The sequence below is a fragment of the Agromyces sp. H17E-10 genome, from assembly GCF_022919715.1.
Classification (GTDB): domain Bacteria; phylum Actinomycetota; class Actinomycetes; order Actinomycetales; family Microbacteriaceae; genus Agromyces.
This window is the reverse complement of record NZ_CP095042.1, coordinates 1372234-1428782: the sequence shown is the minus strand read 5'-3', so window position 1 is coordinate 1428782 and position 56549 is coordinate 1372234. Positions and strand designations below refer to the sequence as shown.

General features: G+C 71.4%; 54 protein-coding genes (2 of these 54 only partly in view). 40 read left to right on the top strand and 14 right to left on the bottom strand.

All coding sequences use genetic code 11. The annotated features are described in order from the left end of the window. The 18 genes from MUN74_RS06480 to MUN74_RS06395 form a co-directional block, all read left to right on the top strand. On the top strand, positions 1 to 260 hold the end of the coding sequence (locus tag MUN74_RS06480; protein ID WP_244855616.1) for an ABC transporter permease. The gene continues 802 nt to the left of window position 1, outside the view; the window shows 260 of its 1062 coding nt (coding positions 803-1062); its start codon lies beyond the left edge, outside the window; its stop codon occupies positions 258 to 260. 171 nt (positions 261 to 431) lie between these two features. Next, positions 432 to 1463 (top strand): LacI family DNA-binding transcriptional regulator, encoded by a 1032-nt coding sequence (locus tag MUN74_RS06475; RefSeq protein ID WP_244855614.1) that lies wholly within the window; start codon positions 432 to 434, stop codon positions 1461 to 1463. Positions 1464 to 1646: 183 nt separating this feature from the next. Then, complete coding sequence (locus MUN74_RS06470; RefSeq protein ID WP_244855612.1) at positions 1647 to 2978, top strand: ABC transporter substrate-binding protein; 1332 nt, start codon at positions 1647 to 1649, stop codon at positions 2976 to 2978. A gap of 102 nt (positions 2979 to 3080) precedes the next feature. Further along, positions 3081 to 4028 (top strand): carbohydrate ABC transporter permease, encoded by a 948-nt coding sequence (locus MUN74_RS06465; protein ID WP_244855607.1) that lies wholly within the window; start codon positions 3081 to 3083, stop codon positions 4026 to 4028. Further along, positions 4028 to 4984, top strand: a complete 957-nt coding sequence (locus MUN74_RS06460) for a carbohydrate ABC transporter permease (RefSeq protein ID WP_244855606.1) — start codon at positions 4028 to 4030, stop codon at positions 4982 to 4984. Before MUN74_RS06465 ends, MUN74_RS06460 begins: the two co-directional genes overlap by 1 nt. A 65-nt stretch (positions 4985 to 5049) precedes the next feature. Further along, complete coding sequence (gene arfA, locus MUN74_RS06455; RefSeq protein ID WP_244855604.1) at positions 5050 to 6561, top strand: arabinosylfuranosidase ArfA; 1512 nt, start codon at positions 5050 to 5052, stop codon at positions 6559 to 6561. Positions 6562 to 6598: 37 nt separating this feature from the next. Then, entirely contained in the window at positions 6599 to 7876 is a 1278-nt protein-coding gene (locus MUN74_RS06450; RefSeq protein WP_244855603.1) for a D-arabinono-1,4-lactone oxidase, read from the top strand. Positions 7877 to 7906: 30 nt separating this feature from the next. Then, positions 7907 to 9058, top strand: coding sequence for an SLC13 family permease (locus tag MUN74_RS06445; RefSeq protein WP_244855601.1), 1152 nt, complete (start codon positions 7907 to 7909; stop codon positions 9056 to 9058). Between the two features lie 58 nt (positions 9059 to 9116). Further along, positions 9117 to 10220 carry a LacI family DNA-binding transcriptional regulator gene (locus MUN74_RS06440; RefSeq protein ID WP_244855600.1) on the top strand — a complete coding sequence of 368 codons (1104 nt, stop codon included), beginning with the start codon at positions 9117 to 9119 and terminating at the stop codon, positions 10218 to 10220. Between the two features lie 264 nt (positions 10221 to 10484). After that, positions 10485 to 11249, top strand: a complete 765-nt coding sequence (locus MUN74_RS06435) for an L-ribulose-5-phosphate 4-epimerase (protein ID WP_255820935.1) — start codon at positions 10485 to 10487, stop codon at positions 11247 to 11249. Beyond that, on the top strand, positions 11246 to 12967 hold the full coding sequence (locus tag MUN74_RS06430) for a xylulokinase (RefSeq protein WP_244855599.1): 1722 nt from the start codon (positions 11246 to 11248) through the stop codon (positions 12965 to 12967). The genes MUN74_RS06435 and MUN74_RS06430 overlap by 4 nt, the downstream gene beginning before the upstream one ends. A gap of 118 nt (positions 12968 to 13085) precedes the next feature. Further along, positions 13086 to 14609 carry an L-arabinose isomerase gene (araA, locus tag MUN74_RS06425; RefSeq protein ID WP_244855598.1) on the top strand — a complete coding sequence of 508 codons (1524 nt, stop codon included), beginning with the start codon at positions 13086 to 13088 and terminating at the stop codon, positions 14607 to 14609. A 5-nt stretch (positions 14610 to 14614) separates the two neighbouring features. Then, positions 14615 to 15613 carry an aldose 1-epimerase family protein gene (locus tag MUN74_RS06420; RefSeq protein WP_244855597.1) on the top strand — a complete coding sequence of 333 codons (999 nt, stop codon included), beginning with the start codon at positions 14615 to 14617 and terminating at the stop codon, positions 15611 to 15613. Between the two features lie 55 nt (positions 15614 to 15668). Continuing rightward, positions 15669 to 16358: a TetR/AcrR family transcriptional regulator gene (locus MUN74_RS06415; protein WP_244855595.1), complete on the top strand. Its 690-nt coding sequence runs from the start codon at positions 15669 to 15671 to the stop codon at positions 16356 to 16358. 124 nt (positions 16359 to 16482) lie between these two features. Beyond that, positions 16483 to 17241 carry an SDR family oxidoreductase gene (locus tag MUN74_RS06410; protein ID WP_244855594.1) on the top strand — a complete coding sequence of 253 codons (759 nt, stop codon included), beginning with the start codon at positions 16483 to 16485 and terminating at the stop codon, positions 17239 to 17241. 73 nt (positions 17242 to 17314) lie between these two features. Further along, a complete protein-coding gene (locus tag MUN74_RS06405; protein WP_244855592.1) occupies positions 17315 to 17644 on the top strand; it encodes a nuclear transport factor 2 family protein in 330 nt (109 codons plus the stop codon). Between the two features lie 63 nt (positions 17645 to 17707). Further along, positions 17708 to 17941, top strand: a complete 234-nt coding sequence (locus MUN74_RS06400; protein ID WP_244855591.1) for a hypothetical protein — start codon at positions 17708 to 17710, stop codon at positions 17939 to 17941. A gap of 67 nt (positions 17942 to 18008) precedes the next feature. Further along, positions 18009 to 19049, top strand: coding sequence for an aldo/keto reductase (locus MUN74_RS06395; RefSeq protein ID WP_244855590.1), 1041 nt, complete (start codon positions 18009 to 18011; stop codon positions 19047 to 19049). A gap of 51 nt (positions 19050 to 19100) precedes the next feature. Here the strand turns inward: MUN74_RS06395 and MUN74_RS06390 are convergent, their stop codons facing one another. From MUN74_RS06390 to MUN74_RS06380, 3 genes are all read right to left on the bottom strand, one after another. Then, complete coding sequence (locus MUN74_RS06390; RefSeq protein ID WP_244855588.1) at positions 19101 to 22049, bottom strand: glycoside hydrolase family 32 protein; 2949 nt, start codon at positions 22047 to 22049, stop codon at positions 19101 to 19103. A 279-nt stretch (positions 22050 to 22328) separates the two neighbouring features. Beyond that, positions 22329 to 23270 carry a PfkB family carbohydrate kinase gene (locus MUN74_RS06385; protein WP_244855587.1) on the bottom strand — a complete coding sequence of 314 codons (942 nt, stop codon included), beginning with the start codon at positions 23268 to 23270 and terminating at the stop codon, positions 22329 to 22331. A gap of 3 nt (positions 23271 to 23273) precedes the next feature. Then, complete coding sequence (locus MUN74_RS06380) at positions 23274 to 24275, bottom strand: LacI family DNA-binding transcriptional regulator (protein ID WP_244855586.1); 1002 nt, start codon at positions 24273 to 24275, stop codon at positions 23274 to 23276. A 172-nt stretch (positions 24276 to 24447) separates the two neighbouring features. On the opposite strand from MUN74_RS06380, the gene MUN74_RS06375 reads away from it, so the two are divergent. The 4 genes from MUN74_RS06375 (at position 24448) to MUN74_RS06360 (ending at position 27913) form a co-directional block, all read left to right on the top strand. Beyond that, complete coding sequence (locus MUN74_RS06375; RefSeq protein WP_244855585.1) at positions 24448 to 25551, top strand: substrate-binding domain-containing protein; 1104 nt, start codon at positions 24448 to 24450, stop codon at positions 25549 to 25551. 129 nt (positions 25552 to 25680) lie between these two features. Next, positions 25681 to 26757: an ABC transporter permease gene (locus tag MUN74_RS06370; RefSeq protein ID WP_370647351.1), complete on the top strand. Its 1077-nt coding sequence runs from the start codon at positions 25681 to 25683 to the stop codon at positions 26755 to 26757. Continuing rightward, complete coding sequence (locus tag MUN74_RS06365) at positions 26754 to 27557, top strand: ATP-binding cassette domain-containing protein (protein ID WP_244855584.1); 804 nt, start codon at positions 26754 to 26756, stop codon at positions 27555 to 27557. Before MUN74_RS06370 ends, MUN74_RS06365 begins: the two co-directional genes overlap by 4 nt. Next, on the top strand, positions 27554 to 27913 hold the full coding sequence (locus tag MUN74_RS06360; RefSeq protein WP_244855583.1) for a putative quinol monooxygenase: 360 nt from the start codon (positions 27554 to 27556) through the stop codon (positions 27911 to 27913). The genes MUN74_RS06365 and MUN74_RS06360 overlap by 4 nt, the downstream gene beginning before the upstream one ends. Before the next feature lie 13 nt (positions 27914 to 27926). On the opposite strand, the gene MUN74_RS06355 is transcribed toward MUN74_RS06360, so the two are convergent. After that, entirely contained in the window at positions 27927 to 28322 is a 396-nt protein-coding gene (locus tag MUN74_RS06355) for a DUF7882 family protein (protein WP_244855582.1), read from the bottom strand. A 126-nt stretch (positions 28323 to 28448) separates the two neighbouring features. Here MUN74_RS06355 and MUN74_RS06350 point away from each other — a divergent pair, with 126 nt between their 5' ends. From MUN74_RS06350 to MUN74_RS06295, 12 genes are all read left to right on the top strand, one after another. Continuing rightward, positions 28449 to 29471: an Ldh family oxidoreductase gene (locus tag MUN74_RS06350; RefSeq protein WP_244855581.1), complete on the top strand. Its 1023-nt coding sequence runs from the start codon at positions 28449 to 28451 to the stop codon at positions 29469 to 29471. Positions 29472 to 29543: 72 nt separating this feature from the next. After that, positions 29544 to 30257, top strand: coding sequence for a GntR family transcriptional regulator (locus MUN74_RS06345; protein ID WP_244855580.1), 714 nt, complete (start codon positions 29544 to 29546; stop codon positions 30255 to 30257). Then, the gene (locus MUN74_RS06340) at positions 30254 to 30847 is read left to right on the top strand and encodes a short chain dehydrogenase (RefSeq protein WP_244855579.1); all 594 of its coding nucleotides are present in this window, start codon (positions 30254 to 30256) and stop codon (positions 30845 to 30847) included. The genes MUN74_RS06345 and MUN74_RS06340 overlap by 4 nt, the downstream gene beginning before the upstream one ends. Positions 30848 to 31078: 231 nt before the next feature. After that, the gene (locus MUN74_RS06335) at positions 31079 to 31969 is read left to right on the top strand and encodes a substrate-binding periplasmic protein (protein ID WP_244855578.1); all 891 of its coding nucleotides are present in this window, start codon (positions 31079 to 31081) and stop codon (positions 31967 to 31969) included. Between the two features lie 20 nt (positions 31970 to 31989). Next, positions 31990 to 32724 (top strand): amino acid ABC transporter permease, encoded by a 735-nt coding sequence (locus MUN74_RS06330; RefSeq protein ID WP_244855577.1) that lies wholly within the window; start codon positions 31990 to 31992, stop codon positions 32722 to 32724. After that, positions 32721 to 33566 carry an amino acid ABC transporter ATP-binding protein gene (locus tag MUN74_RS06325; RefSeq protein WP_244855576.1) on the top strand — a complete coding sequence of 282 codons (846 nt, stop codon included), beginning with the start codon at positions 32721 to 32723 and terminating at the stop codon, positions 33564 to 33566. Before MUN74_RS06330 ends, MUN74_RS06325 begins: the two co-directional genes overlap by 4 nt. Positions 33567 to 33629: 63 nt before the next feature. Next, complete coding sequence (locus MUN74_RS06320) at positions 33630 to 34871, top strand: NAD(P)/FAD-dependent oxidoreductase (protein ID WP_244855575.1); 1242 nt, start codon at positions 33630 to 33632, stop codon at positions 34869 to 34871. A 21-nt stretch (positions 34872 to 34892) separates the two neighbouring features. Next, positions 34893 to 35810 carry a dihydrodipicolinate synthase family protein gene (locus MUN74_RS06315; protein WP_244855574.1) on the top strand — a complete coding sequence of 306 codons (918 nt, stop codon included), beginning with the start codon at positions 34893 to 34895 and terminating at the stop codon, positions 35808 to 35810. Next, entirely contained in the window at positions 35807 to 36871 is a 1065-nt protein-coding gene (locus MUN74_RS06310) for a proline racemase family protein (protein WP_244855573.1), read from the top strand. The genes MUN74_RS06315 and MUN74_RS06310 overlap by 4 nt, the downstream gene beginning before the upstream one ends. After that, the gene (locus tag MUN74_RS06305) at positions 36868 to 37650 is read left to right on the top strand and encodes an SDR family NAD(P)-dependent oxidoreductase (RefSeq protein WP_244855572.1); all 783 of its coding nucleotides are present in this window, start codon (positions 36868 to 36870) and stop codon (positions 37648 to 37650) included. The genes MUN74_RS06310 and MUN74_RS06305 overlap by 4 nt, the downstream gene beginning before the upstream one ends. Next, positions 37647 to 38411, top strand: a complete 765-nt coding sequence (locus MUN74_RS06300; protein ID WP_244855571.1) for an SDR family NAD(P)-dependent oxidoreductase — start codon at positions 37647 to 37649, stop codon at positions 38409 to 38411. Before MUN74_RS06305 ends, MUN74_RS06300 begins: the two co-directional genes overlap by 4 nt. Positions 38412 to 38448: 37 nt before the next feature. Further along, complete coding sequence (locus MUN74_RS06295) at positions 38449 to 38751, top strand: ArsR/SmtB family transcription factor (protein ID WP_244855570.1); 303 nt, start codon at positions 38449 to 38451, stop codon at positions 38749 to 38751. On the opposite strand, the gene MUN74_RS06290 is transcribed toward MUN74_RS06295, so the two are convergent. From MUN74_RS06290 to MUN74_RS06265, 6 genes are all read right to left on the bottom strand, one after another. Continuing rightward, a complete protein-coding gene (locus MUN74_RS06290) occupies positions 38714 to 39208 on the bottom strand; it encodes a hypothetical protein (RefSeq protein ID WP_244855569.1) in 495 nt (164 codons plus the stop codon). The two genes, MUN74_RS06295 and MUN74_RS06290, sit on opposite strands and share 38 nt — an antisense overlap. 148 nt (positions 39209 to 39356) lie before the next feature. Then, positions 39357 to 40838: an aldehyde dehydrogenase family protein gene (locus MUN74_RS06285; RefSeq protein ID WP_244855568.1), complete on the bottom strand. Its 1482-nt coding sequence runs from the start codon at positions 40836 to 40838 to the stop codon at positions 39357 to 39359. Then, entirely contained in the window at positions 40835 to 42100 is a 1266-nt protein-coding gene (locus MUN74_RS06280; protein ID WP_370647350.1) for a M20 family metallopeptidase, read from the bottom strand. The genes MUN74_RS06285 and MUN74_RS06280 overlap by 4 nt, the downstream gene beginning before the upstream one ends. Then, positions 42093 to 42827 carry a DUF1028 domain-containing protein gene (locus MUN74_RS06275; RefSeq protein WP_244855567.1) on the bottom strand — a complete coding sequence of 245 codons (735 nt, stop codon included), beginning with the start codon at positions 42825 to 42827 and terminating at the stop codon, positions 42093 to 42095. The genes MUN74_RS06280 and MUN74_RS06275 overlap by 8 nt, the downstream gene beginning before the upstream one ends. Further along, positions 42824 to 43312: a RidA family protein gene (locus MUN74_RS06270; RefSeq protein ID WP_244855566.1), complete on the bottom strand. Its 489-nt coding sequence runs from the start codon at positions 43310 to 43312 to the stop codon at positions 42824 to 42826. The genes MUN74_RS06275 and MUN74_RS06270 overlap by 4 nt, the downstream gene beginning before the upstream one ends. Beyond that, positions 43309 to 44688 carry a flavin-containing monooxygenase gene (locus tag MUN74_RS06265; protein ID WP_244855565.1) on the bottom strand — a complete coding sequence of 460 codons (1380 nt, stop codon included), beginning with the start codon at positions 44686 to 44688 and terminating at the stop codon, positions 43309 to 43311. The genes MUN74_RS06270 and MUN74_RS06265 overlap by 4 nt, the downstream gene beginning before the upstream one ends. Before the next feature lie 119 nt (positions 44689 to 44807). Between MUN74_RS06265 and MUN74_RS06260 the strand changes: the two genes are divergently transcribed. Next, the gene (locus tag MUN74_RS06260; protein WP_244855564.1) at positions 44808 to 45734 is read left to right on the top strand and encodes a LysR substrate-binding domain-containing protein; all 927 of its coding nucleotides are present in this window, start codon (positions 44808 to 44810) and stop codon (positions 45732 to 45734) included. A 760-nt stretch (positions 45735 to 46494) separates the two neighbouring features. Here MUN74_RS06260 and MUN74_RS06255 read toward each other — a convergent pair. The 3 genes from MUN74_RS06255 to MUN74_RS06245 form a co-directional block, all read right to left on the bottom strand. Then, a complete protein-coding gene (locus tag MUN74_RS06255) occupies positions 46495 to 48534 on the bottom strand; it encodes a primary-amine oxidase (protein ID WP_244855563.1) in 2040 nt (679 codons plus the stop codon). Then, positions 48531 to 50042, bottom strand: coding sequence for an APC family permease (locus MUN74_RS06250; RefSeq protein ID WP_244855562.1), 1512 nt, complete (start codon positions 50040 to 50042; stop codon positions 48531 to 48533). The genes MUN74_RS06255 and MUN74_RS06250 overlap by 4 nt, the downstream gene beginning before the upstream one ends. 263 nt (positions 50043 to 50305) lie before the next feature. Further along, positions 50306 to 50914 (bottom strand): hypothetical protein, encoded by a 609-nt coding sequence (locus MUN74_RS06245; RefSeq protein WP_244855561.1) that lies wholly within the window; start codon positions 50912 to 50914, stop codon positions 50306 to 50308. An 80-nt stretch (positions 50915 to 50994) separates the two neighbouring features. Here MUN74_RS06245 and MUN74_RS06240 point away from each other — a divergent pair, with 80 nt between their 5' ends. Next, a complete protein-coding gene (locus tag MUN74_RS06240; RefSeq protein WP_244855560.1) occupies positions 50995 to 51480 on the top strand; it encodes a GNAT family N-acetyltransferase in 486 nt (161 codons plus the stop codon). 97 nt (positions 51481 to 51577) lie between these two features. After that, the gene (locus MUN74_RS06235; RefSeq protein ID WP_244855559.1) at positions 51578 to 52984 is read left to right on the top strand and encodes an MFS transporter; all 1407 of its coding nucleotides are present in this window, start codon (positions 51578 to 51580) and stop codon (positions 52982 to 52984) included. Between the two features lie 84 nt (positions 52985 to 53068). On the opposite strand, the gene MUN74_RS06230 is transcribed toward MUN74_RS06235, so the two are convergent. After that, positions 53069 to 53647, bottom strand: coding sequence for a TetR/AcrR family transcriptional regulator (locus MUN74_RS06230; RefSeq protein WP_244855558.1), 579 nt, complete (start codon positions 53645 to 53647; stop codon positions 53069 to 53071). Between the two features lie 312 nt (positions 53648 to 53959). Between MUN74_RS06230 and MUN74_RS06225 the strand changes: the two genes are divergently transcribed. The 3 genes in view from MUN74_RS06225 to MUN74_RS06215 are tightly spaced (each overlapping or abutting the next) and all read left to right on the top strand, a layout consistent with a single transcriptional unit that may run on beyond the window. Beyond that, on the top strand, positions 53960 to 55444 hold the full coding sequence (locus MUN74_RS06225; RefSeq protein WP_244855557.1) for an APC family permease: 1485 nt from the start codon (positions 53960 to 53962) through the stop codon (positions 55442 to 55444). Next, the gene (locus MUN74_RS06220; RefSeq protein ID WP_244855556.1) at positions 55444 to 56085 is read left to right on the top strand and encodes a TetR/AcrR family transcriptional regulator; all 642 of its coding nucleotides are present in this window, start codon (positions 55444 to 55446) and stop codon (positions 56083 to 56085) included. Before MUN74_RS06225 ends, MUN74_RS06220 begins: the two co-directional genes overlap by 1 nt. Continuing rightward, positions 56082 to 56549, top strand: the beginning of a protein-coding gene (locus MUN74_RS06215) for a DmpA family aminopeptidase (RefSeq protein ID WP_244855555.1). 693 nt of this gene lie beyond the right edge of the window; only the first 468 of its 1161 coding nucleotides appear in the window; it begins with the start codon at positions 56082 to 56084; its stop codon lies off the right edge, out of view. Before MUN74_RS06220 ends, MUN74_RS06215 begins: the two co-directional genes overlap by 4 nt.

Here is a 56549-nt window from a genome sequence, read left to right as displayed (position 1 = left end):
TCGCGCAGAACATCACGGGCATCGGCTGGGAGCTCGACGCGATCGCCGCGACCGTCATCGGCGGAACGCTGCTCACGGGCGGCTACGGCTACGTGCTCGGATCGGTCGTCGGCGCCCTCGTGCTCGGCCTCATGAACGTGCTCATCACGCGCGACGGCGGCATCCCGCCCGAGATGACGACGATCATCACCGGCGGCATCCTGCTCGTGTTCGTGCTGCTGCAGCGGGCGGTGACCTCGAAGCGGCGGACGACGACCTAGCGTCGCCGGCTGCCCGGCTCCGGCCGGCCGGCGGGCTTCGGCCGGTCGCGATCGGTCGAGGGCGGATGCCTCGGGGCATCCGCCCTCGCGACGGCGCGGTGCCGCGTGGTGCGGGCCGACGTTCACAACGTTGTACAGTGACTCCATCCGAGTACGGCGAGGGAGGGCGCGATGGCGGTCACACTGCACGATGTCGCCCGGCTCGCCGGGGTGTCGATCAAGACGGTGTCGAACGTCATCAACGACTATCCGCACATCCGGCCGGCGACGCGCGAGAAGGTCGAGCGGGCGATCTCCGAGCTCGGCTACACGCCGAACCTGACGGCCCGCAGCCTGCGGTCGGGCCGCAGCGGGGCGATCGCCCTCGCGGTGCCCGACCTCGCCCTCGCCTACTTCGCCGAGCTGGCTGCTTCGGTGATCGCGGCGGCCGAGGCGTCGGGACTCGTGGTGCTCGTGGAGCAGACGGGCGGCGACCGCGATCGGGAGCTCGAGCTGCTGCGCAGTCCGCGGCTGAAGATGACCGACGGACTCATCTTCAGCGCGCTCGGCCTCGGCCAGGAGGACGCCGACGTGCTCGACGTGCCGTACCCGCTCGTGCTGCTCGGCGAGCGCATCTTCGACGGCCCGACCGACCACGTCACGATGCAGAACGTCGCGGCGGCCAGGGCGGCCACCGAGCACCTCATCGCGTCGGGTCGGCGCCGCATCGCCGTCGTCGGCGTGCACGAGGGTGAGGTGATCGGCTCGGCCGGGCTGCGCCTGCGGGGCTACCGCGAAGCGCTCGAGGCCCACGGCATCGAGTTCGACGAGTCGCTCGTCGGGCCGTCGATGGCCTGGCATCGCGAGAGCGGTGCACGCGCGATGCGCGAGATCCTCGGTCGCGGGGTCCCGTTCGACGGGGTGTTCGCGATGAACGACACCCTCGCGCTCGGCGCCATGCGCGCCCTGCTCGAGGCGGGGCGTCGGGTGCCCGACGACGTCGCGGTGATCGGCTTCGACAACATCGACGAGGCGCAGTACACCGTGCCGTCGCTGTCGACGATCGACCCGGGCAAGGCGTGGATCGCCCAGACGGCCGTGGCGACGCTGCTCGAACGCATCGCGCACCCCGACAGCGGTGCGCCGCCGCGTCTGCTGCTGGCCGACTTCGCCGTGATCGAGCGCGAGTCGACGCCGGCGTTCGCGCCCGCCGTCGCGCGGTAGCGCGGTTCGTCGCGCCGCTCGATCCGGCGAGGTTGACAGCGTCGGTCGCGCGGTGCATCATGTCTTCTACAACGTTTACGTACAACGTTGTAAACCAAGCGGAACCGCCAACGTCGCCGACAGGCTCGCTCGTTGCGGAAACAGACATCGGTGTCCCCCCACCGCGAGAGGAAGCACAGCACAATGAAGTCGAAGTTCCTGGCCGTGGGCGGCGTCGTCGCCGTCGCGACGGCCGCGCTCACCGGCTGCTCGGCCGGCGGCGCCGAAGAGGCCTCCTGCACCAACAAGATCGTCAACGCCGACGCGACCCAGGTCAGCGTCTGGGCCTGGTACCCCGCGTTCGAAGACGTCGTCGACCTGTTCAACGAGAACCACGACGACGTGCAGATCTGCTGGACCAACGCCGGACAGGGCAACGACGAGTACACGAAGTTCTCGACGGCCATCGAGGCCGGCTCCGGCGCCCCCGACGTCATCATGCTCGAGAGCGAGGTGCTGTCGAGCTTCTCGATCCGCGACGCGCTCGTCGACCTCACCGAGTACGGCGCGAACGACGTCAAGGCCGACTACACCGACGGCGCCTGGAAGGACGTCTCGTCGGGCGACGCGGTCTTCGGCATCCCCGTCGACGGCGGCCCCATGGGCATGCTCTACCGCAAGGACATCCTCGACCAGTACGGCATCGCCGCCCCCACCACGTGGGACGAGTTCAAGGCCGCCGCCCAGGCGCTCAAGGACGCCGGCGCCCCCGGCGTGCTCGCGGACTTCCCGACCAACGGTCGTGCCTACAACCAGGCGCTCTTCGCCCAGGCCGGCTCCGTGCCGTTCGTCTACGACAGCGCGAAGCCCACTGAGATCGGCATCGACGTGAACGACGACGGCTCGAAGCAGGTGCTCGCCTACTGGGACGAGCTCGTGAAGGCCGGCCTTGTCGCCACCGACGACGCGTTCACCGCCGACTACAACACGAAGCTCGTCGACGGCTCGTACGCGATCTACGTCGCCGCGGCGTGGGGTCCCGGCTACCTGCAGGGCCTCTCCGACGCCGACAGCGACGCCGAGTGGCGTGCGGCGCCCGTGCCCCAGTGGGACCCGGCGAACCCCGTGCAGATCAACTGGGGCGGATCGACCTTCGCGGTGACGAGCCAGGCGAAGGACAAGGAGGCTGCTGCGACGGTCGCCAAGGAGATCTTCGGCACCGAGGAGGCGTGGAAGATCGGCATCGAGAAGGCCGCGCTGTTCCCGCTGTGGAAGCCGATCCTCGAGTCCGACTACTTCCGCGACCTCGAGTACCCGTTCTTCGGCGGCCAGCAGATCAACAAGGACGTCTTCCTCGAAGCGGCCGCCGGCTACCAGGGCTTCACGTTCAGCCCCTTCCAGAACTACGCCTACGACCAGCTGACCGAGGCGCAGTTCGCGATGGTGCAGGGCGAGAAGACCTCCGACCAGGCGCTCGACGACCTGCAGGCCTCGCTCGAGCAGTACGCGACCGAGCAGGGCTTCACGCTCGAGTGATCGGCTGGGCGGATGCCTCGCGCCCACGCCGAGGCATCCGCCCACGCCGCACCCACCGGCCGCACCACCCGGCCTCCGTCCGTCCCGACGAGGAGAACGAGCATGACCACCCAGACCAGCGTCGCCGCACCCGCGGTGCCGCGCCGCCGCGCCCCGGGCGCCGGCAGATCCACCCTCCTGCGCCGACGGCAGCGCTGGGGCTGGTTCTTCGTCTCGCCGTTCCTCGCGGTGTTCGCGCTGCTGCTCGTCTTCCCGCTGGCGTACGCCTTCGGCATGAGCCTGTTCACCTCGACGCTCGCGACCGGCACCGAGTTCACGGGCGTCGGCAACTACGTCAAGGCGTTCACCGACCCGCTCTTCCTCGAGGGCATGCTGCGCGTGCTCGCCTTCGCGCTCGTCATGATCCCCGCGCAGCTCATCGTCGCGATCGCCGCGGCCCTCGTGCTCGACACGCTCGCGACGAAGCTCTCGAAGCTCTCGCGGCTGCTGATCTTCGCGCCGTACGCCATCCCCGGCGTCATCGGCGCGCTCATGTGGAGCTTCCTCTACAGCCCCCGGTTCGGTCCGGGCGGCACGCTGTTCAACCTCGTCGGCCTGCCGACCCCCGACTTCCTCGCGCCCGGCACGATCTTCGGCAGCCTCGTGAACATCGTCACGTGGCAGTGGGCCGGCTACTACATGGTCGTGATCTACGCTGCCCTCCGCGCGATCGATCCGTCGATCTACGAGGCCGCGCGCATCGACGGTGCGAACGGCTGGCAGACGGCGCTGCGCATCAAGGTGCCGATGATCGGCTCGTCGATGGTCATGATCGTGATGTTCGCGCTCATCGGCACGCTGCAGTTCTTCACCGAGCCCGTCGTGCTGCGCAACGTCGCCCAGGGCGCGATCGACGCGGCCTACACCCCGAACATGTACGCGTACTCGCTGGCCTTCTCGTACAGCCAGTTCAACTACGCCTCGGCGATCGCCTTCTCGCTCGGCGCCCTCGTCTTCGCCGGCTCGTTCGTCTTCCTGTTCCTCACCCGCAAGCAGAGCGGACTGAAGTGATGTCGATTTTCACCCAGCGCACGACCGAGGCGGCCGAGCCGCTCACCACCGCGACCGGCGTGCCCTCGCACGTCGACCGCAGCGTGCACGGCCGACGCGGTCGCGCCGGCCGCGCGGGCGGCCGCCGCATCGGCTCGCACGTGTTCCTTGTGATCCTCGCGATCTACTTCGTCGTGCCGATCTGGTGGCTCGTCGTGGCCTCGACGAAGGACACGGCGGGGCTCTTCTCGAGCCCGGCGTTCTGGTTCTCGGGCGACTTCTCGCTGTTCTCGAACATCGCCGAGCTGTTCACCCACCAGGGCGGCATCTACTGGCGCTGGCTCGGCAACTCGTTCGTGTACGCGTTCGCAGGCGGCATCGGCGCGACGGTCCTCGCGATCCTCGCGGGGTACGGCTTCGCGAAGTACGACTTCCGCGGCCGCGGCGCCGTGTTCACGGTCGTGCTCGGCTCGGTCATGGTGCCGCTCACGGCGCTCGTCATCCCGACGTTCATGCTGCTCAGCCAGTACGGCATCATCAACACGCCGTGGGCCGTCATCCTGCCGAGCCTGCTCAGCCCGTTCGGCGTCTACCTCATGCGGGTCTACACGCAGGACGCCGTGCCCGACGAGATGCTCGAGGCAGCCCGCATCGACGGCGCCGGCGAGCTGCGCACCTTCTTCCAGGTCGCGCTGCCGCTGCTGCGCCCCGCGATCGTGACGGTGCTGCTGCTGTCGGTCGTCGGCACCTGGAACAACTTCTTCCTGCCGCTGGCCGTGCTCACCGACCCGCAGTTGCTGCCGGTCACGGTCGGCCTCAACCGGTGGACGGCGCTCTCGAACGCGGGCGCCGGCGGCGAGCAGGTGTGGAACCTCATCACGACGGGCGCGTTCATCTCGGTGCTGCCGCTCATCCTCTCCTTCCTCTTCCTCCAGCGCTACTGGCAGGGCGGCCTCTCCGTCGGCTCGATCAAGTAGTCCCAGACGCGCGGGCTCGCCGCCGAGGCATCCCGCGACAGAACCACGAACACAGAAAGCACCACATGCCCAGCGCACACCTCACCATCGACCCGCACTTCACCGTCGGCCGTATCGACCGCCGCGTCTTCGGCGGCTTCGTCGAGCACCTCGGACGTCACGTGTACGACGGCATCCACGAGCCCGGACACCCGACGGCCGACGCCGAGGGCTTCCGCGCCGACGTCGTCGAGCTCGTGCAGGAGCTCGGGGTCTCGACCATCCGGTACCCCGGCGGCAACTTCGTGTCGGGCTTCCGGTGGGAGGACTCGGTCGGCCCGCGCGAGGAGCGCCCCCGCCGGCTCGACCTCGCCTGGCACTCGACCGAGACGAACGAGGTCGGCCTCCACGAGTTCGCCTCGTGGCTCGACAAGGTCGGGTCCGAGCTCATGCTCGCCGTCAACCTCGGCACCCGCGGCACCCTCGAGGCGCTCGACCTGCTCGAGTACGCGAACCTCGCGGGCGGCACCGCGCTCTCGCAGCGCCGCATCGACAACGGCCGCACCGACGCGTTCGGCGTGAAGATGTGGTGCCTCGGCAACGAGATGGACGGCCCGTGGCAGCTCGGGCACCGCTCGGCGGACGACTACGGCAAGATCGCGTCGCAGACCGCGAAGGCGATGCGCCAGCTCGACCCGTCGATCGAGCTCGTCGTCTGCGGCTCGTCGAGCGCGCACATGCCGACCTTCGGCGAATGGGAGCGCGTCGTGCTGACGCACGCCTACGACGACGTCGACTACATCTCGTGCCACGCCTACTACGAGGAGAAGGACGGCGACCTCGGCTCGTTCCTCGCGTCGGCCGTCGACATGGACGGCTTCATCGAGACCGTCGTCGCGACCGCCGATCACGTGAAGGCCGTGCGCGGCAGCGACAAGACCGTGAACATCTCGTTCGACGAGTGGAACGTCTGGTACCTCTCGCGGTTCCAGAACGTCGACAAGATCGAGGGCCTCGACAACTGGCCGGTGGCGCCGCGCCTGCTCGAGGACGTCTACTCGGTCGCCGACGCCGTCGTGTTCGGCAACCTCATGATCTCGCTGCTCAAGCACGCCGACCGGGTGACCTCGGCGAGCCTCGCGCAGCTCGTCAACGTCATCGCGCCGATCATGACCGAGCCGGGCGGCCCGGCCTGGCGCCAGACGACGTTCTTCCCGTTCTCGATCACCTCGCGGCTCGCGCAGGGCTCGGCCCTCGAGCTCAAGCTCGACGCGCCGACCTACGAGACGAAGGAGTACGGCGTCGTGCCGCTCGTCGACGCCGTCGCGACGCACGACGCCGACGCCGGACGCTCGGCCGTGTTCCTCGTGAACCGTTCGACGACCGAGGCGCTCGAGGTCTCGGTCGACATCGCCTCGCTCGGCGACGTGTCGCTGCTCGAGTCGCACACGCTCGCCGACGACGACGTGTACGCGAAGAACACGCTCGACGACCCCGAGCGGGTCGCGCCCCGCGCGAACGACTCGGTGCGCAACGAGGGCGGCGCGCTCACCGTGACGCTGCCGCCCGTGTCGTGGACGGCGCTGTCGCTCGGGTGATGCAGGTCGTGGTGGCGAGCCGCGCCATGATGGCAGCATGAGCGAGCGCAACTGGGCCGGCAACCTCGAGTACCGGGCGGCGCGCGCCGTGCGTCCGCAGTCGGTCGACGAGTTACGTGACTTCATCGCGGGCTCGACCGGACGGCTGCGCGCGCTCGGCTCCCGGCACAGCTTCAACGACCTCGCCGACACGACCGGCACCCTCGTCGAGACCGACGGGCTGCCGGTCGACGTCGACGCCGGAAGCGCGCCCGGGGCGGTGCGCATCTCGGGCGGGCTGCGGTACGGAGTGCTCGCCGAGGTGTTGCAGGCGCGCGGGCTCGCGCTCGCGAACCTCGCGTCGCTGCCGCACATCTCGGTGGCCGGCGCGATCGCGACGGGCACGCACGGTTCGGGCGATCGGCTCGGCTCGCTCGCGAGCGCCGTGCGCGCGATCGGGTTCGTGACGGCCGACGGTGGGTGGCGCACGCTGCAGCGCGGCGACGCCGAGTTCGACGGCGCGGTCGTCAGCCTCGGCGCGCTCGGGGTCGTCGTCGAGCTCGAGCTCGACGTGGAGCCGACCTACGACGTCGCGCAGCGCGTGTTCGACGGCCCGCGCTGGGACGCGGTGCTCGCCGACTTCGACCGGGTCACCTCGCTCGCGACGAGCGTCAGCATCTTCACCACCTGGCGCAGCACCGAGCGGGCCGACCTGCTCTGGCTCAAACAGCGCACGGATGCTCCGGGCCGAGGCGCCCTCGACGCGGCATCCGCCTTCGCCGCGACGACGCTCGGGGCGACCGCGACCGCGGCCGACGAGCCGCGGCATCCCGTGCCGGGCGGGGACGTCCGGGCGACGACCGAGCAGCTCGGGTCGCCCGGCCCGTGGCACGAGCGGCTGCCGCACTTCCGCCTCGCGTTCACGCCGTCGGCGGGGGAGGAGCTGCAGTCGGAGTACCTCGTGCCGCGAGCCGAAGCGGTCGCGGCGATCGAGGCGGTGCGCGGGCTCGCCGAGCGCATCGCGCCGCTGCTGCTCGTCTGCGAGGTCCGCACGGTCGCGGCCGACCGGCTCTGGCTGAGCTCGTCGTGCGGCACCGACGCCGTCGCCATCCACTTCACGTGGCGCCGCGAGCAGGCGGCGGTCGAGGCGCTGCTGCCGCTCATCGAGGCGGCGCTGCCGGCGACGGCGCGCCCGCACTGGGGCAAGCTCTTCGCCCTTCCCGCCGAGGAGGTGCGCAGGCGGTACCCGCGCTGGGACGACTTCGCCGCGCTGCGCGCACGGTTCGACCCCGACCGACGCTTCGTGAACGCCTACCTGGAGCGGCTCGGATTCTGAGGCTGAGCCGGGCGAGACTACGCTCGCTCCGTGCGGATCGCGATCGTCGGGGCGGTGCTCATCGCCCTCGGACTCGTGGCGATGGCGACCGGCGTGCTGCCCGTCGAGGCCGTCGGGGCGCTCGCCGCGCGGTCGGCGCCGATCCTCGGCTTCGTCGTCGCGATGACGATCGTCGCCGAGCTCGCGGCCGAGGCCGGCGTCTTCCGCGCCATCGCCCAGCACCTGGCCCGCTTCGCGCGCGGCCGGGCGATCGTGCTGTGGCTGTTCGTCGTGGCGATGGCCACCGCGTCGACGATCTTCCTCTCGCTCGACACGACCGCGGTGCTGCTCACGCCCGTCGTCGTGTCGGTCGCAGCACATGCCCGCATCTCCCCGATCCCGTTCGCGCTGACGACCGTCTGGCTCGCGAACACGGCGTCGCTCCTCCTGCCGGTGTCGAACCTCACGAACCTGCTCGCCGCCGAACGTCTCGACCTCGCCCCCGTGGAGTTCGCCGCCCTCATGTGGGCGCCGGCGGCGGTCGGCGTCCTCGTGCCGACGGTGTTCCTCTTCGTGACGCGTCCACGGCAACTCCTGCGGAGGTACGTGCCCGACGAACCCACGCCGCCTCGCGATCGGGTGCTGCTCGGGATCGCGTCCGCCGTGCTGCTGGTGCTGGTGCCGCTGCTGGTGTCGGGCATCGAGGTCTGGATCCCGGCGTCGGCTGCAGCAGCAGCGCTCGCACTCGTGTTCGTGTTCCGCCGGCCGTCGGTGCTCCGCCCGGGCCTCGTGCCCTGGCGGCTGCTCGTGTTCGTGGCGGGGCTCTTCCTCGCCATGGAGGCGGCGCACGAACTCCGCCTCACCGACGTGCTCGGGTCGTTTGCGGGTCAGGGCGAGGGGCCGCTCGAACTCCTGCGCCTGTCGGGTGTGGCAGCCCTCAGCGCCAACGTCGCGGACAACCTCCCCGCGTACCTCGCGCTCGAGCCGTTCGCGAGCAGCCCGCTGCGCACGGCGGCGCTGCTCATCGGGGTGAACGCCGGTGCCCTCATCACGCCGTGGGCCTCGCTCGCGACGCTCCTGTGGCACCACCGGCTCGTCGCGATGGGCGTCGAGATCTCGTGGGCGAAGTTCGCCGCGCTCGGTTGCATCGTCGCGCCGATCGTCGTCGCGGGCGCCGTCCTCGCGCTCTCGGCGACCTCCTGACGCCGCCGACCGGCCGCCGGTCGCCGGCGTCGTACACTCGGGCGATGGAGGTGACGGGGTGAACGACGCCGTACACGAGGCATCCGCACCCGACGGGGGTGCCCGCCCGGCGACCCGCGCCGTCGGCGTGCGCGAGGTCGCAGCCCTCGCCGGCGTCTCGCGGCAGACGGTGTCGCGCGTGCTCAACGACCACCCCGAGGTCGCCGCGGCGACCAAGGAGCGCGTGCTCGCGGCGATGCGAGAGCTCGACTACCGCATGAACAACGCGGCGCGCGCGCTCGGCACGAAGCGCTCGCACACGCTCGGACTGCTCGCCTCCGACGCGCTGCAGTACGGGCCGTCGCGCAGCATCGCCGCCGTCGAGGCCGCGGCGCGTGCGGCCGGCTACTGGGTCAGCGCGGCATTCGCCGACTCGGGGGATGCCGCGTCGGTGGCCGCCGCCGTCGTGCACCTGCAGGCGCAGGGGGTCGAGGGGCTCGTCGTCGTCGCACCGCACGCCCGCACGATCGAGGCCCTCGACGCGCTCGAGATCGGCGTGCCGGTCGTCACGCTGCACTCGGCCGCGCATGACGCGCGAAGCTTTTCGGTCGACCAGGTCGCGGGCGCCCGGGCCGCGGTCGCGTGCCTCGCCGACGCCGGCCATCGGCGCATCGCCCACCTCGCCGGCCCCGCCGACTGGCTCGAGGCCGAGGCGCGTCGCAGCGGCTACCTCGCCGAGCTCGCTGCCCGGGGGCTCGAGCCCGGCACGATCATCGCAGGCGACTGGACCGCCCGGTCGGGGCACGACGCGACCTCGGCCGTGATCGAGTCGGGCGCGACCGCCGTGTTCGTCGCGAACGACCAGATGGCGCTCGGCCTGCTCGGCGGCCTCCGCGAGGCAGGCGTCGACGTGCCGGGGCGGGTGAGCCTCGTCGGGTTCGACGACATCCCCGACGCGGCGTACCTGTGGCCGCCGCTCACGACGGTCCGGCAGGACTTCGAGGAGCTCGCGCACCGGGCGGTCGAGGCGGTGCTCGCCGGTGCCGCCGGGGCGACGGTCGGGGGAGCCGCAGCGGGTGGGCCCGGTGAGCCCGGGACCGGGGAGCCCACGGAGCCCGAATTCGGCGAGCGCATCGTGCCGGAGCTCGTCGAGCGCGCTTCCGTCGCGCCGCCGCATCCCTGATCGAGGCATCCGCTTCGCCGGCAACGCCACCGGCGCCGGCTCCGGCCCCGGGCACCGGCGTAGCGCCCGGTTCGCCGAGGCCGGCCGCGCCAGTGTAGGAAGAACCGCCCGACACGCCGCGCCGCGCCGGCGACACGCCGTCGAAGCGACGGAAGTTCCTACACTCGGCCGCCGACGCCGCTTGACGCGGCCGCCACGTCGTGATTCCATGTTCCGTGACCGGTCACAGTGACCGGTCACGGAACCACGCAGAGGTCGCACACCGTGAGCAACGAAGCCCAGACGCCCGCCCAGACGCCCACGTCGCCGTCGGCGCCGGCGGCGACGCCGTTCACCCCCGACGTCGAGACCGCGATCGCCCGTGTGCGTGCCGACGTCGCCCGGCTCCACGGCGAGCTGACCCGCAACGGCCTCGTGGTGTGGACGGGCGGCAACGTGTCGGGCCGCGTGCCGGGCGCCGACCTGTTCGTGATCAAGCCGTCGGGCGTGGTCTACGACGACCTCACGCCCGAGAACATGATCCTCTGCACGCTCGACGGCGAGGTCGTGCCGGGCACCCCGGGCAGCGAGCGCAGCCCGTCGAGCGACACCGCTGCGCACGCCTACGTCTACCGCAACATGCCCGAGGTCGGGGGAGTGGTGCACACCCACTCGACCTTCGCGGTCGCCTGGGCCGCTCGCGGCGAGGAGATCCCCTGCGTCATCACCGCGATGGCCGACGAGTTCGGCGGGCCGATCCCGGTCGGTCCGTTCGCGATCATCGGCGACGACTCGATCGGCCGCGGCATCGTCGAGACCCTGCGGGGCCACCGGAGCCGCGCCGTGCTCATGCAGAACCACGGGCCGTTCACGATCGGCACCGATGCGAAGGACGCGGTGAAGGCCGCCGTCATGGTCGAGGACGTCGCGCGCACGGTGCACTACGCCCGCGAGGCCGGCCCGCTGATCCCGCTCCCGCAGGAGGCGATCGACCGGCTGTACGACCGCTACCAGAACGTCTACGGGCAGAGCGGGGACGCACGGCGATGAGCGACACCACCGGCACCGCGAACCCCGGCACGGATGCCTCGGCGCAGGCGATCCTCGACGGCCGCACCGCGCTCGGCATCGAGCTCGGCTCGACCCGCATCAAGGCGTGCCTCGTCGACGCCGACGACCCGACCCGCGTGCTCGCCGTCGGCAGCCACGAGTGGGAGAACGAGTTCACCGACGACCGCCGCTGGAGCTACCCGCTCGACGCGGTCTGGTCGGGGCTGCAGTCGGCCTACGCCGGGCTCGTCGCCGACGCCGAGCGCCGGCACGGCGTACAGCCGACGACGTTCGGCGCGATCGGCGTCTCGGCGATGATGCACGGCTACCTCGCGTTCGACGCGCAGGGCGAGCCGCTCGTGCCGTTCCGCACCTGGCGCAACACGTCGACGGGCCGGGCGGCGGCCGAGTTGAGCGCCGCGTTCGGGCTCAACATCCCGCTGCGGTGGTCGATCGCGCACCTGCACCAGGCCGTGCTCGACGCCGAGCCGCACGTCGCGCGCCTCGACTTCATCACCACTCTCGCCGGTTACGTGCACTGGCGGCTCACGGGCCGGAAAGTGCTGGGAATCGGGGATGCGTCGGGCATGTTCCCGATCGATTCCGCCACGGGCGGTTACGACACGGGCCTGCTCGACCGCTACGACGGCCTCGCCGCGGAGCCGGCCGAACGGGCGGGTCGCGCGGGCATCCGGGTCGCGGAGCTGCTCCCCGAGGTGCTCGCCGCGGGCGAGGCGGCCGGCGCGCTCACGTCAGAGGGCGCGCGCCTGCTCGACCCGACCGGTGCCCTGCTTCCCGGCGCACCCCTCTGCCCGCCCGAGGGCGACGCCGGCACGGGCATGGTCGCGACGAACTCGGTCGCACCGCGCACGGGCAACGTGAGCGCGGGCACGAGCATCTTCGCGATGGTCGTGCTCGAGCGCCCGCTCGCGAGCGCGCACCACGAGATCGACCTCGTCACGACGCCCGCGGGCGACCCCGTGGCGATGGTGCACTGCAACAACGGCGCCTCCGAGCTCGCCGCGTGGGCAGGCCTGTTCGACCGGTTCGCGGCCGCGACCGGCGCGACCCGCGCCGGTGCGCCGATCGGGCGCGACGCCGTGTTCGAGACCCTCTTCAGCGAGGCGCTCGACGGCGAAGCCGACGCGGGGGGCCTGCTCGCGTACAACACGCTCGCGGGCGAGCCGATCGCCGGGCTCGACGAGGGGCGGCCGATGGTCGTGCGCACCCCCGACAGCCGCTTCACGCTCGCGAACTTCATGCGGGCCCAGCTCTACGGCGTGTTCGGCACGCTCGCGCTCGGCATGCGCGTGCTCGACGGCGAGGGCGTCGAGATCGACCGCATGTTCGGGCACGGCGGCATCTTCCGCACGGCGGGTGTCGCCCAGCGCTTCCTCGCCGGCGCCCTCGACGCTCCTGTTGCGGTCGGCGAGACCGCCGCCGAGGGCGGGGCGTGGGGCATCGCGGTGCTCGCCGCCTACCAGCGTGCGCGGGCGACCGGCGACGACCGGGATGCCTCGCTCGGTGCCTATCTCGACGACCACGTGTTCGCGGGCTCGGCCGTCGAGGTCGTCGAGCCCGAGGCATCCGACGTCGCAGGCTTCACCGCCTACCTCGAGCGCTACCGCGCGGGCCTCGCCGCCGAGGCGGCGGCGGTCGCGGCGCTCGCGCCGGCCGGCCTCACGACTTCCCCAGACGAGTCGACGAAACGTAAGTAGTCGACTTCGGTGGCCGCGGCGCGCCACCATCCGTTCCGGCGGGGGCCTCGTGTCCCCGCCGGGCTCGGACCCCGAAGCATCCGAATCAGACCGTCAGCCCCCACCAGAAGGAACGCGCATGACCCGCACGAAGCTCACCACCTCGCTCGACGGCTACGAGGTCTGGTTCCTCACCGGCAGCCAGCACCTCTACGGCCCCGAGACCCTCGCCCAGGTCGCCGAGCAGTCGCGGGCCATCGCCGAGCAGCTCGACGCGGCCGCCGACGTTCCGGTGCGCATCGTCTGGAAGCCCGTGCTCACCGACTCGGCCGCGATCAAGCGCATCACGCTCGAGGCGAACGCCGACGACCGGGTGATCGGCCTCGTGGCGTGGATGCACACGTTTAGCCCCGCCAAGATGTGGATCGCCGGGCTCGACGCGCTGCAGAAGCCGCTCGCCCACCTGCACACGCAGGCGAACGTCGAGCTGCCGTGGGCCGACATCGACTTCGACTTCATGAACCTCAACCAGGCGGCGCACGGCGACCGCGAGTTCGGGTACATCCAGACCCGGCTCGGCGTGCCGCGCAAGACCATCGTCGGCCACGCCTCCGACCCGGCCGTGCAGCGCGAGCTCGGCACCTGGCAGCGCGCCGCCGCCGGCCTCGCCGCCTCGCGCGACCTGAAGCTCGCCCGGTTCGGCGACAACATGCGCTACGTCGCCGTCACCGAGGGCGACAAGACCGAGGCCGAGCTGCGGCTCGGCGTACAGGTGAACACCTGGGGCGTCAACGAGCTCGCCGCGGCCGTCGCCGAGGCGACCGAGGCCGACATCGACGCGCTCGTCGCGGAGTACGAGGAGCTCTACGAGGTCGCGCCCGAGCTGCGCCGCGGCGGCGACCGCCACCAGTCGCTGCGCGACGGCGCCGCGATCGAGCTCGGGCTGCGCTCGTTCCTCGAGGAGGGCGGCTTCGGCGCCTTCACGACCTCGTTCGAGGACCTCGGCGAGCTGAAGCAGCTGCCGGGCCTCGCGGTGCAGCGCCTCATGGCCGAGGGCTACGGCTTCGGCGCCGAGGGCGACTGGAAGACCGCCGTGCTCGTGCGCATCGCCAACGTCATGGGTGCTGGCCTGCCCGGCGGCGCCTCGCTCATGGAGGACTACACCTACGACCTCACGCCGGGCGACGAGCTCATCCTCGGCGCGCACATGCTCGAGGTCTCGCCCTCGCTCACCACCGCCCGCCCCACGCTCGAGGTGCACCCGCTCGGCATCGGCGGCAAGGACGACCCCGTGCGGCTCGTCTTCACCGCCGACCCCGGCCCCGCCGTCGTCGTCGCGATGAGCGACCTGCGCGACCGGTTCCGCCTCACCGCGAACGTCGTCGAGAACGTCGCCCCGCGCGAGGCGCTGCCGAAGCTGCCGGTCGGTCGCGCCGTGTGGAAGCCCGCCCCCGACTTCAAGACGAGCGCCGCCGCGTGGCTCGCCGCGGGCGCAGCCCACCACACCGTCATGTCGAATGCCGTCGGCGTCGAGGTGTTCCGCGACTTCGCCGAGATGGCCGGGCTCGAGCTCCTCGTCATCGACGAGGACACGACGACCGCCGAGTTCGGCCGCCAGGTGCGCTGGAACCAGGCGTACTACCGCCTCGCCCAGGGGCTCTGACCGCGATGACGCACCCCATCGAAGCGGATGCCTCGGGGCCGGCGGCTCCCGCCGACCTCGTGCCCCGCTCGGGCCGGCAGTTCGCGCTGTCGGCTCACGGGTACACGGCCGACGTCGCGAGCATCGGTGCGAGCCTGCGCACGCTGCGCTTCGAGGGGCGCGACCTCGTCGTGCCCTTCGAGGCCGACGAGGTGCGCCCCGGCTATCGCGGCGTGACGCTCGCGCCGTGGCCGAACCGCATCGTCGACGGTCGGTACGCGTTCGCGGGGGTCTCGCACCAGCTGCCGCTCACCGAGCCCGCGCGCGGCCACGCCCTGCACGGGCTCGCCGCGTGGCTCGACTTCACACCCCGCATCGTCGAGACCGACCGGGTCGTGCTCGCCGCGGTCGTCGAGCCGCAGGCCGGCTACCCGTTCCGCGTCGAGGTCGAGGTCGAGTACCGCCTCGACGCCGACGGGCTCACGCAGACGGTGACGGGCCGCAACCTCGGCGCCGACGCCGCGCCATGGGGCACCGGGCCGCACCCGTACCTCGTCGCGGGGCCCGGCCGCGTCGACGACTGGACGCTCGAACTGCCGGCCGAGTCGGTGCTCACGGTGACCGCCGACCGGCTCAGCCCCGTGGCCGTCGAGCCCGTCGAGGTGCACCCCGAGTTCGACTTCCGCACGCCGCGCGCGATCGCGGACACGTTCATCGACCACGCGTTCACGGGACTCGTCGCCGCCGAGGCGTCGAGTGCGCCGGTCGCGTCGGATGCGGCATCCCTCTACCGGGTCGTGCTCACCGCACCCGGCGGCACGGGTGTCGAGATGACCTGGGATGCCGCATGCCCATGGGTGCAGGTGCACACCGCCGACACCCCCGGCGCGGATGCGACTCACCGCATCGGGCTCGCGGTCGAGCCGATGACCTGCCCGCCCGACGCCTTCAACTCGGGCGTCGACCTCGTGGTGCTCGAGCCGGGCGCCGCGCACGCGGCATCCTGGCGCATCACGGCTCGCTGAGCGGCGATACGAAGGCTCGATATCAACGATACGCAACTTGTGTTATCGTTGATACGTGGAACCGAGAGCACTGATCCTGCAAGAGGCGGCCCGACTGCTCGCCGAGTCGCCGTCGGGTGACGTGTCGACCCGTGCGGTCTGCGACGCCGCGGGCGTCACCCAGCCGGTGCTGTACCGGCTCTTCGGCGACAAGGACGGCCTGCTCGCAGCGGTCGCCGACTCGGTCTGGGACGAGTACCTGAGCCGCAAGCGCGCCGCCGAGGCATCCGATGACGCGCTCGCCGACCTGCGTGCCGGGTGGGATGCCCACACGGCGTTCGCCCGCGAGAACCCGCACGCGTATCGCCTGGTGTTCGGCTCCGCGCTGACCGCTCGGCCCGCCGCGCTCGCCGAGGCGATGCGGCTGCTGACCGGCGTGCTCGAACGGCTCGCCGCCGACGGACGGCTCAGTATGGGCGCCGACGAGGCCGCCCGGGTGGTGATGGCGGCCAACAGCGGCCTCGCGCTCGGCGTGATCCTGCGGCCCGAACTCCACCCCGACGCGGATGCCGCCTCCGCCCTCACCCGCGAGGCGGTGATCCGCGGCATCCTCGCCGATGGCGATGCGCCGGTCGTCGACGCAGCGGCCGTCGCGGCCACCACCCTGCGTGCGCACGTCGCCGCATCCGAAGCCTTCACGCCGGCCGAGTCGGGCCTGCTCGACGAATGGCTGGGGCGCTTCCAGCGGCCGAGCCGCACCGGCTGACACCGCCGCCCGATCCTGCACCCACGAGCGCCGAGCGACCACCGGTCGTGGCGCCGTCCGGCGCGCCCGCGCGACGGCGTCGGCACGCACACGAACCCACCTCGAACGAAGAAGGAGCTCGCACATGAGCAGCAACACCGAGCAGACCCACGACGCCACCATCCGCGTCGCCCTCGTCACCGGAGGGTCGGGCGGCATCGGCCGCGCCGTCGTCGAACGCCTCGCGGCCGACGGTTATGCGGTCGCCGTGCACTACGCCGGCAACCGGGCGAAGGCCGACGAGATCGTGAAGCAGGTCGTGGCCGGCGGCGGCCGGGCCCTCGCCGTCGGCGGCGACGTCGCCGACGAGACCGCCATGGAAGCCCTGTTCGACCGGGTCGAGCAGGAGTTCGGCGGCCTCGATGTCGTCGTCAACACCGCCGGCATCATGCTGCTCGGACCGATCGCGACCTACGACCTCGACGACTTCGACCGCATCGTGCGCACGAACCTGCGCGGCACGTTCGTCGTCTCGCAGCAGGCCGCGCGACGTGTGCGCGCCGGCGGGGCGATCGTCAACTTCTCGACGAGCGTCACCCGTACGAAGTTCGCGACGTACGGTCCCTACGTCGCGACGAAGGCGGCGGTCGAGGGAATGACGCTCGTGCTCGCGCGCGAGCTGCGCGGCCGCGACATCACCGTCAACGCGGTGGCCCCCGGGCCGACCGCGACTCCGCTGTTCCTCGACGGCAAGAGCGAGGAGGCGATCCAGGGGCTTGCGAACGCGACGCCGCTCGAACGCCTCGGAACCCCGGCGGACATCGCCGAGACGGTCGCGTTCCTCGTGGGACCTGCCCGCTGGGTCAACGGCCAGACCGTCTTCACGAACGGCGGCCTCGCGTGAAGGGTGTGCGCGGCGGCATCCTGAACCAACGACACGGCACGTCGCAGCAGTGAGAAGAAGGGAACCGGACCTCATGACCGAACAGACACTGCCCGCCCCGATCGCGGCGTTCATCGACGCCACCAACCGCGGCGATCGCGAGGCCTTCGTCGCCGCCTTCACCGACGACGCCTACCTGAACGACTGGGGACGCGAGTTCCACGGCCACCGGGGAGTGCGTTCGTGGGACGAGACCGACAACATCGGCGTGCAGTCGCACTTCGAGCTCGTCGGGTTCGTCGCCGGCGAGGCCGAGGAGAGCTGGATCGTGACGCTCTCCGTCAGCGGCAACGGGTACAACGGCACCGGACCGATGGAGTTCAGCCTGCGGGACGGTCGCATCTCGAGCCTCGTGATCAGCTGAGGGGTCTCCGCGATGCCCGCCGCGGCGGCCCGGCATCGCCCTGCTCTCGATTAGGCTGACGTGGTGCAGATCGGCCTCGTCTTCGCCCTGGCATGGGCGGTGCTCGCCCTCGTCGGCGGTGCGACCCTCGTGATCCGACGCAACTGGCTCGCCGAGACCATCGCGGCCGAGCGTCAGTCGCGCCCGGGCCGCGCGGCGGCGCGCACCCCGAGCCGGCTCCTCTTCATGGTCATCGGCCTGGTCTTCATCGCGATGGGGCTCTTCATCATCGGCTGGTGGGTCACGACCTCCCTGTGACCCCGGGCGCGGCACGGCTCCGACGGGCAGTAGCGTTTCGATGACCCCTTTTCGACCGAGGAGCACCATGCCCATCGCCGCCGACGACCCCCGCCTCGTGACCGCCCACACGGCGGCACCGACCCGTTACGACGACGTGCCCTTCCGGCGTGCGGGCGCGAGCGGTGTTCGGCTGCCGCGCGTCTCGCTCGGGCTCTGGCAGAACTTCGGGCGCGACCGCTCGTTCGAGAGCCAGCGGCGCATCGTGCTGCACGCGTTCGACCGCGGCGTCGTGCACATCGACCTCGCGAACAACTACGGGCCGCCCTACGGCTCAGCCGAGACGACGTTCGGCAACGTGCTCGAGAGCGACCTCGGCCGGTATCGCGACGAGCTCTTCGTCACCACGAAGGCGGGCTACGACATGTGGCCGGGGCCGTTCGGCGACGGCGGGTCGCGCAAGTACCTCGTGCGTTCGCTCGAGCAGAGCCTCACGCGCATGCGCACCGACCACGTCGACGTGTTCTACTCGCACCGCGTCGACCCCGAGACCCCGCTCGAGGAGACGATGCAGGCGCTCGTCGACATCGTGCGCAGCGGCAAGGCCCTCTACGTCGGCATCTCGAACTACCCGGCGCCGCTCGCACGTCAGGCGTACGACCTTCTCGCCGGCGAAGGGGTGCGGATGCTCCTGCACCAGCCGCAGTACTCGTTGTTCGAGCGCACGCCCGAGGCGGAGCTGTTCCCCCTGCTCACCGAGCTCGAGGTCGGCAGCGCGGTCTTCTCGCCGCTCGCGCAGGGGCTGCTCACGGCGAAGTACCTCGACGGCAGCGTGCCCGCCGACTCGCGCGCCGCGAACAGCCGGTTCCTCGATGCGTCGGCGCTCACCGACGACTACCTGCGCCGCATCCGCGGCATCGACGCCATCGCGCAGGAGGCCGGGCTGTCGATCCCGAAGCTCGCGGTCGCCTGGGTGCTGCACAACCCCGCCGTGACCACGGCGATCGTCGGGGCGTCGCGTCCCGAGCAGGTCGACGACGCGGTCGCCGCGAGCACGGTCGAGCTCTCGGCCGACGTGGTCGCGGCGCTCGAGGAGTTCGCGGCACCCTCGGGGGAGTCGCTGCGATAGCGGGTGGTTGGGTGGGGCGCCCGGTCAGCACGACGGCCGCCCCACCCGGTCTCATCCGGCGACGCGCACCGTGAGCTCGCCGCCCGCCGTCACGCCGGCCGAGTTCTCGAGCTCGACGACGTATCGGTGGTCGCCGGCCGCGGCATCCTCGATCGGGAACGTCACCATGCGGTCGCTCTCGGCGGTGCGGTAGACCCGGCCGATGACCGCGCCGTCTTCGAGGAGCCGCACGACGGTCGTCGGCTGGCCCTTGCCGACCTTGACCTTGACGAGGTAGTCGCCGTCGCGGTCGGCCGACTTCGGGCCGGACGTCGACGAGAGCTCCGCACTCGGCGGTGCGGCGGTCGCGTCGTCGGCGCCCGCCTCCTTCCACATCGCGCCGTTGAGCGGGGTCACGGTGAGCGACTCGAGCGCGGCATCCCCGCCGTGGGCGAACAGGCCGATGCGATCGGCGCCCGCGTTCGGGAACACCTGGTCGGTGATCGTCGTGCGACCATCGGCCGTGAACACCTCGACCGAGGCGCGGTCGACCCAGACGGTGAGCGCGATGCGCCCGTCGACGAGCGGCACGGCGACGTCGTCGAGCGACGCGAAGCCGGGGTGGAAGTCGGTCACGCCCGAGTCGCGCCGGTCGACGAAGAGCCGTCCGGCGGCCGTGTCGTAGCCGATGCGCGTCGCCGACTCGTCGTCGCCGAGCACGGTCAGCCCCGCGGCATCCGCGTCGCCCGGATCGATGACCGCGTCGATGCGCACCCGGTCGCCCGAGATCGGCAGCGCCTCGGCGCCTTCGGCGATCGCGCGCCCGCCCGCGGAGCCCGCCGGGTCGACGTACGCGCGGTCGGCCTGCTCGAGCTCGGCGAACTCGGGCACGACCTGCTGCGTCAGGCGCGGACCCTTCGGCGTCGTGACGAGCGCGACCTCGCGCGGCAGCGTCATGGCGCTGCGCCACGAGCCGGTCGGGATGTCCTGCGCGTAGTCCCAGTCGTTCATCCAGCCGAGCATCACGCGGCGGCCGTCGGGTGCGCCGTTGAACGACACCGTCGCGTAGTAATCGCGACCCCAGTCGAGCCAGTCGTACCCCTCGATCCGCGGCGTCGCCGCGGCATCCGAGAACATCACCTGGTCGACGAGCACGTGCCCCCAGCCCGACCGGTTGTTGTCGACGATGCGAACGGATGCCTCGCGGCCGGCGAACTCCGAGACGTCCCAGCTGCGCCAGTCGAGGCCCTCGCTGTTCGTGCCGGTCGCCGACCGCACGACCTCGCCGTCGACGATCAGGTTGACGGTGGTCTCGTCCGAGCGCACGAGCGCCGGCTCCGCACCCAGCACGAAGTGGTCGGCCGTCAGGTGCCCCCAGCCGCCGGTGGCGGCGTCGTGCACGCGCAGCCTCGCGTCGTGGCCGGCGAACTCCGAGACATCCCAACTGCGCCAGTTCAGGGCGCCCGCCTCGGGGCCGGTCGCCGACCTGACGATCTCGCCGTCGACGAGGAGCTGCGCCTCGAGCGACCCGTCGGTGCGCTTGCCGCCGCCGAGCAGGAAGCTCAGGTGGTCTTCGCCCGGCTCGATCGTGAAGGCGGGCGAGGTGAGGTCGCCGACGTTGTCGTCGCCCTTCGGCCCGCCCTCCCAGGTGTTGATGCGCTTCTCGCCGAGGTAGTTCTCGCCACCCGCGGTCGACGGGTTGCGCGCCGGGTCGGTCGCGAAGTCGCCCGTGATCGCCCAGCCGCTGTCGGCGAGCGTCGTGCCGGCGGGCAGCTCGAAGTCGAAGAAGGTGCGGCCGGCCGGCGGCTCGTTGCCGAGTTGCGCGTCCTCGACGTGCGGGTGGTTGCCGCCGCCGACGAGCAGGTTGACGAAGTCGCTCTCGACCGTGAACGTCGGCGACTCGATCGTGCCGACGGGCCAGTCCCCGTCGTTGAAGCCGTTGACGAGACCGGCGCCCGCGAAGCCCGAGACGGGGTTCTGCCCCGGCAGGCTGCCCGTCGCCGGGGCGTCACCCCAGGGGCCGTTCTTCCAGTTGCCCGGCTCGTTGCGCACCGTCCAGCCGTCGTAGGTGCCGTCGTCGAACCCGGCGAAGACGGTGCCCTCGGGCAGCTGGTCGGCGCTCACCGTGCTCTCGGAGGTGAAGGTCGTGCCGTCGAAGTCGCCGACGAAGTACTGGCCGCCCGAGCCGCCGTTGGGTGCACCCGGGTTGAGGTTGACGACGAGCACCCACTTGGTGTTCGCCGGGTCGCCGTCGACCGCGAGCGGGAACAGGTCGGGGCACTCCCAGATGCCGCCCGTCGCGTTCGCGGGGCCGAAGGTGCTGAGCTCGGTCCACGACTTGAGGTCGTCGCTGCGGGAGAGGATCACCTGGTAGCTCGTCGCCTCGACGGCGGCCATCACCCAGTACGACTCGCCCGACTCGGGGTTCGTGTAGCGGAACACCTTCGGGTCGCGGAAGTTCGCCGAGTCGCGGTCGTAGACCGGGTTGCCCTCGTACTTCGTCCAGGTCTGCCCGTGGTCGAGCGAGTACGCGAGCGACTGCGCCTGCTTGCCGGCGTGTGTGGGGTGGGCGCCCGTGTAGGCGCTCGTGTAGATCGCGACGAGCGGCGGGTTCTCGATCGTGCCGAAGCCGGTCGTGTTGCCATCGTCGACGACGACCGAGCCCGAGAAGATGTCCTCGATCGCGGTGCCCGACCCGTCGAAGGTCTGGGGGATCGCGAGCGGCTGCTCCGTCCAGTGCACGAGGTCGGTGCTCGTGGCATGGCCCCAGCTCATGTTGCCCCAGCGGGTGCCGCTCGGGTTGTGCTGGAAGAACAGGTGCCACGTGCCGTTCTCGTAGACCATGCCGTTGGGGTCGTTCATCCAGTTGCGTTCGGGTGAGAAGTGCAGGTACGGCCGGTACTGCTGGGTCGCGGGGTCGGTTGCATCCGCGGCGAGTGCCGGAGCCGCTGCTGCGAGCGTGCAGCCGGCCGCGGTCACGGCCGCGAGTACCGCGAGCCGGAGCCTTGATTTCGTGGTCATCGGTGTGGTCGCCCTTCATTGCGCGCATCGAGTCACTTGAGTGACATCGTTGTCAATCGAACGTCGGCGATGCTACGCAGTGTCGACCGGACAATGCAAGCGTGGGGTCGACGGGTGTCGTCGACGGCATGGCGTGTCCTGTGCCGCGGCGCGTGGGCGCGGCGCCGCGCCGCGGGGCGGACTGCTCCGGTCGGAGCTATGCCAGTTCCGCCTCATCGTGAGGCGGAACTGACATCGGTCGAAACGGAATCCCTCGGGCGCGCGCAGCACCCGCGTGAATCAGCTGCCGAACGAGTCGACGGAACCGACCGCGTGCGGAGTGCGCAGCAGTGCGCCCTCGTGGCGCACGGTCGCGGCCGCGACCGTCATCGCCGTGTCGAGGGCGACCGACCAGGATGCCTCGTCGCCGGGCAGTCCGCGGGCGCCGATGTGGTGCGTGACGGCCGAGAGGGTCGCGTCGCCGGCGCCCATCGTGTCGACGATCGGACCGGGCAGGGCGACGATGCCGGCGTGCACGCGAAGGTCGCCGTGGTGGAGGGTCGCCCCGTCTCGGCCCGCGGTGGCGAGCACGGCGAGCGGGCGAACGCGCGAGGCATCCCGGTCACCGGCCGACGCGGCGCGCAGCCGGTCGACGAAGACGTCGAGGCTCGCGCCGAGCAGCAGGTCGGCGTCTTCGTCGCCGACCTTCACGAGGAGCGCGTGTGCGGCGACCGCCTCGAACACGGCGGCGAACGCGGCGCGATCGCGCAGCATGCCGGCGCGAGGGTTGCCGTCGACGATGAGCCGATGCTCGGGGCGATCGATCGCGGCGACGAGCGACGCGACCTGCTCGGCGTCGTCGAACGGGAAGCAGCTGACGACCACGAGGTCGGCCTCGGCGATCGCCGCCCGGGTCGCGGCGTCGAAACGCAGGGCGCGTCGCCGGGCCGCATCGTTGAACTCGTAGCGCGGCTCGCCGCCGGCCGACCGGTCGGAGATCGCGCGCGACGTGCCGTGCGGTGACGGGCTCGCGACGAGCCGCACGCCGTAGTCGTGCAGGTATGCCCGGATGCGGGCGCCGGCCTCGTCGTCGCCGACCATCGCGACGAGGGTCACGTTGTCGCCGAGCAACGACAGGCCGACGGCGACGTTCAGGGCCGCGCCGCCGACGAACTCGCGCGAGCCCCTCGGGTCGCGCAGCTCGTCGATGAGGGCGTCGCCGACGACGGTGATGCGCGCCACGCCTCAGCCCGCTCTCGGCGGGATCTCGCCGCTGCCGCGCGCGATGAGCTCGGTCGCGATGACGGTGCGGGCGGCGGGGGAGTCGTCGCCGTCGAGGCGGGCGAAGACGCGATCGGCGGCGGTGCGGCCGATGGCGTACGGGTCCTGTGCCACGACCGTGACGCCGGGCTCGAGCAGGTCGGCGAGCGGCACGTCGTCGAACCCGACGAGCGCGGTGTCGTGGTGCCGCCCGAGCTCGCGCAGTGCGCGGATGACCCCGATGGTCACGAGGTTCTGGCTCGAGAAGATCGCGGTGGGCGGGTCGGGCTGCGCGAAGAGCGCGAGGGTCGCCTCGCGCGCGGATGCCTCGTCGTGCAGTTCGTCGATCATCGGGAGGTCGCGCGTGGCGACGCCGGCCCGCCCGAGCTCCTCGAGGTAGCCGCGGCGACGTTCGCGCGCGGTCTGGATGCGCACCCGGTCGCCGAGGTAGGCGATGCGGCGGTGCCCGTGCTCGATGAGGTGGCGGGTCGCCGTCGCGGCGCCGTCGGCGTTGTCGCTCACGACGACGTCGGAGGAGAGGCCCGCCGGCTCGCGGTCGACGAAGACGATGGGGGTGCCGCGGCGCTGCTCGGGCGCGAGATAGGCCTGGCTGTCGGACACCGTCGTGAGGATGAGCCCGTCGACCCGGCGACGGAGGAAGGCATCGACGGTCGCCTGCTCGCGATCGGGGTCGTCGTCGAGGCTCGACGCGAAGACCGCGACGCCCCGGCCGAGCGCAGCGTCTTCGACGGCGCGGTGCACGGCACCGGCGAACGGGTTGTCGACGCTGCCCACGAGGAGGCCGAGCGTTCGCGTGCGCCCGTCGGCGCGGCGCAGGTTGCCGGCGTGCAGGTCGGGCTGGTAGTCGAGCGTGCGGGCGGCTTCGCGCACCTTCGCGACGGTCGCGGCGCTCACGTTCGGCTCGCCGTTGATGACGCGGGAGACGGTCTTGATGCCGACGCCCGCCAGCGCGGCGACGTGGCGCATGGTGGGCCGAGCGCGCGGCCCTTCGTCAAGCTCAGGGTTTGACAACGGTGTCACCTTTTGGTCTCGAATGTGCGGGTTCGACTTGACTATACACACCGACATCGGCTAAACCTACCGTTGACATCGTTGTCAGGAGGGCAACGGTCCCCCCAACACCAGAGGAGATTCATCGATGAATCACGCAGCAACCGGCGGGCTCCGCCGTCGTCTCGTCGCCGGCATCTCGATCACCGCGGCGGCCGCACTCGCCCTCACGGGCTGCGCGTCGGGCAACGGCTCGAGCGCGTCGGGCTCCGACGACGAGATCGGCGTCTCGCTCATCGTGAAGACGACCACCAACCCGTTCTTCGTCGCGATGCAGGACGGCGCGAAGGAGGCGGCCGACAAGCTCGGCGTCGACCTGACGCTCGCCGCCGGCAAAGAGGACGGCGACGAGGACACGCAGATCCAGGCGGTCGAGAACGCCATCTCGAAGGGCGACGCCGGCATCCTGATCACGCCGAACGGCCCCGGCGTCGAAGACGCGCTCGTCAAGGCGCGCGACGCGGGCCTCTACGTCATCGCCCTCGACACCCCGCCCGCAGACCCGGAGGCCGCCGACATCACGTTCGCGACCGACAACTTCCTCGCCGGCCAGGAGATCGGCGAGTGGACCGCCGCGAAGCTCGGCGGCGAGAAGGCGACGATCGCCATGATCGACCTCTTCGACGACAAGGTCGTCTCGGTCGACTGGGCGCGCGACCAGGGCTTCCTCGACGGCATGGGCATCGACACCGCCGACGCCGAGAAGAACGGCGACGAGGCGAAGACCGGCGACTACACCGGCGGCCAGGGCGGCGAGTACGAGATCGTCGGCAACGAGGCATCCCAGGGCGCCGAGGACGGCGGTCGCACCGCGGCCGAGACGCTGCTCTCGAAGAACCCCGACATCAACGTCGTCTACACGATCAACGAACCCGCCGCCTACGGCGCGTACCAGGCGTTCAAGGCCGCGGGCGCGACCGACGACCTCATCGTCGTCTCGGTCGACGGCGGCTGCGCGGGCGTGCAGAACGTCGCCGACGGCGTGATCGGGGCGACGAGCCAGCAGTACCCCGTGAAGATGGCCGACCTCGGCGTGCAGGCGATCTTCGACCTCGTGAAGACCGGCGAGAAGCCCGAGACGACCGACGGCCTCGACTTCTTCAACACCGGTGTCGCGCTCGTCACCGACGACCCCCAGGACGGCGTCGACTCGATCGACACCGCCGAGGCCGGCGAGATCTGCTGGGGCTGACCCAGGCCTGATCCGCCCCTCGCCTGAGCCCGGCGCGGGCCGGGTGACGGATGCCGCGGCATCCCGCTCCTCCCCGGCCCGCGCCGACCCTCACCGCACCGAACCCCACCGACACGACGGAGTACCAACGTGAGTCAGCACACCACCGAGCCGGCGCCCGCTGCGCCGGCCCAGCCCACCGGCGGGCCGCCGACCTCGGCGCTCGACCTGGCCGAGGAGTTCCTCGACCGCTCCACGCCCCTCAGCCGCATCCGCAACGTCCTGCACCGGTACCCGGCGATCAGCCCGGCCATCGTGCTCGTCATCGCGGTGATCGTCTTCGGCATCCTCAACGACCGGTTCCTGAACCCCGCGAACCTGTCGCTCATCACGCAGCAGGTCGCCGTGGTCGGCACGCTCGCCGTCGCCCAGACCCTCGTCATCCTCACCGCGGGCATCGACCTCTCGGTCGGCGCGGTCATGGTGCTGAGCTCCATGGTGATCGCCCAGACCGCGGTCAACCAGGGCGTCCCCGCGGTCATCGCACTGCTGCTCGGCCTCGTCGTCGGCCTCGCCGCCGGCGCCTTCAACGGCGTGCTCGTGACGAGGCTCAAGCTGCCGCCCTTCATCGTCACGCTCGGCACGCTCAGCATCTTCGTCGCGCTCACGCTGCTCTACTCGGGCGGCGCGACGGTGCGCGGCGGTGAGATGCCCGCGCTCCTCACCTGGACGGGCACGACCTTCGACATCGGCGGCGTGAACTTCACGGTCGGCGTGCTGCTCATGCTGCTGCTCTACGTCGTGGTCGCGCTCATCCTGTCGAAGACGGCGTGGGGCCGGCACGTCTACGCCGTCGGCGACGACCCCGAGGCCGCGCGCCTCGCCGGCATCAGCGTCAGCCGGGTGCTCATGAGTGTCTACCTCGCCGCCGGCGCGATCCTCGCGCTCGGCGCGTGGATCCAGATCGGGCGCACGAACGCGGCCTCGCCGAACGCGGGCGCCGAGCTCAACCTCGACTCGATCACGGCCGTCGTCATCGGCGGCACGAGCCTCTTCGGCGGTCGCGGCACCGTCTGGGGCACCCTGCTCGGCGCGCTCATCGTCGGCGTGTTCCGCAACGGACTCTCGCTCGCCGGGCTCGACGTGCTCTGGCAGACCTTCGCGGTCGGCGTGCTCATCATCGTGGCCGTCTCGGTCGACCAGTGGATTCGGAAGGTACGCAAATGACCACCGCAACACCCGCATCGCCGGCAGCGCCGGCGACGGAGACCCGTACCCCCGTGCTGCAGGCCCGGCGTCTCGTGAAGACCTTCGGCCGGGTCGTCGGCCTCGACGGCGTCAGCCTCGAGCTCTACCCGGGCGAGGTGCTCGCGGTCATCGGCGACAACGGCGCCGGCAAGTCGACGCTCATCAAGTGCCTCACGGGTGCCTACGTGCCCGACGAGGGCGAGTTGCTGCTCGACGGGCGGCCCGTGCACTTCAAGCGCCCGCAGGACGCCCGCGCGGCCGGCATCGAGACGGTGTACCAGAACCTCGCGGTCTCGCCGGCCCTCGACGTCGCCTCCAACCTGTTCCTCGGCCGCGAGGTGCGCAAGAAGGGCATCCTCGGCTCGGTCTTCCGCGTCGTCGACCAGAAGGGCATGCGTCAGCAGGCGCGCGCGCAGTTGACCTCGCTCGGCATCTCGACCCTGCAGGACGTGACCGTGCCCGTCGAGAACCTCTCGGGCGGCCAGCGTCAGGCCGTCGCGGTGGCGCGGGCCGCCGCCTTCGGCTCGAAGGTGGTCGTGCTCGACGAGCCGACCGCCGCCCTCGGCGTGCGCGAGTCGAACCAGGTGCTCGAGCTCGTGAAGCGGCTGCGCGACCAGGGCATCCCCGTGATCCTCATCTCGCACAACATGCCGCACGTGTTCGAGGTGGCCGACCGCATCCACATCCAGCGGCTCGGCAAGCGCGCCGCGACGATCACGCCGCAGTCGCACTCGATGACCGACGCGGTCGCGATCATGACGGGCGCGGCGACGGCATGACCGAGGATGCCTCGGGGCCGGTGCAGCTCGTCGCCGAGTTCACCGCGCTGCCGGGGCGCGAGGAGGAGGTCGAGCGCCTCCTCCTCGCGCTCACGGCGCAGGTCCGTCGTGAACCGGGATGCCTCGACTTCACGCCGCTCCGCGTGGCGACGGCCCCCGTGCTCGAGGCACGGCCGACGGTCGTCGCCGGGCCGGCGCCGGCCGGTCGCCGCTTCGTCGTCACCGAGACCTATCGGGATGCCGCAGCCTTCGCCGCGCACCTGGCGGCGCCGTACGGCGCACCGTTCAACGCCGCGCTCGGTCCGCTCATCGAGGAGGACGGGTCGCAGCTGACGTTCGTCGAGCCGCTCGCGTGAGGCGTCGGCGGGGCTAGTTCGCCCGGTCGAGCGTCACCGCGCCGACGAGTGCGTGCACGTCGACGTCGGCACCCGGCGGCCGGTCGGGCATGGTGGCGATCGAGGCGGTGTCGAGGTGCTCGGGCACGAGCTGCACGCCGCCGGTCGAGTTGGCCGACACCATGAGGTCGTTGATCCATTCCTTGTTGAGTTCAGGACGTTCGGGGGTGTCGAACACGAACCGCATCGGAATGGACGGATGCACCCAGATCGTCGAGCGCCCGCGGGGCTCGTCGTCGTGGTGCTGCCACGAGAGGGTGAAGCTCTCGCCGCGGCGGAGCTTGGTGATCAGTGCAACCTTCAGATGGGCGAGCGCGCGATCCTCGATGCCGATAGGAGTCTGCGAGTCGCCGTAATACAGAGTTCCCATGCCGGGAATGATATCCGCAGCGGGACCGGATCGCCCCCTGTTCGGGGGTGGGGCTTGCGTTGCTCCGTTACGATTGCCTTACAATCAGGCAATCGGTACATCGACGTGGCAGGGAGCGCGCAGGGCATGATCGACAGGGGAGTCAGCATCGCGTTCGAGCCGCTCGTCGGCCGGCTGCAGACGCTCCTCGAGCAGGCGGGCGCGTCGCCGTTCACGGCAGAGGTCATCGCGCGCAACTGCGCCGGCTGCGAACGCGACGGGGCGTCGAGCCACGGCGTCTTCCGGCTGCACGGCTACCTCGACTCACTGCGGAGCGGCACGGTCGACGGGGCGGCGGAGCCCGTGCTCGAACGGGTCGGGCCGTCGTTCCTCCGGGTCGATGCGGCGAACGGATTCGCGCAACCGGCGCTCCGGCACGCACAACCCGTCGTCGACGGGATGCTCGCCGAGACCGGGATCGCAGTCGTCGCGATCAAGGACTCCCACCACTTCAGCGCATTGTGGCCCGACCTCGAGCCGTTCGCCGTCGCGGGCTTCGTCGGTCTCACGATGGTCGTCGGCGGCACGCGCGTGGTCCGCCCGCGCGGGGCGGCCGAGCCCGTGTTCGGCACCAACCCGATCGCCTTCGCGACACCGGTGCGCGGAGCATCCCCGATCGTCTTCGACCTGGCGACCTCCTCGATGTCGCACGGCGACCTCCAGCTCGCACGCAACGCGTCGCGCGAGGTCCCGCCGGGCACCGGCACGGATCGGGACGGGCGCGACACCACCGACCCGGGGGAGATCCTGGCGGCTCGCGGGCTGCTGCCGTTCGGCGGGCACAAGGGCGCTGCGCTCTCGTTCATGGTCGAGGTGCTCGCCGCGGGGCTCACGGGCGGCGCCTTCTCGTACGAGGCCGAGCTCGAGCAGGGGGCGGCGAGGACGCGGCGCACCGGGCAGTTGCTCGTGCTCATCGACCCCGACCGCGGCGGCGGCGGTTTCGCTGCGCGCATCGAGCAGCTCGTCGCGTTCCTGCGCGAATCCGGCATGACGCGCCTGCCCGCCGATCATCGCTATCGCAATCGCGCGCAGGCTGAGCGGGACGGGATTCCGATGACCGACGCCATCGCCGAGATCTTCGCCGATGCATCCCTGTCCAGCGATGCGTAGATTGTCTTACAATGTTGCCGGCCGGGGTCACCGGCGAACCGGGCCGGGGTCGCCGGCGAACGGAGGGGTGAGATGAGTCTGGATGGGAAGTCGACGGGCGTCGACCCGTGGGGGCCGGGCCCGGTGTCGACGGTGTCCCGCAAGGCGGCGGTCGGCATCGAGATCCGGCGCTCGATCATCCTCGGCCGGCTGAAGCCGGGCGACAAGCTGACCGAGACCCAGCTGGCGTCGGCGCTCGGCGTGAGCCGGCCGACCGTGCGCGAGGCGCTCAACCAACTCACCCGCGAGGGCTTGATCGTGCAGGAGCCCTATCGCGGCATCCGGGTCGCCGAAGTCTCGCCACAGCAGATCCGCGACATCGCGGTCGCCCGGGTCGGGCTCGACATGCTCGCCGTCGACGCCGTGCTGGCCGACGAGACCGGGCGGCGGATGCAGGCCATCGAGCGAGGTTGGGAGCGGTTCGAGCGCTTCGCCTTCGACCCCGACCCCCTCGTGCAGTACGAGGCGCACCTCGAGTTCCACCGGCAGATCTGGGTGGCCTCGGAGAACTACCTGCTGCTGAAGCTCTGGCCGGTCACCGAGGCGCACCTCACCATCGCCCTCGCCGAGGACCAGTGGGCGAGGAACGACCCCGAGCGCGCGCACCGGGTGCACGCCGACCTGATGGACGCCATTCGGACGAAGGACCGGGACGTCATCCACCGGGCGTTCATCGCCCACACCCTCGACAGTGCCGATGAACTGCTCGGCCTGCTCGCCCCGGACGGCGAAGGAGGCGTCGCGTGAAGATCGTCGTCATCGGCGCCTCGGGTCACGTCGGCTCGGCCGCAGCCGGCGCGCTGCGCGCCCGACACGACCTGCTGGCGGTGGGTCGCAGCACCGACCCCCGAGTGGACCTCGGCGACGAGGCGTCGATCCGCGCGCTGTTCGAAGACGTCGGGGCGGTCGACGCCGTCGTCTCGGCGGTCGGGGCGGTACCGTTCAAGCCGCTCGAACGACTCGGCCGCGACGACTACGAGGCGGCGTTCGCGGGCAAGGTGCTGAACCAGCTCGACCTCGTGCGCCTCGCGCTTCCGCACCTCCGCGACCGGGGCTCGATCACGCTGACCACGGGCGTCGTCGGCCGAGCGCACATCGCCGACGGCGTGGCCGCGGCGATGGCCAACGGCGCCGTCGAGGCGTTCGTGCGTGCGGCGGCGGTCGAGCTCCCGCGCGGCATCCGCATCAACGCGGTGAGCCCCTCGGTGCTCGCCGACGCGCCGGCGTATCACGACTCGTTCCCGGGCTTCCCGCCGGTGTCGGGGGAGCGCGTCGGGCAGGCGTTCCGTCGCGCCGTCGAAGGCGTGGAGAGCGGCCAGGTGCTCGCGGTCGACTGATCGAACCGCTGACGCGCGCGCCCCCGGGTCGATACGTCCCCGCGGCGCGCGTCGTCGGCGCGCGCCGACCGGAACGAGCCACTCGTCCCGTGCTCGAGAAAGGTCTTGCGGCCCGCGGGACCCGTATGTAATATCTCACGCATCGCCAGATTGTCAGACACTAAGACAACGCAGTCCGAAGTAGGCAAGTCCCCCTCGCGAACCGCGACCTCACAGAGAACAGGCCCCGCAATGTCGAACACGAACTCCAAGACGAAAAAGGCACAGCGAACGAACCGCACCATCCTCGCGATCATCGGCGTGATCGTGCTCGCGCTCGCCGGCGGGTGGCTCGGCGCCTCCCTCCAGGGCGGGGGCGGCGGTGCCGCCGCCGCGTCGGGCGGCGCCTCGGCCAACGGCGCCTGGATCGAGAAGATCAAGGCGCAGGGCGAGCTCCGCGTCGGCATCGCCTCGGCGCCGCCGATGACCGCCGAGCAGCCCGACGGCAAGATGGGCGGCCCGAACATCGTGCCGCTGCAGAAGCTCGCCGACGAGATGGGCGTCAAGTTCACCCCGGTCGCCGCCGAGTGGTCGAAGATGGTCTCCGGCCTGCAGGCCGACCGGTTCGACGTCGCGGCCTACCTCGACTCGACCTCCGAGCGCTCGCTCGCGATCCAGTTCACCGACCCGGTCTACACCTACGAGGGCGTCTTCATCGTGCGGGCCGACTCGGGCCTGACGAGCGTCGACGACATCGTCGCCAGCGGCCAGCCGGTCGCCCTCGCGAGCGGCACCTCGTACGAGCCGGCCATCGAGGGCCTCGGCGTCGAGCTGCTCACGACCGAGAGCATCCCGAACGCGGTCACCGCGATGGGCGCCGGCCGTGCCGTCGCCGCGTTCGCCGACCTGCCGACCCTCGCCGACGCGGCGCAGAAGGACCCGTCGCTGAAGATCGTCGTGCCCGACCCGCCGATCTTCGTGCAGGACTCGAACTACGGCGTCAACGCTGACATCGACGCCCGCTCGCTGCAGGTGCTGAACATCGCGATCCAGACCGCGAAGAACGACGGCTCGCTGAAGCGCGCGTTCGAAGAGGCCGGCATCGTCGAGGTCGACACCCTCGGCGACCTGCAGATGCAGTGACCGAGGGGCGCTGATATCCCATGATGATCAGAACGTACGACTTCGACTGGAACGTCGTCACCAGCAACCTGCCGAGACTGCTCGACGGCCTCTGGGTCACCATCGAGATCTCCCTCATCGTGATCGTCTTCTCGATGATCCTCGCGGTGCCCCTGGCCCTCCTCCGCATGTCGCACATCGACGTGCTGCGCTGGGCGGCCCAGCTCTACATCGAGGTGTTCCGCTGCACTCCGCTCCTCGTCCAGCTGTTCTGGGTGTACTACGCGATGCCCACCCTGACCGGCATCACGATCCCGGGGCCCGTCTCCGCGGTGATCGCGCTCACGGCCAACCTGACGGCGTTCATGGCCGAGGCACTGCGATCCGGCTTCCAGTCGGTGCCGGTCGAGCAGATCGAGGCGGGCCAGATGCTGCGCCTCACCCGCTGGCAGCAGGTGCGGTACATCATCATCCCGCAGGCGGTCAGGCAGCAGCTGCCCGTGATCATGTCGCTCAACATCTCGCTGTTCAAGGACACCGCGCTCGTCTCGACGATCGCCGTCGCCGACCTCATGTTCACGGCGAACAAGATCGCGTCCGAGACGTACCGCGCGCTCGAGATCCTGACGACCGCTGCGCTGATGTACTTCATCATCGCCTTCCCGGTCTCGTTGATCCTGTCGCGCATCGAGCGCAACATGATGTCGCAGGGACCGAAGGGACCGAGCCTCGTGAGCAAGATGCTTCCCACCCTGAAAGTGAGGACCACGGTATGAGCGACACGGACCAGCAGACCTCGGGGCCGGTCACGACCGCCATCGGGGCGCTCGGCGAAGGCCGCACCTCGACCGGTTCGATCTCGGCCGCGATCGGCGATGTGCTCGTCGCCGCGACCGGGCTGCAGAAGAGCTTCGGCGACCGCATGATCCTGAAGAACGTCGACTTCGGCATGGCGCTCGGCGACATCACGGTCATCATCGGCAAGTCGGGCTCGGGCAAGAGCACGCTGCTGCGGGTGCTCGCCGGCCTCACCGACCCCGACGAGGGCACCATCGCCTTCGACGGCAAGGTCGTCTTCGAGGAGGGCGACCGCACCGACGACTGGCCGAGCGTCGAGTCGCACGTCGGCATGGTGTTCCAGAGCTACACGCTGTGGCCGCACATGGACGTGCTCGGCAACCTGACCCTGGCGCCGCGCAAGCGGCTGCGGATGTCCGCCTCCGAGGCATCCGATCGCGCAGAAGTCGCCCTCGCCGAAGTGGGCATGGCGCACCACCTGCGCAGCCGGCCCTCGCAGCTCTCAGGCGGAGAGCGCCAGCGCGTCGCGATCGCCCGCGCCCTCATGATGCAGCCGAAGCTGCTGCTCTGCGACGAGATCACGAGCGCGCTCGACCCGCCCGTGGCGGCCGAGGTCCTCGAGGTGCTGCGCCGCCTGAAGGACGAGGAGGGCCTCGCCATCGCGCTCGTCACCCACGACATGGCCTTCGCCGCGAAGGCGGCCGACCGGCTCGTGTTCTTCCACGAGGGCGAGATCGCGGTCAACACGACGCCCGAAGAGGCGTTCAACCGCAGCACGAACCCCGACCTCAAGAAGTTCGTCGACGCGGTTCGCTTCTGAACCACCGGGGCGGGAAGTGGGGACTCCCCGCCCCGGTACACCCCCACCTGAAAGGACCTCCCAGTGCACACAGTCGTGATCGGCGGCGGCGTCATCGGCCTCACCACCGCCTACCACCTCGCCCGCGACGGCGAGACGGTCACGCTCGTCGACGCGCGACCGACCGGGCTCGGCGCGAGCGACGTCAACGCCGGCTGGGTGGTTCCCGCCGAGGCGGCGCCGGTGCCCGGCCCCGGCGTGGTGCTCACCTCCATGAAATGGATGCTGCGCCCGGACTCGCCCCTCTACATCAAGCCGTCGCTGCGGCCCTCGTTCGTCTCGTTCATGTTCGGGCTCTGGCGTGCGTCGAACGCGAAGGACCAGCGCGCGGGGTTCGCGGCGCACCTCGCGCTCGCCGAGGACAGCGTGCACCTGTTCGACGAGTACCGGGCCGACGGCGTCGACTACGAGCTCCACCACGAGGGCCTGCTCATGGCTTTCAAGGAGAAGGAGCTGATGCAGCACCACCTCGGCTACGTCGACCTCGTGCGGCAGTACGGGCTCGAACCGTCGGTGCTCGTCGGCGACGCGGTGCGCGAGCACGAGCCGCTACTGTCCGACGCGGTCGAGGGCGGCCTGTACTTCCCCAAGGAACTGCACCTCGACCCGGCCGCCTTCGTCGGTGCGCTGCACTCGAAGCTCGTCGAGCTCGGGGTCGAGATCGTCGAGAACGCGCCCATCGACGGGGTGCAGGTCGCGGGCGATCGCATCGTGAGCGTCTCGTCGGGCTCGCGCACCTTCGCGGGCGACGCGTTCCTGCTCGCCGCCGGCGCGTGGACCGGGCCGCTCTCGAAGCTGTTCGGGGCGAGCCTGCCCGTGCGGCCCGGCAAGGGCTACTGCATCGACATCGAACCCCTCGGCCTGCGCTCTGCGACCAACCTGCACGACGCGAAGGTCGCCGTCACGCCACTGAGCCGCAACCTCCGGCTCGCCGGGACCATGGAGTTCGGCGGGCTCGACGAGCACATCAACCAGGTGCGGGTCGACGCCATCCTGCGTGCGCCCGCGACGTACTTCCGCGACTGGGAGCCGCCGACGGCGAAGCTCACGCCGAAGGCCGGCATGCGACCGATGACGCCCGACGGGCTGCCGATCATCGGAGCACTTCCGCGCCTCCGCAACGGCTACGTCGCCACCGGGCACGGCATGCTCGGCGTCACCCTCGCCCCGGCGACCGCCCGGGCGCTCACCGACCTCATCCGCGAACGCCGCGCCGCACCGGTGCTCGCCCCCTTCTCGCCCGCCCGCTTCCGCGGCGGCCGCTGACCTCGACGAAAGGACCATCTCATGACCAGGAAGAACGCCGACCTCCACGGGGTGCTCGCCGCGATCCCGACCCCGTTCACCGCCGACGGGCGCGCCGTCGACGCCGACGCGCTCCACGCGCAGGTCGAGCGGATGATCGCGGGCGGTCTCGGCGGCATCGTGCCGACCGGCACCACCGGCGAGTTCACGAGCCTCACCGACACCGAGTACCGCGAGGTCATCCGCCTCAACGTCGAGGCGGCGGCCGGCCGCATCCCCGTGGTCGCCGGCATCGGCAGCACCTCGACGGCGGGAGCGGTCGAGCTCGCCCGCTACGCCGAAGCGGTCGGGGCCGATGCGCTCATGGTCGTGCCCCCCTTCTACGACCCGCTCTCGTTCGACGCGCTGAAGGCGTTCCTCGCGACCGTCGCCGACGCGGTCGACCTGCAGATCGTGTACTACAACGTCCCGGGCGCGACCGGCATCAGCCTCGACGCCTCGCAGCTCGCCGAGCTCGGCGGCATCGACGGCGTCGACTACTTCAAGGACACCTCGGGCGACGCGGTCACGTTCACCGACGTGCTCACGAACCGGTCGGCGGAGATCACCGCATTCAACGGGTGGGACACGCTCACGTTCTACGGGCTCACCCTCGGGGCGAAGGGCTCGGTCTGGGGTGTCGCCTCGATCGTGCCCGGTCACGCGGCCGAGCTGTTCCGCACGGTCGCGATCGAGAAGGACCTCGACCGGGGGCGCGAGCTCTGGGCCCCGCTCTGGACGCTCAGCGACGTGCTCGAGTCGGTCAACTACGCGGCCGGCATCAAGGCCGCACTCGAACTCACCGGTACGCCCGTCGGCCCGGTTCGGGCCCCGATCCTCCCGCTCGCGGCCGAGGACCGCGAGCGCATCGCGGCCGCGCTCGCCGAGCTCGGCGTGCTCGCGGTACCGTCGGCGGCATGACCACCGTCTTCGAGCTCGACGCCGTCGAGGTCCACGCCGAGGGCGAGCCCGGCCGCGTCATCACGAACGCGGCGGCGCTCGTCGAAGGCACGACGATGGCCGAGCGGTTCGACTACTGCGTGGCGAACCTCGACGGCCTCCGGCGTGCCATCCTGCGCGAGCCGCGCGGCTACCCGGGCCTCTGCGCCGTGTTCCTGCTGCCTCCGGTGAACCCCGAGTCCGACTTCGGCATCGTCGTGCTCGAGCAGGGCGGCTTCACCCCGATGTCGGGCAGCAACACGATGTGCGCGGTGACCGCCGCGATCGAGACCGGCATCGTCAGGAGCACCGGCCCCGTGACCGAGGTCACGATCGACACGGCCGTCGGCACGGTGAAGGCGATCGCGCACGTCGACGACGGCAAGGTCACATCGGTGACGATTGTGAACGTGCCGTCGTTCGTCGTCGCGCTCGACACTCCGCTGCAGGTCGAGGAGTTCGGCGAGGTCAGGGCCGACATCGTCTACGGCGGCCAGTTCTTCGCCCAGGTGCGGGCGGCCGACCTCGGCCTCGACCTCGCGCCCGAGAACGGTCGGGCTCTCGCCCGGGCGGGCGCGCTGATCAAGCTCGCCGCGCAGCAGCAGTTCGACGTCGTACATCCGACGAATCCGTCGATCGATCGCGTGAACCTGATCATGCTGCACTCGGGCGACCGGGTGCCGGGGGAGCAAGCTCGCAACACCGTCGTGCTCACGAACGGGCGGCTCGACGCCGACGACCCGTCGACCTGGACCGGTGCGCTCGACCGCTCGCCGTGCGGCACCGGCACGAGCGCCCGCATGGCCGCCCTGCACGCGCGCGGCCAGCTCGCGATCGGCGAGGAGTTCTCGCACCGCAGCATCATCGGCAGCGAGTTCATCGGCGCGCTGACCGGAACCACGACCGTGGCCGGACGCCCGGCCGTGCTGCCGACCGTCACCGGTCGCGCCTGGATCACGGGTCGCTCGACCTGGATCCTCGACTCGACCGATCCGTTCCCGGCGGGCTACACCGTCGGCGACATCTGGGGGCCACAGCCATGACCCGTCGACCCGTACCCTCCGGCGCCGTCCGCTTCGCGGGCAAGGTCGCCGTCGTCACCGGCGCCGGCGGCGGCATCGGTTCGGCGATCGCCGAACGACTCGCCGCAGAGCACGCCACCGTGATCGTCGCCGACGTGAACCGCGACGCCGCCGAGGCGACCGTCGCCCGCATCCGTGCGGCCGGGGGAGCGGCATCCGCCTCGGTCTTCGACCTGCTCGACGGCGGGGCCTGCGCGGCGGCCGCCGACGAGATCGTCGCGGCCCACGGCCGCATCGACGTGCTCGCGAACAACGCGGGCGTCAACCGGCGCGGGGCGCTGCTCGAGCTCGGTGCCGACGACTGGTCGCTGAGCTTCGCGGTGAACGTCGACGCGATGTTCCACCTCTGCCGGGCGGTGCTGCCGCACATGATCGCGGCCGGAGCCGGATCGGTCGTCAACACCGCGTCGCAGTGGGGGCTCTACCCGGTGCCGGGGCACCTCGCGTACAACACGTCGAAGGCCGCGGTCGTGGCGTTCACGCGCAACCTCGCGCGCGACTACGGTCCGAGCGGCATCCGCGTGAACGCGGTGGCGCCCGGCGAGGTGCGCACCCCGATGCTCGAGTCGAACCTCGAACGCACCGGCCGCACCGTCGCCGACCTCGACCGGCTGGTGCCGTTCGGGCGCATCGGCGAGCCCGAGGAGATCGCAGCGCTGGTCGCCTTCCTCGCGAGCGACGAGGCCCCGTACCTGACCGGCTCGATCGTCGAGATCACCGGCGCGCAGGCGGCGGCATGAGCGACCGGGATGCCGCGGCGGCACGCCAGCTCGCCGGGAAGACCGTGCTCGTCACGGGCGGCTCGCGCGGCATCGGGGCGGCCACGGCCAGGGAGGTCCATCGCCAGGGCGCGCACGTCGTCGTGCACTACGGACGCAACGCCGAGACGGCACAGGCGCTCGTGGCCGAGCTCGGCGGCCGGGCCACCGCGGTCGGCGGCGACCTCGCGACCGACGAGGGCCCGGCCGACGTCTGGCGACGGGCGCTCGAGGCGACCGGGGTCGTCGACGTGCTCGTCAACAACGCAGGCGCCTGGCTGCCGTCGGCGATCGACTCGGATGCCGGGTGGCAGGAGGGCTGGGACCGCAACCTCGCGCTCAACCTGCGTGCGCCCGCCGAGCTCTGCCGACTGGCCGTCCTGCACTTCCGCGAGCGCGGCGGCGGCATCATCGTGAACGTGACGAGCCGGTCGGCGCACCGCGGCGACGACGCCGAGCATCTTGCGTACGGCGCCGCCAAGGGCGGCCTGCTCGCGCTGACGAAGGGCATCGCCCGGGGCTACGGCCGTGACGGGGTGCTCGCTTACGCGGTCGCGCCCGGATGGGTCGCGACCGAGCTCGCCGACGGCGCCGTCGACGAAGCCCTCCTCGCCGGGCTGCCGCTCGGCGAGGTCACGCCGCCCGACGACGTCGCGGCCGTCATTGCGTTCCTCGCGAGCGGCGCCTCGCGGCACACCACGGGAGCCACGATCGACATCACCGGCGCGGACTACGTGCGCTGAACCGGCCGGAAGCCTCGAACGACGGGAGGTAGTGCAGATGCTGAGGATCGCGAGCTCGCCGTTCCAGGCGATCGCGCATCCCGTGCGACGCGACCTGCTCGAGGCGTTGCGGGAGGCCGATTCGCCGATGACGGTGACCGACCTCGGCCGCCGATGCGAGGTGTCGCACTCGACTGCGTCGCGACACCTCGACCTCCTTCGTGCCAACGGCCTCGTCGTCTCGCGTCGGTCGCGGACCGCCACACTGCACGCGCTCCGGCCAGGGGCGTTCGAGGAGCTCGCCGACTGGCTGTGGGCGTTTTTCAGCGACCCGCCCGCCGTCGCACCCCGCAGATCGTGAGCGCGAGGAGAGCGGCACCGAACTCGGCTGCGGCGACGACGCCGGCGACGCTGTGCGCCGTGCCCGCGGCATCCTGATCGACGGCGATCGAGCCGTCGCTCGCCGCGACGAGTCCGGCGTGGTGGCCCACCGCGCCCGCGCCCGTGAAGTGCACCACCAGCATGGCGAGCGCCGTGACCGCCATGAAGCCCCACTCGCCCGTCGAGGGGAGGGAGGAACCGCCGCGATGCAGCAGGCAGACGGCGCAGGCCGCCGCGAGCCCCAGCATCGCGAGCGAGCGCCAGTCGGGTGCGGCGACGGCGACCCAGACGTGGATGCCGACGCACAGCAGGGCGACCGCCGCGATCACGGCGCGCACCCCGGACGACACCGTCAGCCGGGCACCCGGCGACGACGAGCGCGCGCGCTCACCGGCGCCGGCGCCGGCGGCGGTCGCGGTCGCGTGGATGGTCGTCATGGGCGGCTCGGATCTCGGACGGGCCGGGCTTCGGCGGTCGGGCGTCGGCGACCCGGAGCATCCGGGCTGCTCGCCAGCCTCCCACGGGCGCCCGACGACTCGTTGACCATGCCTGCCGAGCCCTTGCCCATGCCCGCAGGAAGCGAGCTCACGCCCACTGGAACCACGTCGTCTTCCAGTCGGTGTAGTTGTCGAGCGCGTGCCGCGACAGGTCACGGCCGAAGCCCGACTGGCGGAATCCGCCGAACGGCGTCGTGAGCCCGAGCGCGTCGACCGTGTTGACCGAGACGGTGCCGGCGACGAGGCGCTCCGAGACGCGGTGCGCCCGGGCGAGGTCGGTCGTCCACAGCGACGCGGCGAGGCCGTAGTCGGTGGCGTTCGCGAGGCGCACGGCCTCGTCCTCCCCGTCGAAGGGCAGCACCGCGACGAGCGGCCCGAACACCTCGACCCGGTGCAGGTCGTGGTCGGCGGCGAGGCCGGTGACGATCGCCGGGCGCAGGTATGCGTCCGACCCGGTGATCGTCACGCGTTCGCCGCCCGACACGAGGGTGCCGTCGCCGGCGGCCCGTGCGATCGCCGCGCCCACCTCGTCGGCGTGCGCCCGGCTGATGAGGCTGCCGTTGCCGTCGGCTCCGGCGAGCGGGTCGCTCGGCTCGTACGCCCGGGATGCCTCGGCGAGGAGCCCCACGAACTCGTCGTGCGCGCTCCGCTCGACGAGGATGCGCGAGTTCGCCGAGCACACCTGGCCTTGGTTGTAGAACGCGCCGAACGCGGCCTTCGCCGCGGCGAGCTCGAGGTCGGCGTCGGCGAAGACGAGGTTCGAGCTCTTGCCGCCCGCCTCGAGGGCGACGCGCTTCATGTTCGAGGTGCCGGCGTCGACCATGAGCTGTTTCGCGACGGCGGTCGACCCCGTGAACGCGAGCACGTCGATGCCGGGATGCCGCGCGATGCGCCCGCCGACGGTCGAACCCCGGCCCGGGACGACGTTGAGCACGCCCGCGGGGACACCCGCTTCGAGGGCGAGGTCGGCGAGCCGCAGGGCGCTGAGGGACGTCTCGGTCGCGGGCTTCAGCACGACCGAGTTGCCCGAGGCGAGGGCGGGGGCGAGCTTCCACGCCGCGATCTCGAGGGGGTAGTTCCACGGCACGATCGCGCCGACGACGCCGAGCGGCACGCGGCGGACGAGTGCGGTCGACCCGGGCGGCGTCGACGGGATCTCGTCGAAGCGCTTGTCGGCGAGCTCGCCGTACCAGCGGAACGTCGCCGCGGCGCCGGGCACGTCGACGACCCGGGTCTGGGCGATCGGCTTGCCCGAGTCGAGCGTCTCGAGCAGGGCGAGCTCGTCGAGGTGCTCAATCATGAGGTCGGCGAGGCGCACGAGCACCCGGCCCCGCTCGGCCGCGTCGATGCGGCTCCAGCGGCCGTCGTCGAAGGCGCGGCGGGCGTGGTCGACCGCGAGGTCGACGTCGCGCTCGGTGCCCGCGGCGAGATCCGCCAGGTGCGCGAGCGAGCCGGGGCTCACGACGGCGAGGGTGCCGCCGTCCGCGGCATCCACCCGCTTGCCGTCGATGACGGCGCGGCCGTCGATGGCGAGTTCGCGGCTGCGGGCCGCCCAGTCGGTGGTGGTCATGATGCGTGCTCCCGGTCGTCGGAGGTGGCTGGGGTGTTCGAGGCGTGGTCGTGTGCGGCGGCGCCGCGCGACGTGACGACGTCGATCGCCGTGAACGCCATGAGCGCGGCGGCGTCGACGAGGGCGCGCTCGGCGGCTGGGCCGACGCACGCGGCCGCGAACTCCGGCTGGTGGTTGGTGTGCGGCAGCGAGTCGATGCCGATGTACGGGTGGATCGCGGGCACGAGCTGCGACACGTTGCCCATGTCGGTCGAGGCGCGGTTCATGCGGCCGGCGACGAGCGGGTCGGCGAAGACGCGGCCGCGGTCGAGCGCGTTCGCGCGGTAGGCCGCGAGCGCGCGCTCGTCGGTGCGGAACTCGGCGTACGGCTTCGACTCGGGCGTGATCGTGAGGCTCGCCCCCGACGCGAGGGCGCCTGCCTCGAAGCACCGGCGCACGCGCTCCTCGAGCACCTCGAGCTCGGCGAGCGTGTTCGCCCGGGCGTACCAGCGGCCCTCGGTGCGCTCGGGGATCGCGTTCGGCGCGAACCCGCCGAGGGTCTGGATGCCGTGCACCCTCGTGTCGGCGGGCAGCTGCTGGCGCAGCATCCCGATCGCGACCTGGGCGATGACGAACGCGTCGTTCGCGTTGACGCCCTCGTCGGGGTAGGCCGCCGCGTGCGCCGAGACGCCGTCGTAGGCGACGTGGCTGTGCGAGACGGCGAAGGGCCGCGCCTCGGCGACGTCGACCGGGCCGGGGTGCACCATCATCGCGAGGTCGAGGTCGCCGAACGCGCCCGCCTCGATGAGCTCGATCTTGCCGCCGCCGCCCTCTTCGGCGGGCGTGCCGTAGACCCGCACCGTGATGCCGAGCTCGTCGGCGACCCGCGCGAGCGCGAGCCCCGCGCCGACCGCGCTCGCCGCGATGAGGTTGTGCCCGCACGCGTGCCCGAGCCCGGGCAGCGCGTCGTACTCGGCCATGACGCCGATGGTCGTCGGCCCGCTGCCGGCCTCGGCGAGGAGCGCCGTCTCGTACCCGAGGTAGGCGGGCGTCACCCGGAACCCGGCGGCGTCGAGCGCGTCGCCGACCCAGCCCGCGGCGCGGTGCTCCTGCCACGCGGTCTCGGGGTGGGCGTGCAGCGTCTGCGAGAGGGCGATGAGCGAGGGGGATGCCTCGGCCACCGCCGCATCGGCCGCCGATTTCATCGCGGCGACCGATCGGGTGCGCGTCGTGGCTCGGTCGCTCGTTTCGGCTCGGTCGCTCGCCGTCGCGGTGTCACTCATCGCCGGGCACCCCGTACGACGGAGCGGCCGAGGGGTCGAGCGCACGGGTCACGTAGTCGTCGCGCTGGGGGAGCCACACGTCGACGAGTCGTTCGAGCTCGCCGATCGGGTCGTCGTCGATCCAGTCGACGCGCAGGTCGGTGACCCGCCAGCCGTGGTCGCGCACGACCGAGAGACCCGCCGAGTGCACCGGGCCGGCCTCGCCGCCCGCGTCGATCGCGGCGCGCATCGCGGCGACCAGCCGGACTTCGAGGTCGCCCTCGGCCTGCTCGAACCGCTCGACCATGAGCTGCGGGATGTCGGCCGAGGCGAGCATGTTGCCGCCCGTGGCGACGCCCTCGCCGATCGCGCGGGACGCACCCGGGTCGGCTGCGCCGCTCGCGCCGCTCGCGCGCGCGCCGCCGCCCTGCGCGTCGGCGAAGACGCCGAGCGCCCGCTCACCCGAGTGCACCGCGGTGCGTCCCTCGGCGTCGACCACGAGGAGCTGGCGGAACTCGACGTGCTCGCGCCCGTCGACCACGGCGGCGAGGGCCTCGGCCGCCGAGTCGCCGGCGGCGAGCCGGGCGAGCACCGCGGGGCCGAGACGCGGGTCGGTCACGTTCTGCGAGTTGACGCCGCCGACGCCGTCGGCGAGGTGCACGCACCGGGCGGCGACCGCGGGCGACGACGAGCAGATCGCGGAGCCGATGGCGCCCGAGGCATCCCTGGCGACGATGGAGAAGGTCATGCCGCACCGCCTTCGGTGCGTGCCGCAGCGCCGGCCGCAGCGTCGGCGGTACCGGCGTCGGCCGACGTTCGCGGGCCGCTGATCACCGCGGTCGCGTCGATCTCGACGAGCCACTCAGGACGCGCGAGCGCGCTCACGACGAGCCCCGTCGAGACGGGGAAGACGCCCTGCAGCCACTTGCCCATGACCCGGTACACCGGCTCGCGATAGCGCGGGTCGATCAGGTAGACGACGACCTTCACGATGTCGTCGAGCGACGAGCCCGCCTCTTCGAGCAGCATCGCGATGTTCGCCATCGCCTGCTCCGCCTGCGCCTCGACGTCACCGATGCCGACCGACTCGCGGGTCTCGAGGTCCTGCCCGATCTGCCCGCGCAGGTAGACGACGCCGCCCGCGACGACCGCCTGGCAGAGGTCGTTGTCGAGGTTCTGCTCGGGGTAGGTGACCTTCGTGTTGAAGGGCCGGATGCGCGTGTGGGTGGTCAACGGAGTGCTCCTGACGTCGTGAGGGCGGCTTCGGCGGGCGTGGGGGTCTCGGGCGCGGCATCCGGTTCGGCGGGTGCCGCCGCTTCGATGGGGGATGCCGCGACCGCGGCGTTCGCGGCGGCCTCGTCGTATGCGCGGTAGCTCTGCTGGATGCCGATCTGGTCGGCGAGGTACTTCGCGTCGTGCCAGACGCCCCAGATGAAGCTCGACCCGCGCCGCGACTGCCACGGCAGCCCGAGGAAGTAGACGCCCGGCTCGACCGAGACGCCGCGCTGGTGGCGGGGGCGTCCGCGCTCGTCGAACGCGTCGACCTCGAGCCAGCCGTAGTCGACGGCGAACCCCGTCGCCCAGACGATCGAGGTGATGCCCGCGGCGGCGAGGTCGAGCTCGAGCACGGGGTCGGTCACGCACGCGGGGTCGGGCCCGAGCACCCGGGCCTCGGGCTCTTCGGGCAGGTCGAGGCCGTTGCGCTCGACGTAGGCGTCGGCCTCGTCGAGGAGCGAGAGCAGGTTGGCGTCACCGCGGGCGATGTTCGCCGCGAGGTCGGGCGCGAAGCGCATGACGCCGTCGTCGTACGCGGCCGCCCGGCCGACGAGCGTGATGCCGTCGGCGGCGAGCTTGCGGAAGTCCACGGTGTGCCCGCCGTGCGCCCCGCTGACGGCGATCGTGACGTGCTCGGCGCCGGCCGCGGGCGCCGCGGCATCCCACTTGCCCAGGACCCCGAGCCACCAGCAGAAGTCGCGGTCGCGGTAGGCGCGCGGCGGGCGGTCGTGCGGGCCGACGGCGAGGTGCACCTGGCGGCCCGAGGCGCGGAGCTCGTCGGCGATCTGCACGCCCGACGAACCGGCGCCGATCACGAGCACGCCGCCCGCCGGCAGCTGGCCGGGGTTGCGATAGCCGCTCGAGTGGAGCTGGTGCACGGGGCTGCCTGCCGGCACGAGATCAGGGATGACCGGCTTCTGGAAGGGACCCGTCGCCGCGACGACGAAGCGGGCGAGGTAGTCGCCGTCGGTCGTCTGCACCTCGAAGCCCGGCGCGCCCTCGCGCCGCCGCACCGAACGCACCTCGACGCCCGTGCGCACCGGCGCGTCGATCTGCCGGGCGTACTCGGCGAAGTAGTCGGCGACGCGGTCCTTCGCGGCGAACGAGTCGGGTGAGAGCCCCTCGAACTCGAGGCCCGGGAACCGATCGTGCCAGGCGGGGCCGTTCGCGACGAGCGAGTCCCAGCGCCCAGTGCGCCAGCGCTCGGCGATGCGGTCGCGCTCGAGCACCACGTGCGAGATCCCTCGTGCGCCGAGGTGCTCGCTCATCGCGATCCCGGCTTGGCCTGCGCCGACGACGACCACGTCGACCTCGTCGATCTCGTGACTCGACATCCCGAAACTCCATTCCGACCGGCGTCTTCACCGGTGCAATTCACGCTAGGAAAGTCGGTTGCATCTGTAAACCAGACAATGCTGAGACAGTGCATCAGCTTGATTGATACGATGGCGGCATGGCTCGACTCGGCCGATCAGACCTGACCCTCGTGCAGCTGCGCTACTTCGTCGCGGCCGCGACCAAGCGCTCGATGACCGAGGCATCCGTCGACCTGCACGTCGCGCAGTCAGCGGTCTCGACCGCGATCGCCCAGCTCGAGCGCACCCTCGGCGTGCAACTCTTCGTGCGGCAGCGAAGCAAGGGACTCGCCCTCACCGAGGCCGGCGAGCAGCTGCTGCGCGACGCGCACTCGCTGCTCGCCCAGGTCGACGAGATGGCTGAGGCCGTGCGCGGCCACCACTACGACGTGCGCGGCACGCTGCGGCTCGCGTGCTTCGTCACGATCGCGCCGTTCGTGCTGCCGACGCTCATCTCGCGCGTCGAGGCCGAGCACCCGCACCTGCGCATCGAGGTCATCGAGGCCGACGCCGACGGCACGGTCGCGATGCTGCTGAACGGTTCGGTCGAGGCGGCGATCGCGTACGACTTCGGGCAACTGCACGACCTCGCGTTCGACCACCTGTACTCGGCGCCCCCGCACGTGATCCTGCCGGCCGCGCACCCGCTCGCCGCACGTTCGACGCCGATCGCGCTCGCCGAGCTCGCCGGACTCGACCTCGTGCTGCTCGACATGCCGCACTCGCGCGAGTACTTCCTCGGCATGCTCGCCGCGGCGGGGTTGGATCCGCAGATCCGCTACAGCTCACGCAGTTACGAGACGGTGCGTTCGCTCGTCGCTCGCGGGCAGGGCTTCTCGATCCTCAACCAGGTGCCACGCTCGTCGCAGACCTACGACGGCGGGGAGTTGGCCGCCGTGCCGATCGCCGACGACGTGCCGCCGCTCGACGTGTGCCTCGTGCGCGTCGCGGGCGTGCGGCCGACGGCCCGGGCGCGGGTCGTCGCGACGCTCGCGCGGGAGCTGTTCGGGGCGCCGCGGGAGTAAGGGGGCCGGGCGGGGCCGGCGCGCCGGCTGCGGGCGTGGAGCTGGTTGCGGGCGGGCGCCGGTGGTGCCATCCGGGGCCTTGAGCAGGATGTTTCTGCAGGCAGGCCTGTATGCGGGGGTGCGTGTCGGATATTCCTGCTTACGCGATGGCGGGACGGCCAGGCGCGGCTGGGAGCGGTGGTGGCATCCGGGGCCCTGAGCAGGATGTTTCGGCAGGCAGGCCTGTATGCGGGGGTGCGTGTCGGATATTCCTGCTTACGCGATGGCGGGACGGCCAGGCGCGGCTGGGAGCGGTGGTGGCATCCGGGGCCCTGAGCAGGATATTTCGGCAGGCAGGCCTGTATGCGGGGGTGCGTGTCGGATATTCCTGTTTTACGCGATGGCGGACGGCCGGGCACGGCTGGGGACGGCGGCATCCGGGGCCTTGAGCAGGATATTTCGACAGGCAGGCCTGTACGCGGGGGTGCGTGTTGGATATTCCTGTTTTCCGCGGCGCGGCTGGCGGCGGGTGCTGGGGGCGGCATCCCGGGCCGCTTGCAGGATATTTCGGCAGGTAGGCCCGCATGCGGGTCTGCTCGCCGGATGGTCCTGTACGTGCAGCGGCGGTGGCGGCATCCGGGTGCGGATTGCAGGATATCCGGGCTGATGGGTCCGGTTTCGCGGCCGGATGGCGATTTCTCCTGCACTGCACGCGCAAGCGGCGGGCCGGCGGGGGAGTGCGCACCCCGCCGACCCGCCGCGCGGCGTCAGCCGACCGCCGTCAGCAGTGGCAGGCGTCGCCCTCGGCGCCGCAGTGTCCCTTCGCGGGTTGCGACGGCGGCACGTCGAGCGCCGGGTTCTGGTCGAAGAAGCCCGTGGGCTTGAGCGTGAAGCCCGTGTAGTCGACGGGCATGATCGGCCAGTCCTCGACGCGGGGGTAGTGGGTGAGGCCGAAGCTGTGCCAGACGACGAGGTCCTGCCCGTCGAGGTCGCGGTCGGCTGCGATGTACTCGGGCAGGCCGGGCGACCCGATGCTCTGGTTCACGAAGTCGCCCGCGGGGTAGCGCTCGTCGTCCGCGAAGCGGGTCACCCACAGGTGCTCGGTCGCGAATGCCGCGCGGCGGCTGATCGATGAGTCGTCGGCCGCGGCGAGCGTGGGCTGTCCCTCGGGGAAGAGCGTGTAGGCGACGGGCTCGCCGACGACGTTCGTCTTCTCGGTGTTGACGATCTCCCAGACCCGGCCGACCGTGCCGTCGGCCTTGCGCCGCGCCTCGGACTCGCTCGCGAGCACCCGCCGCGAACGCGTGAACGCGTTGCCGTGCGGATTGCCCTCGCCCTTCGGCACGCGCTGCAGGTCGAGCTCGTGCACGGCGTTCGCGTCACCGTCGACGGCCATGTCGAGCCGTGCGCAGAACAGGTGCTGGTGGTACGGGGCGGCGAGCCCGGGCGCGATCTCGGACGCGTACGGGTAGCCCTTGCCCGGGTACCGCGCGGTGAACACGATGCCCGTCGCCTTCGCCTCGAACTCGATGGTGCCGTCGAGGTAGAAGTACCAGTAGAACCCGTAGTCGTAGTTGCCGACGGTCGTGAAGAAGCTCACGACGAGGCGGCGCTGGCGCCTCGTCGACTTGTGGCCGGCCCAGCCGTCGGTGTGCTTCCAGAGCAGGCCGAAGTCCTCCTCGTGGATGCAGATCGCCTGCGGGATCTCGCGCGGGTTGCCGAAGTCGTCGGCGACGACGGGCGTGAGGTAGGTGATCTCGCCGAGGCAGTCGCAGCCGAGTTCGAGCGAGTTCGCGTCGCGGCCCACGAGGTACTCGCCGGTGTCGAAGTAGTTCTGCCACGACCGGTACGGTGCGGGGTCGCCGTACGGCACGACCATCTCGGCGATCGACGCGCGGTCGATGATCGAGCGGCGCCGGCCCCGGTCGTCGAACCCGATGCGGCTCAGCACGAGGCCCTCGCGCGCGTCGAAGCCGACGTGCAGGTCCCACTTCTGCCAGCTCAGCACGTTGCCGTCGAGCGCGAAGCTCGGGCCCTCAGGCTGGGTGATGACGAGCGGCTTGAGGTCGGTGCGCAGCGGGCCCGTGAGCTCGGGGTCCTCGAAGTTGCCGTTGTCGAGCGGGATCTCGGCCGGGCCGTCGTCGATGATGCGCACGACGCGGCGCTCGATCATGTCGACGAAGGCGACGAGCTGGTCGACCGGGTGGCCCCACGCGTAGTCGCCGGGCTCGCGCTCGACGAAGGCGAGCCCGCGCAGCAGGCGCTTGCCCTCCTCGCCGGGGTAGTCGAAGATGCCCGCCGAGAGCGGGGCGACGCGCACGCGGTCGGGGGTGAGCCCGCGCGAGGCGAGGGCGGCGATCCAGCCCTCGTCGGCGGCGAGGATCTCCTCGATCGCGTCGAACTCCTCGAGCAGCACGGGTGCCTGGCCGGCGACGGCCGGGTCGACCGCGACCGACGCCGTGACGGCCTTCGCCGTGAGGTCGACCACGAGGTCGGTGGTCTCGCCCGTCGCGGTATCGAGCAGGATGACGCGGGCCTCGCGGTGCGGGGCGCCGGCGTGCCGGGCGGCCTCGGATGCGGCATCCGAGGCGAGTGCCCCCGCCAGCGCAGCCGCGACCAGTCGCTTCGCCGGCTCCTTGAGCGAGAGGTACGCGACGCGGACCGTCGCGCCCAGTCGACCCTCGGCGACGAGCACGTCGCGCGCGGCGAGGATCTCGTCGGCTCCGAGCGGGTCGAGCGGGTGCACCCGCCGCAGGGTCGGGGTGGCGAGGTCGGTCACAGTGTTCTCCGTATCCAGGTCGATCAGGGTGTTCGAGTTCATGAGGCGGTCTTCTCGAGGACGTCGAGCTCGTCGATCACGTCGAGGTCGGCCGCCCGGTCGCGGTTGCGCTGCCACAGGTAGCCGACGATCGCGAGCAGGGCGATGACGACGAGGGTGCCGATCGTGAAGAGCTCGAAGGTCAGCCGGTCGACGCCCCAGACGTCGACGAAGTCGTAGTCGATGCCGAGGAGGGGTTCGAGCGTACCCGGGAAGACCGCGACCCACGAGCCCAGGAGCACCCAGGCGTAGATGACGGTGAAGCACACCCACAGGCCCGCCTTGCCGCCGGGCACCCGGAACGGCCGCTCGACGTCGGCGTACTTGCGCCGCAGCACGACGACGGTCGGGAAGATCACGAGGTACGAGAGCAGCAGGGTCGAGATCGCGACGATGAGCACGATCGTGAAGATCGTCGCGGCGCTGCCGTCGAGCAGCACGGTCGCCGCGAGGCAGAACACGGTCGCGACGATGCCGCTCAGCAGATTCATGCGCACGGGTGTGCCGAGGCGCTCGGAGAACTTGCCGAAGTAGCGGAAGAACGCGCCGTCGGCGCCGGCGGCGGCCTGCACCCGGTCGGAGGCGATCATCCAGGCGCTCGCCTGCGTGAAGGCGATGAACACGAACAGCAGCGCGGCGATCGCCATGACCGGCTCGGATGCTCCGCCGTAGACCTTGAACACCTCGCGAAGCGCCTCGAGGAATCCGCCGGCGCCCTCGATCTTGTCGGCGGGCACGACCGCGAGCAGCGCGAAGATCGGCACGAGGTAGCAGAGCATCGAGATGGTGCCCGAGGCGGCGATCGCCCGCGGCACGTCGCGCTGCGGGTTGCGCATCTCCTCGGCGGCGCCGTTCGGTGCCTCGAAGCCGACGACGGCGAAGAGGATCACGGGGGTGACGGCGAGGAAGCCCGCGGTCGTCGGCGAGAAGTCGCCGGCCGCGAAGCCGTTGATGCCGTACTGCGCGCCGTAGAGCACGACCGTGACGACGAAGATCGCGAGCAGGCCGACCTTGACGATCGCGCCGGCCGCGAGGATGTGCTTGCCGTAGTTCAGTCCGATCACAGCCGTGGCGATCGCGAGCCAGATGAACGCGATCTTGAACACGTAGTCGCCGACGCTGCCGGGGGCGAGCGGCGCGACGTACGCGTCCCACGCGGCGGCCGAGATGAAGACGAGCGAGCCGCCCATCCAGAGCGGGTTGGTGATCCAGTAGAACATCGTCGCGACGGCGGCCGTCGCCTTGCCGAACGCGAGGCGCACCCACACGAACGGGCCGCCCTCCTCGTGGAAGGCGCTGCCGAGCTCGGCGATCACGAGGGCGTAGGGGAACAGGAACGTGATGCCGATCACGAGCGTCCACGTGAACGCCTCGGCGCCGGCGCCCGCGATGAGGGCGATCGTGTCGATGGCGATGATCGCGCTGATCGACATCAGCACGATGTCGGCGCGGCCCAGCGTCTTGCGGAAGTGCTGGGCGCGGAAGTTCGAGGTCTCCAGTTGCACGCTCATCGAGGACTCCTCTGTCCGTCATGGCTCGGGGGATTCGCGAGCCGACGGACGCATCATCGCGTCGTGCCGGCCGATCGCGAGACGAGTCAAGCGCAGCGGAGTCGATCGCGCCAATACATGTCTTCGCTCCACCAGATCAGTTCAATTGATGCCGGCGAGCGGTCGGCGGGCGCGGCGGGCGCGGTGCGTGCTCGCAGGCATTCGAGCGCATGCGGATGCCTCGGCGAATCGCGTTCGCCGAGGCATCCCGAATCGGGGTCTCGTCAGGCTGACAGCGCGACGAATGCGACGACCACCGCGACGAGCACGTCGAGCACGGCGCAGAACTCGGCGAGCGAGCGGTCGACGACGCGGCCGGTGCGGTGGTGGTAGACGTCCCACCCGGCGTGGGCGAGCAGGGCGACGGCGACGATCAGGCCGCCGACGGTTGCGTCGGCGAGCGTCGCGACGACCGCGACGACCCCGAGCACGAGCATCGCGACCGACTGGAGCGGCAGCGCCCACCAGGGCCGCGTGGGCCGGCCGACGAGGCCCACGACGAAGAGCGCCGCGGCGAGCACCAGCATCGCGAACGTGGCATCGAGCTCGGTGAACTTCGCGAGGCCGATGACGATGAAGGTCGCGCCGAACGCGACCCAGGCGGCCCAGCGCCGGCCGGTCGCGGCGGCGGCGAGATAGACGAGACCGGATGCCGCGACGACGGGTGCGACCTGTCGTGCATCGGTGAGCCCGTAGGCGGTGCCGGCGGCGACGAGCACGCCGAGCGCAGCGGGCCAGATCTTCGGCCACACCCCGCCGTCGGCGGTGCGACGGGCGGCGGGTCGCTCCGGCCGCAATGCGGAATCGTCGTTCGGTGTCGTGATCGCGGACATCGCGGGATCCTTTCTTGAACATCGACGTTCGACTTCTGTAAACTGTACAGCAGTGTTCGGATTGGCGGAAGGGGCGGACGATGGCCGCGATCGTGATCAGGCCGGCGGCGGCCGCCGAGGTCGCCGACGTCGCCCGGGTCTGGCAGGAGGGTTGGGCGGACGCGCACCTCGGCAACGTGCCGCGGGAGCTGGTCGAGGCGCGTACGGCCGACTGGTTCCAGCACCGTGCCCGCGAGCGCCTCGATGGCACGATCGTCGCGGCTGTCGCCGACGCCCCGACGATCGTCGGGTTCGCGATCGTCGAGGACGACCAGGTCGACCAGCTCCACCTCGCCCGCGCCGCCCGCGGTCGGGGAGTCGGCGCCGCGTTGCTCGCCGCCGCGGAGGTGGCCGTCCTCGCGGCCGGGCACCGACGCGCATGGCTCGCGGTCGCGACCGGCAACACCGCGGCGCGCCGATTCTACGAACGGCAGGGATGGATCGACGTGGGTGCGTTCGTGCATCAGGCGCCCGTGCCCGGCGGTTCCGTGCCCGTCGACTGTCACCGGTTCGTGAGCCCGCGCTGACGCGAAGGCGGTCGCGTGCGGTCGGGTCTTTTCGTACATGCATGTTCATGTTACGGTAACTCGAACATCATCGTTCATGTTGTGAAGGGGCCGTGCCATGTCCGAACCGAATCCGGAGTCCCGCACCGAGCCGACGCCGCTGCGTCACCGCTGGCGCATGCTCGGGTTGCTCGGCATCGCCCAGCTGATGCTGATCGTCGACGTCACCGTGGTCGCGCTGGCGCTGCCGCAGATGGGCGCCCAGCTCGACCTCTCGCGCGGAACGCTGACGTGGGTCGTGAGCATCTACGCGCTCGTGTTCGGCGGCCTCATGCTGCTCGGCGGCAAGGCTGCCGACGTGGTCGGCAGCCGAGGGGTCGTGCTCACGGGCCTCGCCGTCTTCACCGCGGCATCCCTGCTCACGGGCTTCGCGACCGACGCGACCATGGTGCTCGTCGGGCGCGCCCTGCAGGGGCTCGGTGCTGCGGCGATGTCGCCGGCCGCGCTCTCGGTGATCGCCCGCACCTTCCAGGGCGATGAGCTCGCCAAGGCCCTCGGCGTCTGGTCGGCACTCGGTGGGGCCGGTGCGGCGATCGGCGTGCTGCTCGGCGGACTCCTGACCTCAGGACCGGGCTGGTCGTGGGTGTTCTGGGTGAACGTGCCCGTCGGCGTGGTGCTGCTCGTCGCGCTCGCGGTCACCGTGCCGGTGCTGCCCGGATCGGGCGGCCGTCTCGACGTGCTCGGAGCGCTCCTCGTCACCCTCTCGACGGGAGCCGTGATCTTCGGGCTCGTCAACGCGGGCGACACCGGCTGGCTCGGGCTCGGTACGCTCGGCCCCGTCGTCGTCGGCCTCGTCGGCTACGCCCTGTTCGTGTGGCGGCAGCGTACGGCGCGCAACCCCTTGCTCGATCTCGGCATGCTCGCGCGGCGCCCGGTCGCGGCCGGGCTCGGGCTGATCTTCGTCGCCACGGCGCTCATGATCGCGATCTTCTTCCTCGGTTCGTTCCTGTTCCAGCAGGTGCACGGGTTCAGTGCGCTCGACACGGGGCTCGTGTTCATTCCGGTCGCGCTCGGCACGATCGCGGGCGCCCAGGTCGGGGCCCGGCTGCTCGTGCGACTCGGCCTCAAGCTCGTGGGCGTGGTCAGCCTGTTGATCGCCGCGTTCGGCATGATCGTCGGTGCCACGACCATGAGCATGACCGTGCTCGTCATCGCCATGACCGTCGCGTCGTTCGGCATCGGGGCGACCTTCGTCGCCGCATCGACGAGCACCTTCACCGCGGTCGCGCCGCACGAGGCGGGCGTGGGTTCGGGTGCGCTCAGCACCCTGCACGAGTTCGGCGCCGCGACGGGCGTCTCGGCGGTGTCGAGCATCGCGGCGGCCGCCATCGCGGGCGACGGCTTCACGGCGTTCAGCAGCGGCTACTGGTTCGCCGGAGCGGTCGCCCTCGTCGCTGCAGTGGTGTTCGCGTTCGTGCTGCCCGGGCGGGTGCCGTTCGCGGGCGTGGAGTCGGCCGCGCAGTAGCGGCGCTCTGTCGACGCCGGCTCCGTCGGCCGCACCGTCAGCCCTCCGGCTCCGCCGGCTCCGCCGGCCCGCCGGCCGAGCCGATCAGCGGCACACGTGGAGGGTCGCGAGAATCGTCTCCCGCACGAGCCGGGCCGCCTCGTCGGCGGTGAGCGCGCCTCGCTGGCACTCGGTCGACGCGGCGTGGAGCAGGGCGTGGATCGTGGCGATCTGCCATTCGACCGGCAGGTCGGATCGGAAGACGCCGGCATCGCGTCCACGCGACAGCAGGTCGCGAACGCGCCGCTCGGGGACCTCGTGCGCGAGACGCACCTGCTCGGCCGGGAGCACGTCGACGGCTGCGACGACGATGCCGCCGAAGCGATGCGTGAGCAGCCACGTCGCGTCGATCCAGCGCACCATGGCGTCGCCGGGTTCGCCGCCCAGGTCGACCTCTCGGAGGGCGGCGTCGGTCTCGGCGATCGCGCGGGTGGCGACCTCGGCGACGAGCGTCGCGCGCGAGTCGAAGTGGCCGTACAGCGTCACCCGGCCGACACCGGCGGCCTTCGCGATGTCCTGCACGCTCGCGTCGGGGTCTGCGGCCAGCAGCCTCGTCGCCGCGTCGACGATCGACTCGATGTTGCGTCGCGCGTCCGCCCGCTTCGGCGATGTCGTGGTGACCATGCTCGGAACCCCTTTTCTCGAATAGTCATGTTCACTTTATGCGTTTGTCACGCGGAAGGCGTCCAAGGGAAGGCGGTCGTGGTGTTTCGAGCCGCCAGGCGTCGGCGGCGACGACGCATCGACTGATGCGCGAGGCGAGTTGCGGCATCCAGTCTGCACGCATGTATGGAAATGATCGCCGTCAGAAATCAGCACATGCTTGACAGAAGGTGCGAAAACGATACGGTTGTTCAGTCGAGCCGATCCCCACGGCCTCGACACCGATCCCCGGCTTCACTTCACATCACAACGCTGTGCCATGGAGGTTCCGCAATGACGACCGCAACCCCTGCGACGACCGAGACCGACACGCTCGCGAGAGGCAGGCTCGGCACCTTCGACATCGTCTTCTTCGTCGTTTCGGCTGCCGCGCCGCTCACCGTCGCGGTGAGTTCGGCCCCGCTCGCCTTCCTCGTCGGCGGCGTCGGCGCGCCCGGTGCAATGCTCGCGAGCGGCGTCGTGCTCATCCTGTTCGCGATCGGGTTCACCGCGATGTCGCGCTTCGTGCGCAACACCGGTGCGTTCTACGCCTACGCCGCCGCCGGGCTCGGCAAGCCCGTCGGCATCGGGGTCGCGTTCGTGACGATCGTCGCCTACGCCTTCTTGTGCATCTGCTTCTACGCACTGCTCGGCTTCTACGCCAACCTCACCTTCGCCGAGCTGCTCGGCATCGACCTGCCGTGGGGCGTCTGGTCGGTCGTCTCGGTGCTCGTCATCGGCTACCTCGGCTACCGCCGCATCGACGTCGGCGCCAAGGTGCTCGCCGTGCTGCTGAGTGCCGAGATCGCGATCCTGCTCGTGATCTCGCTCGCGATCATCTTCCAGAACGGCGGCACGATCGGCGAGGCGACGGCCGCGTCGTTCGACCCGAAGAACGTGTTCTTCGCGACCGGCGCGAGTGCGCTGTTCGTGTTCGGGTTCGGCGCGTTCCTCGGCTTCGAGGGCACCGTCATCTACGCGGAGGAGGCGAAGCAGCCCGAGCGCACCGTGCCGCGCGCGACCTACATCGCGATCGCGTTCCTCGGCATCTTCTACGCGTTCACGTTCTGGGCGCTGACCGTGGCGTTCGGCGCAGACGGCGTCATCGCGCTCGCCAACTCGGACGACTTCGAGGAGATGCAGTTCATCGCCGGCGAGAACGCGCTCGGCGCGTGGGCGGGCGTCGTGCTCGAGATCCTCATCGTCACGAGCTTCTTCGCCTGCACGCTCGCGTTCCACAACGCGTGCTCACGCTACCTGTTCTCACTCGGCCGCGAGCGCCTGCTGCCCGCCGGGCTCGCCCGCACCCACTCGCGCATGAAGTCGCCGCACGTCGCGAGCATCACGCTCACCGTGCTCTGCGTGCTCGCCGTGCTCGCGGGCGCGCTGTCGGGCGCCGACCCCTTCCTGGGGCTCGGCCTGTGGACCTACGCGATCGGGGTCGCCGGCCTCATCTTCGCCCAGGGTGTCGCGGCGGTCTCGGTGATCGGCTTCTTCTGGAAGGACCGCCGCGGCTTCGGGGTGTGGCGGGTGCTCGTGGCCCCCGTGCTCGGCGCGGTCGGACTGCTCGTCGCCTTCATCGTGATCGTGGCCAACTTCGACCTCGTCTCGGGCTTCACCGACCCGGTCGTGAACTGGGCGCTCATCGGGTGCGTGCCGGTGGTGTTCATCGCCGGCATCGTGATCGGGCTCGTGATGAAGCGCCGCTCGCCCGAACGGTACGCCGCCCTCACGCAGTCCGTTACCGTCGTAGAACCGGAGAACGTGGAGGTTCGCTAGTGGCGGCAGAGAAGGTGGAGCAGCGCAAGCGCGACCTGCTCCGGGCGGCGAGCCAGGTCATCAGCGAGCGTGGCATCTCGGGCGCGAGCGTACGCTCGGTCGCCGAGCGTGCCGAGGTGAGCTCGGGCAGCGTGCTCTACCACTTCGACAGCTTCGACCGGCTCGTCGAGGCCGCCGTGCGCGGTGCGATCGACGAGTTCATCGAGCGCCGTCACGCCCTCGTCGACGGCATCACCGATCCGGTCGCACGGCTGCGCGCGACGATCGAGGCCGGCATCCCCGAGCACATCAGCGACGATCTCCGCGTGGTCTACGAGGCGTCCGCGGCGTTGCGCGACCACCCGCAGTACCGCCTGCACATGGCGGTGCTGCTCGAGCGCCAGGTCGCCCTGTATCGCACGAACATCGAGGTCGGGGTCGTGCTCGGCGCGTTCCGGCCGCAGATGCCGACCGACATGATCGCGTCGAACCTCGTCGCTCTCGAAGACGCGTACGACCTCTACCTGCTGAACCCCGACAGCTGGGAACGGGGCCGCTATCTCGAGTGCACCATGCGCTACGCGGAGCTCGCGCTCGACTGCGAGCTCAGGGGTCCGGATGCTGCGGGCGGAACCGACGACGACGCCGAGGAGACCCGATGACCGACCAGCCCGCCCCCCGGCCACGCGCCCGCGACCTCGGCGTCCCGTTCGACGGGGAGCCAGGGCGGTGGAACGCGATCACCGACGTGCCCGGCCTCGAGGTGGGGTTCGCCACGATCGTCGCCGATGAACCGGTCGTCGCTCGCACGGGCGTGACGGCGATCCTCCCGCGCGGCAGGGCGGCCGCCGGCGCACCGTGCGCAGCCGGCATCGCCGTCCTGAACGGCAACGGCGAACTGACCGGCCGCAGCTGGATCGAGGAGGCCGGGCAGTTCCAGACCCCGATCGCGATCACGAACTCGCACGCCGTCGGCGCCGCGCACCGCGGCATCGACCGCTGGCTGGCCGAACACGACCCGGTGACGGCCGCGCAGTGGATGCTGCCCGTCGTCGGCGAGACGTGGGACGGCTACCTGAACTCCATCAACGCCGACACCGTCATGCCCGAGCACGCGATCGAGGCG

Excerpts from the sequence above, each read along its gene's own strand:
- MUN74_RS06430 (WP_244855599.1), top strand. The coding sequence starts at position 11,246 with ATGAGCGACACCACCGGCACCGCGAACCCCGGCACGGATGCCTCGGCG.
- MUN74_RS06250 (WP_244855562.1), bottom strand. The coding sequence starts at position 50,042 with ATGAGCGTGCAACTGGAGACCTCGAACTTCCGCGCCCAGCACTTCCGC.
- MUN74_RS06255 (WP_244855563.1), bottom strand. The coding sequence starts at position 48,534 with ATGAACTCGAACACCCTGATCGACCTGGATACGGAGAACACTGTGACC.
- MUN74_RS06305 (WP_244855572.1), top strand. The coding sequence starts at position 36,868 with ATGACCCGTCGACCCGTACCCTCCGGCGCCGTCCGCTTCGCGGGCAAG.
- MUN74_RS06235 (WP_244855559.1), top strand. The coding sequence starts at position 51,578 with ATGTCCGAACCGAATCCGGAGTCCCGCACCGAGCCGACGCCGCTGCGT.
- MUN74_RS06390 (WP_244855588.1), bottom strand. The coding sequence starts at position 22,049 with ATGACCACGAAATCAAGGCTCCGGCTCGCGGTACTCGCGGCCGTGACC.
- MUN74_RS06395 (WP_244855590.1), top strand. The coding sequence starts at position 18,009 with ATGCCCATCGCCGCCGACGACCCCCGCCTCGTGACCGCCCACACGGCG.
- MUN74_RS06405 (WP_244855592.1), top strand. The coding sequence starts at position 17,315 with ATGACCGAACAGACACTGCCCGCCCCGATCGCGGCGTTCATCGACGCC.
- MUN74_RS06335 (WP_244855578.1), top strand. The coding sequence starts at position 31,079 with ATGTCGAACACGAACTCCAAGACGAAAAAGGCACAGCGAACGAACCGC.
- MUN74_RS06240 (WP_244855560.1), top strand. The coding sequence starts at position 50,995 with ATGGCCGCGATCGTGATCAGGCCGGCGGCGGCCGCCGAGGTCGCCGAC.
- MUN74_RS06420 (WP_244855597.1), top strand. The coding sequence starts at position 14,615 with ATGACGCACCCCATCGAAGCGGATGCCTCGGGGCCGGCGGCTCCCGCC.
- MUN74_RS06310 (WP_244855573.1), top strand. The coding sequence starts at position 35,807 with ATGACCACCGTCTTCGAGCTCGACGCCGTCGAGGTCCACGCCGAGGGC.
- MUN74_RS06315 (WP_244855574.1), top strand. The coding sequence starts at position 34,893 with ATGACCAGGAAGAACGCCGACCTCCACGGGGTGCTCGCCGCGATCCCG.
- MUN74_RS06225 (WP_244855557.1), top strand. The coding sequence starts at position 53,960 with ATGACGACCGCAACCCCTGCGACGACCGAGACCGACACGCTCGCGAGA.
- MUN74_RS06275 (WP_244855567.1), bottom strand. The coding sequence starts at position 42,827 with ATGACCTTCTCCATCGTCGCCAGGGATGCCTCGGGCGCCATCGGCTCC.
- MUN74_RS06365 (WP_244855584.1), top strand. The coding sequence starts at position 26,754 with ATGACCACCGCAACACCCGCATCGCCGGCAGCGCCGGCGACGGAGACC.
- MUN74_RS06350 (WP_244855581.1), top strand. The coding sequence starts at position 28,449 with ATGATCGACAGGGGAGTCAGCATCGCGTTCGAGCCGCTCGTCGGCCGG.
- MUN74_RS06245 (WP_244855561.1), bottom strand. The coding sequence starts at position 50,914 with ATGTCCGCGATCACGACACCGAACGACGATTCCGCATTGCGGCCGGAG.
- MUN74_RS06375 (WP_244855585.1), top strand. The coding sequence starts at position 24,448 with ATGAATCACGCAGCAACCGGCGGGCTCCGCCGTCGTCTCGTCGCCGGC.
- MUN74_RS06330 (WP_244855577.1), top strand. The coding sequence starts at position 31,990 with ATGATGATCAGAACGTACGACTTCGACTGGAACGTCGTCACCAGCAAC.
- MUN74_RS06300 (WP_244855571.1), top strand. The coding sequence starts at position 37,647 with ATGAGCGACCGGGATGCCGCGGCGGCACGCCAGCTCGCCGGGAAGACC.
- MUN74_RS06345 (WP_244855580.1), top strand. The coding sequence starts at position 29,544 with ATGAGTCTGGATGGGAAGTCGACGGGCGTCGACCCGTGGGGGCCGGGC.
- MUN74_RS06265 (WP_244855565.1), bottom strand. The coding sequence starts at position 44,688 with ATGTCGAGTCACGAGATCGACGAGGTCGACGTGGTCGTCGTCGGCGCA.
- MUN74_RS06475 (WP_244855614.1), top strand. The coding sequence starts at position 432 with ATGGCGGTCACACTGCACGATGTCGCCCGGCTCGCCGGGGTGTCGATC.
- MUN74_RS06380 (WP_244855586.1), bottom strand. The coding sequence starts at position 24,275 with ATGCGCCACGTCGCCGCGCTGGCGGGCGTCGGCATCAAGACCGTCTCC.
- araA (WP_244855598.1), top strand. The coding sequence starts at position 13,086 with ATGACCCGCACGAAGCTCACCACCTCGCTCGACGGCTACGAGGTCTGG.
- MUN74_RS06450 (WP_244855603.1), top strand. The coding sequence starts at position 6,599 with ATGAGCGAGCGCAACTGGGCCGGCAACCTCGAGTACCGGGCGGCGCGC.
- MUN74_RS06325 (WP_244855576.1), top strand. The coding sequence starts at position 32,721 with ATGAGCGACACGGACCAGCAGACCTCGGGGCCGGTCACGACCGCCATC.
- MUN74_RS06465 (WP_244855607.1), top strand. The coding sequence starts at position 3,081 with ATGACCACCCAGACCAGCGTCGCCGCACCCGCGGTGCCGCGCCGCCGC.
- MUN74_RS06285 (WP_244855568.1), bottom strand. The coding sequence starts at position 40,838 with ATGACCACCACCGACTGGGCGGCCCGCAGCCGCGAACTCGCCATCGAC.
- MUN74_RS06470 (WP_244855612.1), top strand. The coding sequence starts at position 1,647 with ATGAAGTCGAAGTTCCTGGCCGTGGGCGGCGTCGTCGCCGTCGCGACG.
- MUN74_RS06260 (WP_244855564.1), top strand. The coding sequence starts at position 44,808 with ATGGCTCGACTCGGCCGATCAGACCTGACCCTCGTGCAGCTGCGCTAC.
- arfA (WP_244855604.1), top strand. The coding sequence starts at position 5,050 with ATGCCCAGCGCACACCTCACCATCGACCCGCACTTCACCGTCGGCCGT.
- MUN74_RS06295 (WP_244855570.1), top strand. The coding sequence starts at position 38,449 with ATGCTGAGGATCGCGAGCTCGCCGTTCCAGGCGATCGCGCATCCCGTG.
- MUN74_RS06355 (WP_244855582.1), bottom strand. The coding sequence starts at position 28,322 with ATGGGAACTCTGTATTACGGCGACTCGCAGACTCCTATCGGCATCGAG.
- MUN74_RS06460 (WP_244855606.1), top strand. The coding sequence starts at position 4,028 with ATGTCGATTTTCACCCAGCGCACGACCGAGGCGGCCGAGCCGCTCACC.
- MUN74_RS06280 (WP_370647350.1), bottom strand. The coding sequence starts at position 42,100 with ATGAGTGACACCGCGACGGCGAGCGACCGAGCCGAAACGAGCGACCGA.
- MUN74_RS06410 (WP_244855594.1), top strand. The coding sequence starts at position 16,483 with ATGAGCAGCAACACCGAGCAGACCCACGACGCCACCATCCGCGTCGCC.
- MUN74_RS06230 (WP_244855558.1), bottom strand. The coding sequence starts at position 53,647 with ATGGTCACCACGACATCGCCGAAGCGGGCGGACGCGCGACGCAACATC.
- MUN74_RS06290 (WP_244855569.1), bottom strand. The coding sequence starts at position 39,208 with ATGACGACCATCCACGCGACCGCGACCGCCGCCGGCGCCGGCGCCGGT.
- MUN74_RS06360 (WP_244855583.1), top strand. The coding sequence starts at position 27,554 with ATGACCGAGGATGCCTCGGGGCCGGTGCAGCTCGTCGCCGAGTTCACC.